At 66.2% G+C, this 56700-nt stretch carries 53 protein-coding genes (2 of these 53 only partly in view); 27 read left to right on the top strand and 26 right to left on the bottom strand.

Annotated features, from left to right (window positions below; translation table 11 throughout):
- A protein-coding gene (locus GEU84_RS14100) for an ABC transporter ATP-binding protein (protein ID WP_152827174.1) crosses the window boundary here: on the top strand, positions 1–338 show its 3' end. The gene continues 658 nt to the left of window position 1, outside the view; the window shows 338 of its 996 coding nt (coding positions 659–996); its start codon lies beyond the left edge, outside the window; its stop codon occupies positions 336–338.
- A 10-nt stretch (positions 339–348) separates the two neighbouring features.
- A complete protein-coding gene (locus tag GEU84_RS14095; protein ID WP_152827172.1) occupies positions 349–1968 on the top strand; it encodes a dihydroxyacetone kinase subunit DhaK in 1620 nt (539 codons plus the stop codon).
- A 73-nt stretch (positions 1969–2041) separates the two neighbouring features.
- On the opposite strand, the gene GEU84_RS14090 is transcribed toward GEU84_RS14095, so the two are convergent.
- The 5 genes from GEU84_RS14090 to GEU84_RS14070 form a co-directional block, all read right to left on the bottom strand.
- On the bottom strand, positions 2042–3289 hold the full coding sequence (locus tag GEU84_RS14090; protein ID WP_152827170.1) for an ABC transporter substrate-binding protein: 1248 nt from the start codon (positions 3287–3289) through the stop codon (positions 2042–2044).
- Positions 3290–3362: 73 nt separating this feature from the next.
- Positions 3363–4415 carry an aldo/keto reductase gene (locus GEU84_RS14085; protein ID WP_152827168.1) on the bottom strand — a complete coding sequence of 351 codons (1053 nt, stop codon included), beginning with the start codon at positions 4413–4415 and terminating at the stop codon, positions 3363–3365.
- The gene (locus GEU84_RS14080) at positions 4412–4753 is read right to left on the bottom strand and encodes a TIGR04076 family protein (RefSeq protein ID WP_241427694.1); all 342 of its coding nucleotides are present in this window, start codon (positions 4751–4753) and stop codon (positions 4412–4414) included. Before GEU84_RS14080 ends, GEU84_RS14085 begins: the two co-directional genes overlap by 4 nt.
- A complete protein-coding gene (locus GEU84_RS14075; protein WP_152827166.1) occupies positions 4753–5232 on the bottom strand; it encodes a DUF3830 family protein in 480 nt (159 codons plus the stop codon). Before GEU84_RS14075 ends, GEU84_RS14080 begins: the two co-directional genes overlap by 1 nt.
- Entirely contained in the window at positions 5229–5960 is a 732-nt protein-coding gene (locus GEU84_RS14070) for a GntR family transcriptional regulator (protein ID WP_152827164.1), read from the bottom strand. The genes GEU84_RS14075 and GEU84_RS14070 overlap by 4 nt, the downstream gene beginning before the upstream one ends.
- 72 nt (positions 5961–6032) lie before the next feature.
- Here GEU84_RS14070 and GEU84_RS14065 point away from each other — a divergent pair, with 72 nt between their 5' ends.
- The 5 genes from GEU84_RS14065 to GEU84_RS14045 are packed head-to-tail and all read left to right on the top strand — an operon-like array spanning position 6033 to position 10648.
- Complete coding sequence (locus tag GEU84_RS14065) at positions 6033–6803, top strand: ABC transporter ATP-binding protein (protein WP_152827162.1); 771 nt, start codon at positions 6033–6035, stop codon at positions 6801–6803.
- Entirely contained in the window at positions 6800–7525 is a 726-nt protein-coding gene (locus GEU84_RS14060; RefSeq protein WP_152827160.1) for an ABC transporter ATP-binding protein, read from the top strand. The genes GEU84_RS14065 and GEU84_RS14060 overlap by 4 nt, the downstream gene beginning before the upstream one ends.
- Entirely contained in the window at positions 7522–8430 is a 909-nt protein-coding gene (locus tag GEU84_RS14055; RefSeq protein WP_152827158.1) for a branched-chain amino acid ABC transporter permease, read from the top strand. The genes GEU84_RS14060 and GEU84_RS14055 overlap by 4 nt, the downstream gene beginning before the upstream one ends.
- Complete coding sequence (locus GEU84_RS14050; protein WP_152827156.1) at positions 8427–9359, top strand: branched-chain amino acid ABC transporter permease; 933 nt, start codon at positions 8427–8429, stop codon at positions 9357–9359. The genes GEU84_RS14055 and GEU84_RS14050 overlap by 4 nt, the downstream gene beginning before the upstream one ends.
- Positions 9356–10648 (top strand): FAD-dependent oxidoreductase, encoded by a 1293-nt coding sequence (locus tag GEU84_RS14045; RefSeq protein ID WP_174539880.1) that lies wholly within the window; start codon positions 9356–9358, stop codon positions 10646–10648. Before GEU84_RS14050 ends, GEU84_RS14045 begins: the two co-directional genes overlap by 4 nt.
- A gap of 3 nt (positions 10649–10651) precedes the next feature.
- On the opposite strand, the gene GEU84_RS14040 is transcribed toward GEU84_RS14045, so the two are convergent.
- From GEU84_RS14040 to GEU84_RS13995, 10 genes are all read right to left on the bottom strand, one after another.
- Positions 10652–11014: a DUF983 domain-containing protein gene (locus GEU84_RS14040; protein ID WP_152827154.1), complete on the bottom strand. Its 363-nt coding sequence runs from the start codon at positions 11012–11014 to the stop codon at positions 10652–10654.
- A 70-nt stretch (positions 11015–11084) separates the two neighbouring features.
- Positions 11085–11894 (bottom strand): Pnap_2097 family protein, encoded by an 810-nt coding sequence (locus GEU84_RS14035; protein WP_152827152.1) that lies wholly within the window; start codon positions 11892–11894, stop codon positions 11085–11087.
- Entirely contained in the window at positions 11891–13156 is a 1266-nt protein-coding gene (locus tag GEU84_RS14030; RefSeq protein WP_152827150.1) for an MSMEG_0569 family flavin-dependent oxidoreductase, read from the bottom strand. Before GEU84_RS14030 ends, GEU84_RS14035 begins: the two co-directional genes overlap by 4 nt.
- Positions 13157–13167: 11 nt before the next feature.
- Positions 13168–13449, bottom strand: a complete 282-nt coding sequence (locus tag GEU84_RS14025; protein ID WP_152827148.1) for an MSMEG_0570 family nitrogen starvation response protein — start codon at positions 13447–13449, stop codon at positions 13168–13170.
- Positions 13442–14422 (bottom strand): sll0787 family AIR synthase-like protein, encoded by a 981-nt coding sequence (locus GEU84_RS14020; RefSeq protein WP_152827146.1) that lies wholly within the window; start codon positions 14420–14422, stop codon positions 13442–13444. Before GEU84_RS14020 ends, GEU84_RS14025 begins: the two co-directional genes overlap by 8 nt.
- Positions 14422–14964, bottom strand: coding sequence for an MSMEG_0567/Sll0786 family nitrogen starvation N-acetyltransferase (locus GEU84_RS14015; protein ID WP_152827144.1), 543 nt, complete (start codon positions 14962–14964; stop codon positions 14422–14424). Before GEU84_RS14015 ends, GEU84_RS14020 begins: the two co-directional genes overlap by 1 nt.
- Positions 14961–16055 (bottom strand): MSMEG_0568 family radical SAM protein, encoded by a 1095-nt coding sequence (locus tag GEU84_RS14010; protein WP_152827142.1) that lies wholly within the window; start codon positions 16053–16055, stop codon positions 14961–14963. Before GEU84_RS14010 ends, GEU84_RS14015 begins: the two co-directional genes overlap by 4 nt.
- Positions 16048–17019: a Nit6803 family nitrilase gene (locus tag GEU84_RS14005; RefSeq protein ID WP_152827140.1), complete on the bottom strand. Its 972-nt coding sequence runs from the start codon at positions 17017–17019 to the stop codon at positions 16048–16050. The genes GEU84_RS14010 and GEU84_RS14005 overlap by 8 nt, the downstream gene beginning before the upstream one ends.
- A 63-nt stretch (positions 17020–17082) precedes the next feature.
- Positions 17083–17565, bottom strand: a complete 483-nt coding sequence (locus GEU84_RS14000; RefSeq protein ID WP_152827138.1) for an MSMEG_0572/Sll0783 family nitrogen starvation response protein — start codon at positions 17563–17565, stop codon at positions 17083–17085.
- A gap of 68 nt (positions 17566–17633) precedes the next feature.
- Entirely contained in the window at positions 17634–17846 is a 213-nt protein-coding gene (locus tag GEU84_RS13995) for a hypothetical protein (RefSeq protein WP_174539879.1), read from the bottom strand.
- On the opposite strand from GEU84_RS13995, the gene GEU84_RS13990 reads away from it, so the two are divergent.
- Positions 17827–19200, top strand: a complete 1374-nt coding sequence (locus tag GEU84_RS13990) for an aminotransferase-like domain-containing protein (protein WP_152827136.1) — start codon at positions 17827–17829, stop codon at positions 19198–19200. The two genes, GEU84_RS13995 and GEU84_RS13990, sit on opposite strands and share 20 nt — an antisense overlap.
- Positions 19201–19533: 333 nt before the next feature.
- Here GEU84_RS13990 and GEU84_RS13985 read toward each other — a convergent pair whose 3' ends face one another.
- Both GEU84_RS13985 and GEU84_RS13980 read right to left on the bottom strand, forming a co-directional pair.
- Positions 19534–20700, bottom strand: a complete 1167-nt coding sequence (locus GEU84_RS13985; RefSeq protein WP_152827134.1) for an extracellular catalytic domain type 1 short-chain-length polyhydroxyalkanoate depolymerase — start codon at positions 20698–20700, stop codon at positions 19534–19536.
- A 38-nt stretch (positions 20701–20738) separates the two neighbouring features.
- Entirely contained in the window at positions 20739–21179 is a 441-nt protein-coding gene (locus tag GEU84_RS13980) for a CopG family transcriptional regulator (protein WP_241427709.1), read from the bottom strand.
- 240 nt (positions 21180–21419) lie between these two features.
- Here GEU84_RS13980 and GEU84_RS13975 point away from each other — a divergent pair, with 240 nt between their 5' ends.
- From GEU84_RS13975 to GEU84_RS13955, 5 genes are all read left to right on the top strand, one after another.
- Positions 21420–22625 carry a hypothetical protein gene (locus GEU84_RS13975; protein ID WP_174539878.1) on the top strand — a complete coding sequence of 402 codons (1206 nt, stop codon included), beginning with the start codon at positions 21420–21422 and terminating at the stop codon, positions 22623–22625.
- Positions 22626–22654: 29 nt separating this feature from the next.
- A complete protein-coding gene (locus GEU84_RS13970) occupies positions 22655–23905 on the top strand; it encodes a hypothetical protein (RefSeq protein ID WP_152827130.1) in 1251 nt (416 codons plus the stop codon).
- Positions 23902–30267: an RHS repeat-associated core domain-containing protein gene (locus GEU84_RS13965; RefSeq protein ID WP_152827128.1), complete on the top strand. Its 6366-nt coding sequence runs from the start codon at positions 23902–23904 to the stop codon at positions 30265–30267. The genes GEU84_RS13970 and GEU84_RS13965 overlap by 4 nt, the downstream gene beginning before the upstream one ends.
- A gap of 193 nt (positions 30268–30460) precedes the next feature.
- Positions 30461–31453 carry an aldo/keto reductase gene (locus GEU84_RS13960; protein WP_217438575.1) on the top strand — a complete coding sequence of 331 codons (993 nt, stop codon included), beginning with the start codon at positions 30461–30463 and terminating at the stop codon, positions 31451–31453.
- Between the two features lie 27 nt (positions 31454–31480).
- A complete protein-coding gene (locus GEU84_RS13955) occupies positions 31481–32860 on the top strand; it encodes a pyridoxal phosphate-dependent decarboxylase family protein (RefSeq protein ID WP_152827126.1) in 1380 nt (459 codons plus the stop codon).
- A 10-nt stretch (positions 32861–32870) separates the two neighbouring features.
- On the opposite strand, the gene GEU84_RS13950 is transcribed toward GEU84_RS13955, so the two are convergent.
- Complete coding sequence (locus GEU84_RS13950; protein WP_152827124.1) at positions 32871–33869, bottom strand: zinc-binding alcohol dehydrogenase family protein; 999 nt, start codon at positions 33867–33869, stop codon at positions 32871–32873.
- 152 nt (positions 33870–34021) lie between these two features.
- Between GEU84_RS13950 and GEU84_RS13945 the strand changes: the two genes are divergently transcribed.
- The 6 genes from GEU84_RS13945 to GEU84_RS13920 are packed head-to-tail and all read left to right on the top strand — an operon-like array spanning position 34022 to position 39976.
- Positions 34022–34786 (top strand): SDR family NAD(P)-dependent oxidoreductase, encoded by a 765-nt coding sequence (locus tag GEU84_RS13945; protein WP_174539877.1) that lies wholly within the window; start codon positions 34022–34024, stop codon positions 34784–34786.
- Positions 34787–34799: 13 nt separating this feature from the next.
- Positions 34800–35567, top strand: a complete 768-nt coding sequence (locus GEU84_RS13940) for a crotonase/enoyl-CoA hydratase family protein (protein WP_152827122.1) — start codon at positions 34800–34802, stop codon at positions 35565–35567.
- A 6-nt stretch (positions 35568–35573) separates the two neighbouring features.
- Positions 35574–36038 (top strand): MarR family winged helix-turn-helix transcriptional regulator, encoded by a 465-nt coding sequence (locus GEU84_RS13935; RefSeq protein ID WP_152827120.1) that lies wholly within the window; start codon positions 35574–35576, stop codon positions 36036–36038.
- A gap of 25 nt (positions 36039–36063) precedes the next feature.
- Complete coding sequence (locus GEU84_RS13930; protein WP_152827118.1) at positions 36064–37860, top strand: feruloyl-CoA synthase; 1797 nt, start codon at positions 36064–36066, stop codon at positions 37858–37860.
- Positions 37853–38725 carry an amidohydrolase family protein gene (locus GEU84_RS13925; protein WP_174539876.1) on the top strand — a complete coding sequence of 291 codons (873 nt, stop codon included), beginning with the start codon at positions 37853–37855 and terminating at the stop codon, positions 38723–38725. Before GEU84_RS13930 ends, GEU84_RS13925 begins: the two co-directional genes overlap by 8 nt.
- A gap of 57 nt (positions 38726–38782) precedes the next feature.
- A complete protein-coding gene (locus tag GEU84_RS13920; RefSeq protein WP_152827114.1) occupies positions 38783–39976 on the top strand; it encodes an ATP-binding protein in 1194 nt (397 codons plus the stop codon).
- 36 nt (positions 39977–40012) lie between these two features.
- On the opposite strand, the gene GEU84_RS13915 is transcribed toward GEU84_RS13920, so the two are convergent.
- The 7 genes from GEU84_RS13915 to GEU84_RS13885 all read right to left on the bottom strand — a co-directional run bounded on the left by GEU84_RS13915 (position 40013) and on the right by GEU84_RS13885 (position 47768).
- Positions 40013–40927, bottom strand: a complete 915-nt coding sequence (locus GEU84_RS13915) for an SDR family oxidoreductase (RefSeq protein WP_152827112.1) — start codon at positions 40925–40927, stop codon at positions 40013–40015.
- Between the two features lie 40 nt (positions 40928–40967).
- Positions 40968–43133, bottom strand: a complete 2166-nt coding sequence (locus GEU84_RS13910) for a xanthine dehydrogenase family protein molybdopterin-binding subunit (protein ID WP_174539875.1) — start codon at positions 43131–43133, stop codon at positions 40968–40970.
- A gap of 29 nt (positions 43134–43162) precedes the next feature.
- Positions 43163–43615, bottom strand: a complete 453-nt coding sequence (locus GEU84_RS13905; protein WP_152827108.1) for a (2Fe-2S)-binding protein — start codon at positions 43613–43615, stop codon at positions 43163–43165.
- Positions 43616–43829: 214 nt separating this feature from the next.
- On the bottom strand, positions 43830–44468 hold the full coding sequence (locus GEU84_RS21365; RefSeq protein ID WP_217438574.1) for a class I SAM-dependent methyltransferase: 639 nt from the start codon (positions 44466–44468) through the stop codon (positions 43830–43832).
- A 1-nt stretch (position 44469) separates the two neighbouring features.
- Entirely contained in the window at positions 44470–44925 is a 456-nt protein-coding gene (locus GEU84_RS13895; protein WP_152827106.1) for a DUF2147 domain-containing protein, read from the bottom strand.
- A gap of 49 nt (positions 44926–44974) precedes the next feature.
- Positions 44975–47293, bottom strand: a complete 2319-nt coding sequence (locus GEU84_RS13890) for a xanthine dehydrogenase family protein molybdopterin-binding subunit (protein WP_152827104.1) — start codon at positions 47291–47293, stop codon at positions 44975–44977.
- A gap of 10 nt (positions 47294–47303) precedes the next feature.
- The gene (locus GEU84_RS13885) at positions 47304–47768 is read right to left on the bottom strand and encodes a (2Fe-2S)-binding protein (RefSeq protein ID WP_152827102.1); all 465 of its coding nucleotides are present in this window, start codon (positions 47766–47768) and stop codon (positions 47304–47306) included.
- A gap of 256 nt (positions 47769–48024) precedes the next feature.
- Here GEU84_RS13885 and GEU84_RS13880 point away from each other — a divergent pair, with 256 nt between their 5' ends.
- The gene (locus tag GEU84_RS13880; RefSeq protein WP_174539874.1) at positions 48025–48726 is read left to right on the top strand and encodes a TetR/AcrR family transcriptional regulator; all 702 of its coding nucleotides are present in this window, start codon (positions 48025–48027) and stop codon (positions 48724–48726) included.
- A gap of 225 nt (positions 48727–48951) precedes the next feature.
- Positions 48952–49848, top strand: coding sequence for an AraC family transcriptional regulator (locus GEU84_RS13875; RefSeq protein ID WP_152827098.1), 897 nt, complete (start codon positions 48952–48954; stop codon positions 49846–49848).
- Between the two features lie 33 nt (positions 49849–49881).
- Here the strand turns inward: GEU84_RS13875 and GEU84_RS13870 are convergent, their stop codons facing one another.
- The gene (locus tag GEU84_RS13870; protein WP_152827096.1) at positions 49882–50622 is read right to left on the bottom strand and encodes a FadR/GntR family transcriptional regulator; all 741 of its coding nucleotides are present in this window, start codon (positions 50620–50622) and stop codon (positions 49882–49884) included.
- Positions 50623–50994: 372 nt separating this feature from the next.
- Between GEU84_RS13870 and kdgD the strand changes: the two genes are divergently transcribed.
- From kdgD to GEU84_RS13840, 6 genes are all read left to right on the top strand, one after another.
- Positions 50995–51900: a 5-dehydro-4-deoxyglucarate dehydratase gene (gene kdgD, locus GEU84_RS13865; RefSeq protein WP_152827094.1), complete on the top strand. Its 906-nt coding sequence runs from the start codon at positions 50995–50997 to the stop codon at positions 51898–51900.
- Positions 51901–51907: 7 nt separating this feature from the next.
- The gene (locus tag GEU84_RS13860) at positions 51908–53050 is read left to right on the top strand and encodes a glycoside hydrolase family 88/105 protein (protein WP_152827091.1); all 1143 of its coding nucleotides are present in this window, start codon (positions 51908–51910) and stop codon (positions 53048–53050) included.
- Between the two features lie 218 nt (positions 53051–53268).
- Positions 53269–54006: a FadR/GntR family transcriptional regulator gene (locus tag GEU84_RS13855; protein WP_152827089.1), complete on the top strand. Its 738-nt coding sequence runs from the start codon at positions 53269–53271 to the stop codon at positions 54004–54006.
- A 333-nt stretch (positions 54007–54339) separates the two neighbouring features.
- Positions 54340–55362, top strand: coding sequence for an ABC transporter permease (locus GEU84_RS13850; RefSeq protein ID WP_152827087.1), 1023 nt, complete (start codon positions 54340–54342; stop codon positions 55360–55362).
- Complete coding sequence (locus tag GEU84_RS13845; RefSeq protein WP_152827085.1) at positions 55359–56234, top strand: ABC transporter permease; 876 nt, start codon at positions 55359–55361, stop codon at positions 56232–56234. The genes GEU84_RS13850 and GEU84_RS13845 overlap by 4 nt, the downstream gene beginning before the upstream one ends.
- A 3-nt stretch (positions 56235–56237) precedes the next feature.
- Positions 56238–56700, top strand: partial view of an ABC transporter ATP-binding protein gene (locus tag GEU84_RS13840; protein ID WP_152827082.1) — the 5' portion only. It continues 377 nt past the right edge of the window; 463 of the gene's 840 nt are visible here — the first part of the coding sequence; it begins with the start codon at positions 56238–56240; its stop codon lies off the right edge, out of view.

Genomic DNA, 56700 nt, shown 5'->3' with positions numbered 1-56700 from the left:
CGCGCGAGGTTTACGAAAACCCGGTTTCGGCCACCGTTGCCGCGCGGCTTGGCATCCCGCGCATCAACCTGCTGCCCGCCACCTTGTTCGGCCAAGCCCCCGACCGTGCTGCCACAATCGGCCTGCGCCCTGAACATATCGCCACTGATGCGGGCTCCCCCGCCACCGTGCGGCGGGTGGAGCATCTGGGCGACCAGACCCGCCTGCACCTGACCTGTCAGGGGCATGAGATCATCACCCTAACAGACCCGCACACCACCCTGACCCCCGGGGCCACGCTTGGCATCCGGCCCCACAACCCGCTCTGGTTTGACGCCAGCGGCGCACGGCTTGCCTGAGGAGAAGACATTGGCACAGTTCATCAATTCCCGGGAAACGCTGGTCACGGATGCCATCGCGGGCACCTTGCGCGCTTCGGGCGGGCGGCTGGCGCGGCTGGACGGTTTTCCGCATATCAAGGTGGTGGTGCGGGCTGACTGGGACCGCAGCCGCGTGGCGCTGGTGTCAGGCGGTGGGTCGGGGCACGAGCCTGCGCATGCGGGGTTTGTCGGCGCGGGCATGCTGACGGCGGCGGTCTGCGGCGATGTCTTTGCCAGCCCGTCGGTTGATGCCGTGCTGGCGGGCATTCTGGCGGTGACAGGCAAACCGGGCTGCCTGCTGATCGTGAAGAACTACACCGGCGACCGGCTGAATTTCGGTCTGGCCGCCGAACGGGCGCGGGCCTATGGCCTGAACGTGGCGATGGTGGTGGTGGATGATGACGTGGCCCTGCCCGACCTGCCGCAGGCGCGCGGCGTGGCGGGCACGCTTCTGGTGCACAAGGCCGCCGGGGCATTGGCGGAATCGGGGGCAGATCTGGCGACGGTGGCGGCCATGGCGCAGCGCGTAATCGGCGGCGTGAAATCCATCGGGATGAGTCTGGATACCTGCACCGTGCCCGGTTCCCCGAAAGAGGATCGCATCGCACCCGGCAAGGCCGAACTGGGCCTAGGCATCCATGGCGAGGCCGGGGTAGAACAGGTTGATTTCACTGGTGCGCGCGATGCGATGGCGCGGGTGGCCGAACGGCTGGCCCCGGGGCTGGCATCGGGGCGGCATGTGGCGCTCCTGAACAATCTGGGCGGCACGACCCCGCTGGAAATGGCCGTTCTGGCCGAGGAACTGGCCCATTCAGTGCTGGGCCCCCGCATTGCCGCCATGGTCGGCCCCGCGCCGATGATGACCTCGCTGGACATGCGGGGGTTTTCCGTCTCGCTCTTGGCGCTGGATGCCGAGGTGGAGGCAGCCCTCGCCTCACCCGTAGCCCTGGCGGCATGGCCGGGGATGGAGCCGTTCGGCCCGCCCCTGGTGCTGCCGCTGCCCGACGGGCTGTCTCCGGTGGACCCCATGGCATCCGACCATCCGGCCCACCGGGCGCTGTTGACGCGCTGCTGCGACCTGCTGATCGGGGCGGAAAATGCCTTGAACGCGCTGGATGCCAAATCGGGCGATGGTGATACCGGCAGCACGCTGGCGGGCGCGGCGCGGGCGCTGAAGGGTGCCTTGCACCGCATGCCTCTGGCCGACCTCACGCAGCTTTACCGCGCCATCGGGGTGGAGCTTTCGCAGACCATGGGCGGATCGTCGGGTGTGCTGCTGGCGATCTTCTTTACCGCGGCGGGCGATGCCTCGGCCTCGGGGCATGATCTGGCGGGGTCTCTGGCGGCAGGTCTTGCGCGGGTGCGGCAGGTCGGCGGGGCATCGCCGGGCGACCGCACGATGATCGACGCGCTGGAGCCTGCCTTGGCGGCACTGCCGAAGGGCGTGGCGGCAGCGGCCACGGCGGCGCGCGCGGGGGCCGATGCCACGGCGGGCATGACCAAGGCCAAGGCTGGCCGCGCCGCCTATCTGTCGGCGGCCAGCCTGTCGGGCCACAATGATCCGGGGGCCGAGGCGGTGGCCCTGCTGTTCGAAGGGTTGCAGGGGTAGAAATTGCAGGCCATGGGCCAAAAGGCCTGCAATGGCCGGGGGGCGGGGTTCGCGCCCTGCCCCCCGGCTGCGATCATTTCACCTGTGCCTGCACCGCTTCCACATCAGCGTTGGTCATTTCGCCGGTGGTCGTCACCACGCCATCAACGATTTGCCACAGCCGGAACGGGCCGGAAATATCGCCATAGGCGTCGAAATTCACCGGCCCGATGACGCCTTCATAGCGGATCGGCTTGCCCTCGGCGATCAGCGCCAGCGCCTTGGTGAATTCGTCCTTGCCCGCATGGATCACCTCGCCTTCGGGGTTCACCGCTTCGCGCAGGGCGTCGGGCAGTTTCGTCGCATCGGGCCCGCCCGCGATGGCGATGGCCAGACCCACCAGCGCACCCGCATCATAGCTGCGGTCCGCCGCCGGGGCCGCCGGGTCGATGCCCGAAAACGCCTGATAATTGGCGTTGAAATACTCGGTCGAGGCGGTGGGGTTGGTGCCCGAGGATGTGCCGTAAGCCTGCCCCAGATATTCCGCACCGACAGAGGCGATGAAATCTTCGCTGTTCATCCCGTCATTCAACAGGAATTTCTGCACGCCGCCCTGCGACACCCATGTGCGGGCGATCGTGGCGCCATCCACCGGGTCGGAAATCAGGTAAAGCGCATCCGGCTCGCCCGCATTGGCGGCGGTCACTTCGGAGGCATAGCTGGATTGTTTGGAATTGTAGGGCGTGACCGAGATCACCTCACCCCCCAGTGCGGTATAGGGCGCAGTGAATTCCTTGACCAGATTCACGCCGAAGTCGTTGTTCTGGTGGATGATGACAAGGCGTTTCATCCCCTGATCCATGGCGTATTTCGCCGCCGCAACACCTTGCAGCGCGTCCGAGGTGATGGTGCGAAAGAAGATGCCGTTGGTCTTGCCGTCGCGCCCCAGCGCCGTCAGCGTGGGAGAGGATGACGCGGGCGACACCTGCAACACCTTGGCCGGGCCGGTCACGGATGTCAGGATCGGGATCGACATCGGGCTGATGATACCGCCGATGATGGCGGGCACCTTGCCGACCTGCACCAGTTGCGTGGCGGCATCCACCGCCACATTGGCCTGTGTCTGGCTGTCGCGGGTGTCGGTGATCAACGTGCAACCGGCCACGCCACCGGCATCGTTCAGGTCGCGGAAGGCCATTTCCACCGATTTGGCCCCGGCCTGCCCGTATTCGCCCGCAGGCCCGGTCAGTTCCAGCACAAGGCCGATGGTGATCTGGCAATCCTGCGCGATTACGGGGGTGACGGCCAACGCGGCGACAGTGGCCAGAAGAATGCGTTTCATGATGTCCTCATCTGTTGGGAAGGCCTTTTCTTTTCATACCGCCGGGTCAGGCATTCCGACGGTTTTCAAACCCTTACGAGGCTTTGTTCAGGTTGTATTTGATGATGCTGCCGTGCCGCCCCTGCCGGTCACGTTCCAGGGTGTAGCTGTCACCTTCGGGAATGCGGCCCTGCGCCTGCACGGCGGCAATCTCGGCGCGGTCCTGATCGGTCAGGTGCAGGGTGGCGACGCGGATGTTCTGCGCCAGATGGCTGCGGTTGCGCGCGCCCACGATCACGGCGGCGACGGCGGGGCGGCCAAGGATGGCGGCGCTGGCGACGGTGGCAATGTCGGTGCCATGCCGGTCGGCAATGCCGCGCAGGGTGCGCAGCAGGGTCTGGAACAGATCCCACCCGCCGAAATCGTCGATGATCAGCTTGTATTTGGTGAGTGAGCGGTTCTCCAGCGGGTGCGCGGGTTCGGGCTGGCCCAGCCAGCGGTCGCCCAGAAACCCGCCCGCGACCGACCCGAAGGCGAACAGCTGCATGTCATGTTCCTGCGCCGCCCGCACCAGCAGGCGTTCGGGCCGCGCGTCGATCAGCGAATATTGCACCTGCATCGACACCAGCGGCACGCCCGCCCTGATGATCTCCAGCGTGCGGGGCGTGTCGAAATTCGTGCCGCCGATGTTGTTCACCAGCCCTTCCCGGCGCAGGTCATCCAACCAGCCCACCGCCTCGATATAGCGTGGCACGGCGTAATCCCACCAGTGGAACTGCACCAGATCCAGCCGGTCCATCCGCAGGCGCCTCAGCGATGTTTCCACGATGCGGCGGATATAGCCTGCGTCCAGCGTGGCCAGATCCTCCAGATCGGGCACCAGTTTGGTCTGCACCTTGACCCGCGCCAGCGCTTCTGCCCCGCGCAGGTTGCCGTAATGGCTGCGGAATGCGCCGATCAGATCCTCCACCCCGGTGTAGATGTCGGCGCAGTCAAAGGTCACGATGCCCGCATCGGCAAAGGCCACCATGTCGTCGATGGTCTGCGCACGGTCCACCGGGCCATGGCCACCCGCCAGTTGCCAGCCCCCCCGGATCACACGGGAAATCTGGTAGCCGGGGCGCAGGGCGATCATTGGCACAGTCATGTCAGGTCTTTCGGCAGGGGAACGGCGGTGGTGTCGGCATGGCTGAAGCGGCGCTTGCCCAGCCGGGTGATGCGCAGGCGTGATGGGCAATGCGGGTCGGGGCAGGCCACGTCGGCATCCGAGGTCATCCAGTCATGCGGATGTGTGGCGCGCTGTTTCGCGGGCAGCAGCGGCAGGATCGCCGACAGCGAATAGATCGAGAAACTCTGCCCCGGCGGCATGTGCAACTGTTCGCCCCGCAGCTCAAACCAGTCGCCCGCCCTGCCGCAGTAGATTTTGGCGCCCTCGGGGGCCACGATCTCGACCCGCAGGTCGTAAAGCTCGAAACTGTCGTCCATCAGGTGCCCCGTGCAAAGGTGATCTGGCAGGCACCTGTCTGGCGGATGCGCCCGCATGCGCTGGCCAGAGCCGCCCGGTCATCGGGCCGCACTTGCGCCACCACCGACCCCGCCAGCCAGCCGATCGGAAACAGCATCCGCGCGCCGGGGCCGTAGAACAGGCCGATGTCGAAAATCGGGTCAGGGTTGCCGCCCCACATTCGGGCGGGCACATAGGCCAGCACCACATCGCCGGGCTGCGGGTGCAGCGTTGCATTTTCGGGCGGCAGCGCCGGATGATCGGCTCCAGCCAGATGCGCGGGCGGGATGGGGCAGGATATTTCCGGCCCGGTCCACATCGCATGGATGCCGGGCACCACCCGCGGCATTGCCAGATAATCCCACAGAAAGGCCGCATTGGCCGGTGCCTTGCCGGGCAACAGGTCGGCGGTGACAGACAGGCCCGACGGGCCTTCGGTGATCAGGATCGTCTGGGTCATGCGGTGTCTTTCGCTTGCAGTTTCTGGCGCAGAAAGGCGAAGGGACGGCTGATGTCGGCCACCAGCGCGGCGCGAGCGGCTTCGGCATCGCGGCGGGTCAAAGCATCGACAATCGCATGATGAAACCGCGCGGCATCGCTTTCGCCCGCATCGGAAAAGGCAAAGATCGCGGCGCGGGTGCAGGGGCCGGATTGCAGCCACAGGCTTTCGATCATCGGGATCAGGATCGCCGATCCGCAGGCGCGGTAAATCTCGAAATGAAACGCCTGGTTCAGCGCCACTTCACGGTCCACCGCCGCGCGGTCGCCACCCAGGCGCAGCGCCTCCCATTCCGCCATCTGGTCGCGGATCAGGGTCAGTTGCGCATCGGTCATGCGCGGCGCGGCCAGCGCAATGGCCTGCCCCTCGATCAGAATGCGCGCTGCCAGCAGATCGTCGATACGATCCAGCGTGATGGGGGGCACGCGGATGGTGCGGTTGGGCAGCGCCTCCAGCGCCTGTTCGCTGGTCAGCCGCCCGATGGCATCGCGCACTGGCATGGTGGATGTCATCAGCGCATCCGCCAGTTGCCGGATGGTCAGCACCTGACCGGGTTCGAACAGCCCGCCGATCAGCGCGCGGCGCAGTTCCGAATACACCCGGTCCTGCACGGTTTCGCGGCCCACCGGGGCCAAAGCGATGGAATTTGCAGCGTCCAACCCCGATCCCTTTTCCACCTGACGAATCATCTTGCCCTGTGAATTAGACGCCCCTACCGTGATCAAATCAAGTGTGATCACAGATCAAACATCAGAGGTGCCATGGCAGATCCCGTGCTGGAAGCCCGCAACCTGACGCGCCGTTTCGGCGGCGTAACCGCAGTCGACGGCATGTCGCTGGCCTTAGCGCAGGGCGAGATTCTGGGCCTGATCGGGCCGAACGGCGCTGGCAAGACCACGATGTTTGATCTGCTGGCCGGGTCTGTGGTGCCCACCTCCGGCTCCATCCGCCTGATGGGTGCAGAGGTGGCGGGCGAGGCGGCGCACAAACGGCTGAACCGTGGCATGGGGCGCACCTTTCAGATCCCCCGCCCCTTTCCCGAACTCAGCCTTCTGGACAACATGCTGATTGCCCGGCAGGGCCAGACGGGCGAAGGCTTCTGGGCCAATTTCACCGCCCCCCGCCGGATTGCGGCAGAGGAACGCGCTGCGCGGGAAAAGGCGCGCGCGCTGCTGGAACTGCTGTTGCTGGCGCGGCTTGCCAATGAACCCGCGCGCGTGCTGTCGGGCGGGCAGCGCAAGTTGCTGGAACTGGCGCGGGTGATGATGGCCGATCCGCAGGTCATACTGCTGGATGAACCCGCCGCTGGGGTGAACGCGACCCTGCTGGAAACCATCATCGACCGCATCCGCGCGATCAATGCGCAGGGCGTGACCTTTCTGCTGATCGAGCACAACATCGACATGGTGCAGCGCCTCTGCCACCGGGTGCTGGTGATGGCCTCAGGCGCGCTGCTGGCCGAAGGCACGGCGGCCGAGGTGGCCCGCGACCCCCGTGTGATCGAGGCTTATCTGGGGGGTGCCGCCGCATGACCCGCATTCTGGACGTGCAAGAGCTGGTGGCGGGGTATGAGCCTGGCCTTTCCATCGTCAAGGGTGCCTCGATACATGCGGATGAAGGCGAAATTGTCGTGATCCTTGGCCCCAACGGTGCCGGAAAATCCAGCCTGATCAAGGCGATTGCCGGGCTGGTGCCGGTGACGGGCGGGCAGGTGCTGCTGGACGGTGTGCCCATCACCGCGACGCCCGCGCATCTGATGGTGCGCCGGGGTCTGGCCTTTGTGCCTCAGACGGAAAACATCTTTCCCCTGCTGACGGTGCAGGAAAATCTGGCGGTGGCGGGCGGCATCCTGCCCCGCGCCACGGTGCCCGCGCGCATTGACGAGATGTTCGGCATGTTCCCCGATCTGGCCCGGCAGCGGCGGCTGTTGGCTGGCAGCCTGTCGGGCGGGCAGCGGCAGATGCTGGCCGTGGCCCGCGCGCTGATCGTGCATCCGCGCGTGCTGATGCTGGATGAACCCTCCGCCGGCCTGTCACCCAAATTCGTGGAAATGGTGTTCGCACGACTGGGGGAGATCCGCCGCGCGGGGCTAACCATCGTGCTGGTCGAACAGAACGCGCGTGCGGCGCTGGCCATCGGCGACCGGGCCTATGTTCTGGCCGAGGGGCGCGAGGCGCATGAAGGGCCTGCCGCAACCCTCTGGAATGACCCGGTGATTGCCGAACTCTATCTGGGGCACAGGAAAGCATCATGAGCCTGCAATTCATCCTCGACGGGCTGATCAACGGCTCGATGATCGGCCTTGGCGCGATTGGCGTGACGCTGACCTATGCGATCCTGCGGTTTTCCAACTTTGCCCATGGCGATCTGATGGCTTGGGGGGCCTATGCCACGCTGGCGCTGGTGTCGGGCATCGCGGCGCTGGCGGGCGCGGCGGCGCCGATCGGTGCGCTGTCATTCGGCTGGCCGATGATCGTGGCGGCCTTGGGTGGCATGGCGCTGACCGGGCTTCTGGCGCTGGCGCTGGATTGGCTGCTGTTTGCCCGGCTGCGCGACCGGGGGCAGGCGATCATCATCGTGATGGCCAGTTTCGGCGCGTCGATGGCGCTGCGCAGCCTGCTGGAGTTTCTGTTCACCTCATCCCCCGTCTATTATTCCCGTGCGATCCAGATGGCGATGCCGGTGGGTCTGGGCATCCGCGTGACGCCCGACCAGATTGCGCTGCTGGTTGTGACGCTGGCGCTGGTGCTGGGGATGCACCTGTTCATGACCCGCAGCCAGACCGGGCGGGAAATGCGGGCCTACAGCCAGAACCCGGCGCTGGCCCGGGTGGTGGGCATCGACGTGGCGCGGATCGTGCGGGCGACATGGCTGATCGGCGCGGCGCTGGCCTGCGCGGCGGGCATCATGGTGGGCATTCTGGTGCAGATCAGGCCGCTGATGGGTCTTGACATGCTGTTGCCGATGTTCGCCGCGGCCATTCTGGGCGGCATAGGCTCTATCCCCGGGGCGGTGCTGGCCGGGCTGATCATCGGGCTGTCCGAGGCGGCGACGGTGCAGCTGATCGGGGCGGAATGGCGGGCGGCGGTGGCCTTCGCGATCCTGATGGCGGTGCTGTTCATCCGCCCCATGGGCCTGTTCGGGGTGGCAGAGCGATGATCGACCTTCTGAGCTATGGCGCGTTTTTCCTGTCAACCGCGCTGATTTTCGGCATCATCACGCTGGGCCTGAACCTGCAATGGGGGCTGACCGGGCTGTTCAACGTGGGTATCGCCGGGTTTTTTGCCATCGGTGCCTATGCCTCGGCGATCCTGACGACGCCCGAGGTCGCTGACCGGATCGGCGGATTTGGCCTGCCCATTGCCGTGGGCTGGCTGGGGGCCATGGCGCTGGCCGGGTTGGCGGCGGCGATCACCGGCATTGCCACGCTGCGGCTGAAGGCGGATTATCTGGCGATCACCACATTCGGTGTGGCGGTGGTGGTGCAACTGGTGATGCTGAACGCCGAAGCGCTGACCGGCGGGCCGTTCGGCGTGGCGTTCATCCCCCGCCCCTTTGCCGGGGTGCAGGATCAGCCGGTGCTGTTCAACGCGCTGAACCTGATGGTGGTGGCTGGTGTGACGCTGGCCATCTATCTGGCGCTGGAGCATCTGTCGCGCAGCCCCTGGGGCCGGGTGTTGCGCGCGCTGCGTGAGGATGAACGTGCGGCGATCAGCCTTGGCAAATCGGCCCGCAGCTACCGCGTGCAGGCCTTTGCGGCGGGGGGTGCGGTGATGGGGCTGGCGGGGGCCGTGCAGGCGCATTTCATCGGCTTCATCGCGCCCGACAACTATCTGCCGACGCTGACCTTTCAGGTCTGGGCGATGCTGATGGTGGGCGGATCGGGGTCTAACCGGGGGGCGGTGCTGGGGTCCATTGTGGTCTGGGCGATCTGGGTGGGGTCAGGTGCCGCCACGGCGGCGCTGGTGCCCGGCGACTGGCAGGCGCGGGCGGCGGCGTTGCAGATTGTCGCCATCGGGGTGATGCTGTGCCTGATCCTGCTCTGGCGGCCGCAGGGGTTCTTTGGCCCGCGCCGGGGGCGGATGTGACCGCGCCCGCAACGCTGTGGCATGCCACAGCCCCCGCTCTGCCCCCGTTCCCTGCGGCACGGGGCGAGATTGACGCCGATCTGCTGATCGTGGGCGGAGGGTTCGCAGGCCTGTCCACCGCCCTGCATGCCGCCGAAGCGGGGCTGCGCGTGGTGCTGTGCGAGGCTGAGGCGGTGGCCTGGGGGGCCAGCGGGCGCAATGCCGGTTTCGTGGTGCCCAATTTCGCCAAGGTTGATCCTGAGACCGTCATCGCAAGGCTGGGGCCTGATGCTGGCGGGCGGCTGGTGGCCATGGCCGCCGGCAGCGCCGATCTGGTGTTCGGGCTGATCCGCCGCCACGGCATCGCCTGCGATGCGGTGCAGGCGGGGTGGATACAGCCGGCCCATTCCGACACGGCGCTGGCGCGGGCACAGTCGCGCGCGCGCCAATGGGCCGGGCTGGGCCGCCCCGCCGAACTGCTGGATGCCGCCGCTGTTGCGGCGCTGACCGGCGTGGCAGGCTGGCGCGGCGGCTGGATCGACCGTTCAGGCGGCACGCTGAACCCGGTGGCTTATGCAAGGGGTCTGGCACAGGCGGCGGAAATGGCGGGCGCGCGGCTGCATGACGGAACCCCCATCACCAGCCTGGTCGCCAAGGGCGCGCATTGGCTGGCCCGCAGCCGCCATGCCACGATCAGGGCGGCGCGGGTGGTGCTGGCGACCAATGCCTATGCCGGGGGTCTGGTGCCGGGGCTTGCGCGCAGCTTCTTTCCGCTGCGGGTTTTCCAGATTGCCACCGGGCCTTTGCCGCTGGCGGTGCGCCAACGCTTGTTGCCGGGGGGGCAATGCGTGTCGGACAGCCGCCGCAACCTGTTCACCTTCCGCTTTGATGCCGAAAACCGGCTGATCACTGGCGGCATGCATGTCTTTGGCCCGGGGGCGGCCGCGCGGGTGCCACGTGTCATCCATGCCCGCATGGCGCGGATGCTGGGGGTGGATCTGCCGCCACTGGCCTATGGCTGGTCTGGCATGGCTGCGGTCATGCCCGGCTTTCTGCCGCGCCTGCTGACACCTGCGCCCGGGCTGATCGCAGGATTTGCCTGCAACGGGCGGGGCATCGCCATGACCACCGCGATGGGCCGCGAACTGGCCGCATGGGCGCAGGGCACCCCGGCCGGGGCGCTGGCGATTCCTGCCACGCCCCCCGCCCCCCTGCCCCTGCACGGCCTGATGCGCCATGCGCCCAATGCGCTGCTGCTGGTCAGCATGATCCGCGACAGGCTGGAAAGCCCTGCCGATCTGCCGCGCTAGGTTTCAGAAACCGTGCAGGCGTTCGGCCCATTGCCAGCCGATCATCGCCCCCTTGATGCGTGGCAGCAGCAAGAGGCTGCCCGAAACCGCAACAACGCTGGTCAGAAGCGCAGTTTCCGCGGGGCCAAGATCGGTGTGAACGGCCAGCGCGTGCAGCAGGAAGCCCGATACATGGCACATGATCAGAATGGTGAAATAGGCGGGGCCATCGTCAGCCTTCTGCGCGGCAAAGCTTTGCCCACAGGTGTCGCAGGCCGCCGCGACCTTAAGATAGTGGCTGAACAGCCTTCCCGTGCCGCAATCGGGGCATCGGCAGCGCAGGCCGTTTCGAATGGCCGGTTTTCTAAGGCGCTGTGTGGCTTGCATGATCAATCCCCATGATTGATTGCAAGATATACAGATATTGATTGCAATCAATAAGCATACATGTGGCAAATCACCCCAGCTTTCCCGTGATCACCCGGGCGATCACCCGGCCTTGCGACATCAGACTTGCCCTGTGCCCAAGGGCCGCATCCGGGCAGCGCCGCAGCATGGCGGTAACGAGATCACCCGGATCGACATTGCCCAGAAAGACGATCTGCCGCGCGGTCAGCGGTTGTTGCGCCATGGCCGGGCACAGCGCCCATTCCGCACGGTCAACAAGCGCGGGGTAATTGGCGCAGTAAAGCAACCCCGCCGCGTTGAAATCGGTGGTCGGGCATGGCGTCACATCCACCTGCGCCCCGCTGCCAAGACCGGCGGTCGGTTCGTGATAAAGCGCGCCCGCCTGTTTCACAAAGCCGTTGTCGGCACCAGCCTCCATCAGCGGCAGGTCAAGATGGCCACGCGGTTGCGCGCGCCGGATCTGGCTGTTGGCCCCGCTCTCGCCATGCCGCACGAAGGCCGAGATCAGCGTGACATCGGCAAGCGGCAGGCCGCCCACCTCCAGCGCATGAAACGAGATCAGCCGGGTGGCCGACAGTCGCCGCAGCCGTGACGCGATGGTCAGCACGGCACCCGGCCGGGCCAGCGCAGGCTGATGCACCCGTTCCGACACCGCGCAGAACGCGGCATAGACCGGGGCACCCGTGTCATCGGCAAACACCGCCTCTTGCTGGCCCATGGCAGTGGCGATCAGCCGCCAGTGCACGTCGCCCAGATGGCGCAGCAGCCAGCCTTCGGACAGCCCGCGCCAGCCGCATTCCGCCATGCCAAGACGGCGCTGCTCTACCGCATCAAATGGCGCAAAGGTGCCGTGTTTCATTCGGCGGCCTGCGGTCTGGCCTGCACACCCGCGTATTCGGCGATACGTTCGGCCAGATAGCGGGCATCGTCGTCGATCCCCAGAAACCGCCCCGAGCCCCAGGTGTTCAGCCAGCCCAGCCCGATGAAATACACCCCCGGCGCAGCGGTGACGCCGCGGCGGTAGACCGGCCTGCCCTGCGCATCAAGGCAATCGGCCTGCAACCAGCCGTAATCGGGGCGAAAGCCGATGGCCCAGATGATCGCGGTGATGCCAAGGGCCGCGCAGTCGATGCCTGTCACCTCGGACTCGGGGCGCCAGACCTTGCGGAACGGCGGCTCCACCGGCGCATCAATGCCCTGCGCGGCGATCCAGCCATCGATCAGATCGCGGATGCCGCAATAGCTGCGGTCGGCATCGTCAAGGTTTTTCTCCAGATCCGGCAGAAAGGCTATCTGCGTGCCGTCTGCCCCTGCCATTGACCCGTAAAGATGCACGCCGTCACGCGCGAACCGGCGCAGGTCGATCTCTTTGCCGCCATCACGGCCTGACATGTAGTGGTTGGTCTGGGTCACGGCCTTTACCGGGTCGGGGTGACGGTCTATCGTGATGGCGTAATGGCCCATGTCATGCAGCCAGTCGGTCGCATCGCGGCCCCGGTATTTGCGCGGGCTGCGCGGCGCGGGGCCCACGGCCAGATGCACATCACGCCCGTCGCGGTGCAGATCCTCCATGATCTGCACACCCGATTGCCCGGTGCCCACGATCAGCGCGCCGCCTGCTGGCAATTGCGCGGGGCGGCGGTAATGGGCGGAATGGATCTGCGTGATCGCGGGGTCGATGGCGGCCGCATAGGGCGGCACGATGGGCTGGTCATATCCGCCGGTGGCCACCACCACCTGCCCCGTGGTCCAGATGCCCGCCGATGTTTCCACGCGGTAGCCGCCACCCGGCAGCGGTGCCACGCCCGTCACCGCCACGCCTTCGCGCAGCGGGGGATCGAAGCTGCTGCTGAAGCCGTCAAGATAATCGACAATCTCGTCGCGCAGCATGAACCCATTGGGGTCGCCGCCCGCGTAAGGCCAGCCCGGCAGGCGGCATTGCCAGTTGGGGGTGACAAGGCAGAAACTGTCCCACCGGTTCACCCGCCACGAATGAAACCGGCGATGGCGTTCAAACACCACATGGTCGATGCTGTCGCGGGTCAGATACCAGCTGACGGACAGGCCCGCCTGCCCGCCACCGATGATCACGACAGGAATATGCGGAACGGGCTGTGTCATGGCTGTGGCTTTCATGTCAGGGACAGACAGAAGACGGTGGCATCCTGCGTGGTCATGCGGGCCGCTATCGCCTCGATCCGGGCAAGCTGGCCCATCGCGCGCGAACAGGGATGGCCATGGGTCGCGGCCACCCGGTCAGACGCGGCGTTCAGGCCCGCACGGGCGCGGGCCACAAATTCGGCCAGCGGATAGCTGTGGCCCGCCACCAGATGCTGATGGATGACGGTGGACGGCGAGTAGCAGCGTTCCTCGTGACCATCTGGCCAGCGGATGTGAAAGATCACCTCAGGCATTGCGGGCCTCTGCCGTGCCGGGGCCAAGCGCCAGATAGGGGCGCTGCTGCCAGTTCCAGAATGTCGCGCGGTCTGGCCCCTGCACCAGTTCGATGGCCGCGCCTGCTGTGGCCCGGCCAATGGCGGCGGCGGCAATGCCCCGGTCGGCAAAGCGCGCGCAGACCTCTTTGGCATGCGGCATCTGCACCGACAGCAGAAAGCCGTAGCTGGGAAAGGCGCGCAGCCAGCGTGCGGGATCGGTGCCGGGCGGCATCGGCAGGCGGCCAAGATCAATCTCGAACCCGCAGCCGGAACATTCGGCCAGCATCAGGCTGGTGCCCGCGATGCCGCCCTGGCTGATGTCTTTGCCCGCGCGCACCAGACCGGCCTCGGCCAGTTCGGCCAGCAGGGCAAGGTCGCCGCGCAACCGGCCTTCGGGCGTGCCTGCCCCGGCAAACCAGTTGTCAAACCGGGGCCGCCAGTCGCCACGCAGGTCAACCGCCGCAATCAGCAGATCGCCCGGTGCAGCGGCAAAGCTGGAAATCAGCGCCCGCGCCCGGCCCATGACCGCCACGGACAGGTTCAGCGCAGGCGCATGCAGGTTGGTGTGCCCGCCCACAATCGGCACGCCGTAAGCCGCCGATGCCGCCTGCAAGCCTTGCAGCACCGGCAGGGCGCTGGCGGCATCCGGGGCCCAGATCATGTCGGTGATGGCGGTGGCGGTGCCGCCCATCGCGGCAATATCCGACAGGTTCACCATCACCCCGCACCAGCCCGCAAACCACGGGTCATCGGCCACAAAGGCAGGGATGAACGCCTCGGCGGCAAACAGATCCCACCCGCCTTCGGGGCGGGGCAGGGCTGCGGCGTCATCGCCCGGCTGGCCCGTGCTGCCGCTGGTCAGGCCAAGCGCACGGGTGGCCTTGGCAATATCCAGCTTGCCCAGAATCGACGGGTGGGCCGTCAGTTCCGCTGCAATCTCGGCAACGCGCATCACGCGGCCCCGGGGGCGGTGATACGCCAGCCGCGCGCCGGGTCGTCAACCGCCGGATAATGCGCAAGATCGGCCAGCATATGTGCATGGGGCCGGCCATGCAGATCGACCTCGGCTGTCACCGACCAGTGCAGGCGGCGAAACAGCACCACGTTCTGCCGCTGCACATGGGCGTGAAACTCCACCGCGCCCCGCGCATGGGCGATGCCCACCGCCAGCCGTATCAGTTCCGAGCCCAGCTTGCCCACCCGCCGCCATTCGGGTGCCACCGCCAGACGCGAGCCCCACCAGATGCCCGGTGCGGCCTGATGGATGCGAACGGTTCCCGCCACCACCGGCTCGCCCGCCGCACCTTCGGCCACAGCAACCAGCGGCATCGCCACATCGTCAATCGCATCGCGGTCATGGGTGGTGAACAGCCCCTGTTCCTGCACGAACACCCGGTTGCGCAGCGCGGCGGCCCCTGCGGCCTGCCACGGCTCCACCGCGGCGCAGATATGATAGCTTTGCAGAAAGCCGGCCCTGCCCGGATGCTCTGTCATGCCAGCCTCAGCTTTTCATAGGTGGACAGGGCCGAACAGGCCCCGCACTTGCCGCAGCCCGCCTTGATGTCTGCCGCCTTCATGCCCCCCTCAAGCACCATCCGCGACAGCGGTGACAGGATCGAGGCCATGAAATCAGACGTGGGCGCGGGGTGGCTTTCCAGTGGCGTGCCCGAGATCGGCACAAAGGGCACGACAAAGGGGTAAACCCCCATCGCCACCAGCTTTTCCGACATCGACAGGATCGACTCGGCCGTGTCGCCCAGCCCCGCAAGGATGTAGGTTGACACCTGCCCCCGCCCGAAAACCCGCACTGCCGCCTCGAACCCGCTGAAATATTTGCTGATCGGCACCGAGGCTTTGCCGGGCATGATGCGGGCCCGCACCTCGGGCGTCACCGCCTCCAGATGCATTCCCAGCGCATCCACCCCGGCCTCGGCCATGCGCTGATACCAGATGTCATCCTCGGGCGGTTCGCACTGCGCCTGGATCGGCAGATCGACCGCCGCCTTGATGCCGCGGGCCGAATCCGCCAGCACCTGCGCGCCCCGGTCGGCGCCGCGCGGGGTGCCGGTGGTCAGCACCATATGCTTTACCCCGTCCAACTCGACCGCGGCCTTGGCCACTTCGGCCAGTTGCGCGGGCGTCTTGTGGGCGATGGTGCGGCCTGCGGCAAGGCTTTGGCCGATGGCGCAGAACTGGCAGGTTTTCTTGCGCGATTCATAGCGGATGCAGGTTTGCAGCACCGTGGTCGCCAGCACGTCGCGGGCATGCAGCACGGCGATCTTGGAATAGGGAATGCCATCGGCGGTGGTCAGGTCATAGAACCGTGGCCGTGGCGGAAAGCTGATGCGGCCCACCTCGGTGCCCTCGCGCAGCACCCGCGCCTCGCCCTTGGTCGCGTCGATCACATAGGGGCTTTGAAAGGCGGGCGCGGTATGCACCGGCACCATCACCGTCTGGCTGCCCAGCGTCATCGCCTTGTGATCCGAAGGGCCTGCCCCGCCCCGGCGGCTTTCAACACCTGCGCCCGGGTCCATCAGGCGCGCGCCCTTGGTCTGCAATTCGTTGATCAGATCGGCTTCAAGCATCGGAAGGCTCCTCGAAGGCGGGGGTTGCGGCAGCCAGTTCGTCGCGCGGGCTGGCGGGGCGGGCATCGTGCAGCAGGCGCAGCAGTTCGGGTCGGGCATAATGGCCAACGCTGTCCATCATCCGCTTGCGTTTGGTGATCAGCTTCATGTCCAGATCGGCGATCAATATGCCTTCACCATTGGTCAGCGGCGGCACGGCATGGCGGCCCTCGGGCGTGATGATGCAGGTCATGCAGCCGTCGCGCAGGCCCTTTTGCAGTTTGGGGTCGGGGTGGATGCTGGCGATCTGGTCTTCGGTCAGCCAGCCGGTCGCATTGACCACGAAACAGCCCGCCTCCAGCGCGTGATGCCGCATCGTCACCTCGATCTGTTCGCCAAAGACCGGGCCCACCAGGGAGCCAGGGAAATGTGCCGCGTGAATCTCCTCGTGCTGCGCCATCAGGGAATAGCGGGCCAGCGGGTTGTAATGTTCCCAGCAGGCCAGCGCACCAACGCGGCCCACGGCGGTATCGACCACCTTCAGGCCAGCGCCGTCACCCTGCCCCCAGATCATCCGCTCATGATAGGTGGGCGTGATCTTGCGCCGTTTCAGCGCCAGCGTGCCATCGGCATCAAATATCAGCTGCGTGTTGTAAAGCGAGCCGTGGTCACGCTCGTTCACGCCCAGCACCACCACCATGCCATGCTTGCGCGCCGCCCCGGCCACCGCGCGGGTCTCATCCGAGGGCACAACCACCGCCTCGTCATAAAGCCGCAGATGCTCGGGGCCTTGCAGAACGGGCGGCAGCACAAAGCTGAAATAGGGGTAGTAAGGCACAAAGGTTTCGGGAAACACGATAAAATCCGCGCCCTTGCCGGCGGCATCGGCGATGGCGTTCAGCACCTTTTGCATGGTGCCCGCGCGCGAGGTCAGGTCGGGCGCGATCTGCACGGCGGCGGCGCGGATGACGGGTTTCGGCGGCATGGGGCGTCCTTTGGTCAGCATCCTGAGGTCGGGTATGGCCCGCTCGTGGCGGGCCGTCCGGTGTCAGACCGTCCAGGTGTCGATGATCACGGCGTTGGCCTTTTTGTGCAGCAGGATGCAATCCAGCACGTCCTGCGGCATGATCGGTGTGATGCCCGGGATCAGCGCGGGCTCGCCCGAGCCATAAAGCGCCTGCAAGGCAAAGCGGCAGGCATAGACCTTGCCACCCTCGGCCATGAAGCGTTCAAGGTTCTTGTTGAAATTCTGGTGGCCGGGAAAGGCTTCGTCGCCGATCCTGGGAAAGCCGCGCTGCACGCCCAGCAGAACGCCCGGCCCATACAGCAGGATCGAGGTTTCAAAGCCCTTCTTGTTCAGGCGGATGGCGTTCAGGATGTTCACCAGCCCGATAGACCCTTCAAACGCCATGGTGTGAAAGGTGACAAGCGCCTTGTCGCCGGGGTCGGCCTTTACATCTTCAAAGACCTTGCTTTCATAGTCGACAAAATAGTCGCCGGGCTTGTGGGCTTCCTTGGTGACTGCGGGCATCTGTCTCTCCTGTTGACGGTCGCTGTCAGGCCAGACTGGACGCGGCATTGATGCAATCAACTATTGAATCAATTATCCATACAATAAACCTTCGGCCGAGCAGATGCTGCCGCAAATTCATACGAGAAAACCGATTTTGCGGGACGATTTCGGGCGGTTCGCGAGTTGTCACGGAAAGAACGGCCAGAATCGGCTTGCCATTTGCCTTCCCGCCGCGGATGCATACAAATACCATCAATGCGCAGAATGCCGGAGCCAAACATGAAAACCTGGGTGCCCATCTTCGGCAAAAGCGGCAAGCCGCGCTATCTGGAAATCGCCGATGCGATCGAGCGGGATGCCGACAGTGGCATCCTGTCGCCGGGCGACCGGTTGCCTCCGCAGCGTCGCCTGGCCGAGGTGCTGGATCTGGATTTCACTACGATCAGCCGCGCCTATACCGAGGCGCAGTCGCGCGGGCTGGTGGAAAGCCATGTGGGCCGTGGCACATTCGTGCGCGCCCGTCCCGCGCAGGATGGCCCCACCGCCGACCCCCGCCGCGCGCGCGAACAGGATCTGTCGATGAACCTGCCGCCCGAGCCGGATGACCCGGCGCTGCTGGCGGCCATGCGGGCCGGGCTGGATACGGTGGCGGCCAATCTGGTGCCGCTCTTGCGCTATCAATCCACCACCGGGTCGGACATGGACCGTTCGGCGGCGCTGTCATGGCTGTCGATGCGTGGCATGGTGCCCAACCTTGACCGGATCGCGGTGACGCCCGGCGCGCATGCCACGATGACGGCGGTGTTCGGCATTCTGGCCAGCCCGGGGGATGCCATTCTGTGCGAAGGGATCACTTATCCCGGCCTGCGGTCCATCGCTGCGCGCGCGGGGCTGACGCTGATCGGCCTTCCGATGGATGCCCATGGCATCCTGCCCGACGCCCTGTCAGCCGCGATACGCAGCCATGGCCCCAAGGCGCTGTATCTGAATCCCACGCTGCAAAACCCCACTACGCTGACCATCCCCGCCCCGCGCCGGATGGAGATAGCCGAGATCCTGCTGCGCCACGGCCTTCCGCTGGTCGAGGATGACGCTTATGGCTTCATCCAGCCCGGGGCCCCCGCCCCTTTTGCCACGCTGGCGCCGGAACTGACCTGGCATATCGGCGGTCTGGCCAAATGCATCGGGGCCGGGCTGCGGCTGGCCTTCACCATCGCGCCCGACAGCCGGGCCGCCTATCAGCTGGCACAGATGCTGCGGGTCACGAATGTCATGGCCCCGACCCTGTCGATGGCGCTGGTGACGCGCTGGATCGAGGATGGCACGGCAGACCGCATCTGCCGCTTCATCCGGGCTGAAAGTGCGGCCCGGCAGGCCATTGCCGCCGAGGTGTTGCACGGGTTTGGCTTTGGTGCCGACAGCCATGCGTTCAACATCTGGCTGGGCCTGCCCGATGGCGTCAGCCGGGCCGAGCTGATGGGCCGCATGAACGGCCACGGCATCGGCATCATGCCGTCCGATGCCTTTACCGTGCTTGGCCCGCCGGATGAACATGTGCGCGTCTGCCTTGGCGGGTCGATCAGCCGCGAAGGCTTGCGCACCGGCCTGTCATTTCTGGCTAACACGCTGAACGGCGAGGTCTGGCTGGGCTGAGGTTTGCGGCAGGCGCGGGCAGCCATGCGCCGGGTGACTCGCGGGTGCCGATGTCGCGACGTTCGCGCAGCGCAGCCCCCGGATCGGGGCACCGCAGCATTGCATCGCTACACCGGTTGCAAGGGCCAGAGGAAAGGTCAGCGCCCACTGGCAACGACATCGGCACAAGACGGCAAGGCATGGTGCGCGCCGCTGTGCAGGGGCCTGCCGGTCGGAACCGGCTTGGCCCGGATGCCCGGAAAGCCGGCAGCTTTTGCTGTTTCTGTGCGTCGCCGCGCGGGGCATGGAACTGCATCCCCGCATCCCTCACAGAATTTCAGCTGCCGCAAGCCTTCATTCAGCCCGGTGTTGCAAAAAGAACTCCAGCATCGCGCGGGATGCGGCAGGACCGCTTGGGTCGGTATGGCTGCCTGCGGCATGACCCCCGGCCCAGGCATGGCCCGCCCCACCCAGATCCCAGTATTCGCAATACGATACGCCATCTGCGGTGCAATGGCGGTGGCGGGTATAGGCCCGCCCACCGGGGCTGCGGCCCTGTTCGGTTTGGGCGTGCAAAGCGGGCAGCGCCGCCAGGCTGCGCGCCACAATCGACCGGGCGTTGCGCGGATGCACGGTGGCATCGGCATCGCCGTGAAACAAGATCACGGGTTTCGGCCGTGCCAGACGATCGCCCGCAGCACCGTTTCGCATCGCCATGAAGGCCGAAGGGATGTCATGCGCGGCCCCCAGCGGCAGGCCGGAATGCACACCCACGGCGGCAAAAATCTCGGGGTAGGCATCGGCCATGATCAGCGCCGCTGCACCGCCCGCCGACAGACCCGCCACATAGACCCGGCCCGGATCAACCGGATGGTCGTGCAGGATGCGGCGGGTGACGGCCGCCAGACTGGCAGGCTCGCCCTTGTCGCGGCCCTGATCCTCGGGGCGGAACCAGTTCCAGCATTTGTTGGCATTGGCGGCCCCGGGCTGTGCCGGATAGGCGATCAGACAGCCGAATTCCTCGGCCAGCGCATTCATGCCGGTGCCGGTGGCAAAATCCTCGGGGGTCTGGGTGCAGCCGTGCAGCATCACGACAAGCGGCAGGTCACGCTTTCCCCTCGCACTGGCGGGGATGTAGATGCGGTAGTCGCGCGGCCCACCGGCATCGGCCAGAACCTCGGACCGGAACGCGGCGCCATGAGGCAGGACACCCGGTGCAGGTGCGGCGGTCTTGCGCGCGGCCGGCATTCCGCCTGCCGCAATCCGCCGCATGGTTTCGCGCAGGCGGCTGCGGGGCTGGGCCGTTGGCTGGGCCTCGGGCGACGGTGGGGTGGCTACGTCCAGGCGCACGAATTCGCCCTCTATGGCCGCATCGTTCGCGGGATCAGCCGCGACGTGATCCGCCACGACAGGGGCAGATGGGCGCAGCAGTTGCTGGATCAGCGCCGTCGCCTCGGCCAGTTTTCCGGCGCGGGTCAGACGGGTGGCTTCGGCCATTCCGGGCGTCAAACGCTGTGTCATTTTCTTCTTTCTTGAAAGGGTCTGGGGTGCCCGACTGGTCAGGTGATCCGGTCGGCGAGGGCGGTCTTGACGGCATCGCTGGCTTGTAACCCGCCGAGGATGCTGATGTTCCCGATGCTGGTCAGTGCAAGTTCGGGCGTCACATCTGCGGCGATGATCGCAAGGCCCAGCACGCGTATGTCCAGCATCTGGCCCGCATCGCGCGCCGTCTCCAGATCCGCGCGGCTGAACAGCCTCAGGCCAAGCGCCACGCTTTTGCGGCTGACCGCCTGGCGCACCACATCGGCATGCCGGTCGATCTGGTTGCGTATCGCAGTGCGGATGAAGTCGCTGCGGTTGGAATAGAATCCTTCCTGCACCAGCAGTTCGATATGGCCCAGATCCACGAATCCCAGGTTGATCGTGATCTTTTCGGTTTCCGGTGTGGTTGCGGCTTTCGTAGGTCTTGCGGCGGCAGGCTGGGCCATGATCATCCTCATACCATCCATGTGGATGATATTTGATCGTCAGGCGGCAAGTATCAAGCCCTTTGGGCGCGCCATGGCGCATGACCAAACGGAAGCTGCGCGACATCGCGCGAAGGTTGAGTGGGAAAATCGCGCTTGGGTTGTCGCCAGACTGACGTAGGGGCAACCCGAATCGTGCTATACAACCTAAGGTTGATAGGGCCTGCGCTTCCGCAGCGCCGATCACCCCGGTTTCAATCTCGCGGAGGATTCATGGGACAGTTCGAAACACGCGCCGCCCTGTTCGGCCACAATCTTGAGGCGTTGCAGAAGGGCGACACGATCACAACCACGCGCAAGGTGAACTCACTGGAGGAATTGCGCAGCCTGATGCATGACGGCGCCCCCGATGATGTGCGCGCCGGGCGGGTCGCGCATTACACCGCCGACCACCCCGAAATGATGGACGAGGCGAATGCCGACATCAACGCGGTTCACCTGCGTGCCGCAGCCTATCTTCACGGCGACCGCCCACTGTGCGCCGATGATGCGCAGATGATCGCACCCACCTTTCCGGTGAATGTCACGCTGGTCTCGGCCGCTGATCAGACCATTGATTCGGAATGGAATCTGGGGAACGAGGCCTCGCCGGTGTCGGTCAACATCGGCACGCTGACGATCAACCAGGGCGGCTACATCACCGCCACGGCAACGGCCGTGACCTTTGTGGCGCAGGCGGTTGTGAACAATTCCAGCGGCGGCAGCGGCGCGAATTTCACCATCGGGATCTTTGGCAATCCGGGTGCGACGGGCACGCCCGGCACCAGCCCCGGTGCGGCGGCAAACGGGGGCAATGGCAGCGATGCGGGCACGCCAAGCCCGGGCATCTGCACCGGCGCGCGCACACCCACCGCAGGCCAGGTGGGCAGCCCCGGAACGCAGGGCGGTCAGGGCCAGCCGGGTGCCAACGGCACGCCGAACCAGACGGCCAGCTTTACCTTCAACGCGATCAGCGGAACGCCGTTGTTGCTGCAAACCCAGTCGGGCGCAGGCGGCGCTGGGGGCGCAGGCGGCAATGGTGGCGCGGGCGGCAATGGCGGCACCGGCGGCGACGGTTGCCAGTCGGGCTGCGAGGGCACCCAAAGCGCGGATGGCGGCAATGGCGGCACGGGTGGCAGCGGCGGCCCGGGCGGCCCGGGTGGCAGCGGCGTGAACGGCAACCCGATCCACGTGGTGCTGGCCAGCGGGGTCAGCACGGCGATGTTCGGCAGTGTCGGGCTGGTGGCCCCGCCCGGCAATGGCGGGGCAGGCGGCAATGCGGGGGCGGGCGGCGCGGGTGGCAGCGGCGGGTCGGGCAGCGGCAAGCACCGCTCGGCTGGCAATGCGGGCACGCCCGGCACGCCCGGCACACCCGGCACCGCCGGGGCGCAGGGCAGCTTTTCCGGCAATCCGGGCACTGTCACCGTTTCAGCGGGCTGACGGCGGTGGACCGCCCTTTCACGGCGGTCATGCCTTTGGCTGATACCAGTGCGCGGGAACGTTTCCGCGCACTGGCTCTGGCCAGCGGCCATGACCTGCACAGTCTGGACCGCGGTGAAGCCCGGTCAGCATTGCTGCGGGTGCCGGATTTCGACACGCTGAAGGTCCTGCTGGTGCGCGCAGACCCAGCCGACCGCCCCGCCCGCCGTGCCGCCTTTGCCGGTTTGCAGGCGCGCCGGCGGTTGTGGCAAGGTGTGCATGACCGGGGCGAGGCGGCGATCTTTGCCGATGCGCCGCTGCGGCCCGAAGACCGGCGGGCAATGGCCCCGCATTTTCCGGCCTATGTGAAGTCTGTGTCCATCCCCCTGCTGCAACTGGCGGCGGGTGAGGTGTTCGCCCCCGCCACCCGCGCCGATGACTGGGATACGGGCGAGCGGGAAGAGCTTTATCTGGTGGTCAACATCCTGCGGGCCGAACTGGCGCCCGGTGCGCGCATCGCGCTGGCGGGCAATGTGGCCTCGCTGCTGATTGGCGATCTGTGCGTGACCGGGACAGGGGCTGCGCATATCGCCGTGTTGCCCACGCCGCATCCGGTGGATACCGGCATTCAGGGCGCGCTTGACGGGCCTGCCGGAGCCGCTGGCTGGCAGGGCAGCGCAGGCCGGCAGGGGCAGGACTGCCGGGTGCGTCCGGGCCTGTTCGGGCCGCAGGCGCTGGACCTGCCGCCCCTGGCCCTGCGTGACGGCGGCGATGGCGGTCCGGGCGGCGATGGCGGCGCTGGCCGCCGCGGCCGCACCGGCGGCGCAAGCAAGACAACCGAGATCACCATCGGGCGGTTCCTGCCCGGCAGCGGCCCGCTGCATGTCTGCGTCAGCGCCGGACGCGGTGGCGATGGCGGTGCGGGCGGTGCCGGTGGCCCCGGCGGTGTGGCAGGTGTGGGCGGGCGCGGTGCCCCCGGCCTGACACCACCCGAATCCGGCGGACAGGATGGCCAGCCCGGCAGGCCGGGGCGCGGTGGCGCAGGCGGCAACGGCGGGCGCGGCGGCATCGGATCGCCGGTGTTTGTCTCGCTGCCAGCCGCGCAGAGCCATCTGCTGACCACATCGGCCCTGCCCAGCCCCGGAGGACGCGGCGGCGCGGGTGGCCCTGGCGCACCCCCCGGCCCCGATGGATTGGCTGGCCGTGGCCGCCCCCCTGCCCCGGTTTTCATCAATGGCACCGACGCCGCCGCGCCGGTTGCAACCCTTCATCCCCTTTCATCACAGGATGCCCTGCCATGAATCCCCGCATGATCGGCCCCGCGCTGAGCCTTGGCCTGTTGCTTGCCCCCGGCGCACTGACCGCACAAAGCCTTGATCCCGGGCCTGCCGCCTCGGGCACCAACAAGGAATCCTTCGTCATCTCCGGCTCGGGCAATGCGGTATTGACCCTGCCGGTGCAGGTGCCGCCCGGCATCCGTGGCCATGAGCCTGACCTGAGTGTGAAATACTCCAGCACCGCCGGGAACGGCTTGCTGGGCGTCGGCTTTGCCCTTACCGGGTTTTCCAAGGTGGGGCGGGTGGCGCAGACCATCGCCGTTGATGGCATCGACGGCGCGGTGAATTTCACCGACACCGACCAGTTCGCACTGGAAGGCCAGCGCCTGCTGGTGATGACCGGGGCGATTGGCACGGATGGCAGCACCTACCGCGCCGAGATCGACAGTTTCCAGAATGTCACCGCCACGGGCAGCGCGGGCACCGGCCCCGCCGCATTCACCGTGCAAAGCCCGGGTGGCGGGGTGATGACCTTTGGCGGCACGGCGGATGCACAGGTGCTTGTGACCGGCTCGCAGACGGTGCGCGAATGGTTGCTGTCGTCGGAGGTGGATCTGAACGGCAACACGATAAGCTACAGCTACAGCACCGATCCGCTGAACACCGGCAGCGCCAGTTCGCAGGCCTATCCGGTGGAAATTGCCTATGGCACCAACCCGGCGGCCAATCCGGGCGGGGTGGCCAACCGTTTCGTGCGCTTTGAATACGAGACGCGGCCCGACCCGATGACGCATTATGTGGCGGGGGCCGAAGTCACCACCGCGCTGCGTCTGTCGGCGGTCAGCACCTGGCTGGGCGATGATATGGTGGCACATTACCGGCTGGGGTATGAACAGTCGGGCGCAACGGGCCGGTCGCGGCTGGTCAGTTTCCAGCGGTTTGACGGGGCGGATGCGGCGGCAACCGGGCTGTCGCCCACCACATTCGCCTGGTCAGACGGGGCCAATGCCTTTGGCGCCAGCGCTGACTGGCTGCAAGGCGATTTCACCGCCGCGAACGGCTGGGATGCCACCGACAACCCGGTGACGCTGGCCGATGTGAACGGCGACGGGCTGATGGATATCGTGGGGTTCAAGAACGGCGTGCAGGTGTCGCTGGGCGAAAGCGGCGGCTATCAGGCCCCGACCACCTGGATCCAGGATTTCTCGCCCGAGTTCAACTGGACGGCCGACGAGCCGCGCTATCTGGCCGACATCAACGGCGACGGGCTGGCCGATATCGTGGGCTTTTCCGACAACGGGGTGGTGTTTGCGCTGGCCGACGCGGCCAATGCGCAATTCGTGGAAAACCCTGATGTGTTCCCCTTCTTTGCCCCCAATGCGGGCTGGGCCGCCGGGGCGCCGCGCTATCTGGCCGATGTGAACGGCGACCAGATGACCGACATCGTGGGTTTCAGCAACGGCGTGGAAGTGGCGCTGGCCACTGACGCAGGCAGCTTTGACGACCCGGTCAGCTGGTCGGCCGACTTCGGGCTGCAACAGGGCTGGCTGGCGGAAAACCTGCTGCTGGCCGATGTGAACGGCGATGGCAAAAGCGATGTTGTGGCCATGAACCAGCAGACGCAAAGTGTGAATGTGGCGCTGTCCACCGGCACGGCCTTTGACGGCACGGGTTGGGACCAGAACTATGCCAATTTCGCCGCGACAAGCCAATGGGGCCCCGACACGCCGCGCATGCTGGCGGATGTGAACGGCGACGGGCTGGATGATCTGGTGGGCTTTGCCGACGAGGTTCAGGTGGGCCTGTCCACCGGCACAGGCTTTGCCCCGCCCGCCACTTGGTCCACCGATTTCGGCAGCCCGAACTGGGATCAGACCACACCGCGCATGATGATGGATGTGAACGGTGACGGGCTGGCCGATGTGGTGGGGGTGAATGACGGCGGCGTGCAGATCGCACAATCCACCGGGGCGGGTTTTGTGCCCGGCGGCTGGGATCAGGCCTCGCTGAACGGGTTGGGTCTGGCGCAGGGCGGCACGGCTGATGAGACCAGCCGCCAGATCGTCGATGTGAATGCCGATGGCATGATGGACATGCTGGCCATCACCCCCAATGCGGTCAGCGTGGGTCTGGTGGCGGGCCCCTACCCCGACCAGATGGTGAATGTCACCCGCGCGTCACAAGGGCAACTGGCGATCACCTACAAACCGATTTCCGACCCCACGGTTTACGCGGAAAGCGCCGGGCAGGGTGCGCTGGCCACCTTTCAGGCCTACCGCCCGCTGGTGCAGAACGCGGGTCTGCCGGTCTACCGGTCACGCTCGCGGCTGACGGGGCGTTTCTATGTGGTGGCGGGCACGGTTGAAACCAACAACCCGGCCATAACCGATGATCCCTATGCCTATGGCATGGCGCATTTCTACAGCGATGGCGAAAGCTCCACCCTGGGGCGGGGCTGGCTGGGCTTTGCCAGCACAACGCATACCAATCTGGCGATGGGGCGGCAAACCACATTGGGCTTCCGGCAGGATTTCCCCTTCATCGGGCGCATTGCCACGCGGACGGTAAGCTGTGCGGGCAACGTCGCCGGGGCCTGTGCTGCGGGTGACGTGTTCCATGCCGATACGATGGACTGGCAGGCGGCGCCTACCGAAACCTCGGCCACCACGGGACAGACGGCGCAGATGGTGCAACTGGGCGCGATGCGGTCAGACCGCTATCAGGGCGCGGATTACCGCCATTCCATCGGCAAGACCTTTCTCTATGACGCCTATGGCAATCGCACGCAAACCGCCTCGCTGAACCTGGTGGATCAGGCGGGCAACGATCTGGACCCTGCCGACAACGTCTACATCAACGCGGCCTACCAGAATGACACCGCCACATGGCGGCTGGGCCAGACGCTGCTGCGCAAGCGCACCACCAACCCCGCGCTGACCGGGCTGGACCAGTTCGATGCCGCCGCAGATTTCGACCTGCGGGCATGGAGCTATGACGCGGCGGGCAATATCGCCACCATCGGCAACTGGGATCAGGCGAACAGCCAGTATCTGACCCAGGGCTACAGCTATGACGGTTACGGCAACGGGCTGGCGGTGACGAACCCCGGCGGGTTCGTCACCAGCTATGAGATGGACGCCGGGCTGAACACCTATATCGCCAGCCGCACCACCCCTGCCGGGGCGGCGGGTGTGCCACTGGTCACGCGCTATGGCTATGACGCGCGCTTTGGCCAGCAGACGCTGCGGCTGGACCCGAACGGCAACCAGTTCACCACCTGTTATGACAGCCTTGGCCGCAGGTTGGCCGAGCAGGGCCCGGCCCCGGCGGGCACGCCAGCCGCAGTGCTGACGCCCGCCTGCCTTGGCCCGCAGATCACGCTGCCGCCCGGTGTGGCCCCGGCCCAACTGGCCACGCTGCGCAGTTTTGCCCATGGCTGGGTTGATGGCGCGCCTGCCGTCAGCCAGACGGTTCTTGGCGGCTGGCCCGATGGTGGCGCACCCGTCACCCTGACCACCGCCGACCTGTATGACGGGATGGGCCGCCACTTTCGCATGCTGGCGCAATCCACCCCCGGTGGCGCGCTGGACCGGGTGCTTGAGGACAAAAGCTTCAACGCCAGCAACATGCCGCTGGGCGATGTGCTGCCCTATGTCGAGGGGGTGGATAGCGCGCTCGCGATCACCCGCAGCTATGACGCCATCGACCGGCTGACCGCCACGGCAACGCCATGGCAAGATGGCGCAACCCTGACCACGGCCAACGAGGCCACTGCCTATGAAGTGACGACCACCGGCGAGACGGTGACACAGGTGCAGGCGCAGGGCACGCCCTACAGTGCGACGCAGGTGGTGGTGGCCGATTACTTTGCCAACCAGCGCCAGATCACCGCCAGCAGCTATACCGATGGGCGGGTCGCGGGCCAGCCCACGCTGACAACCGCCTATGGCCGCGATCTGCTGGGGCGCACGCTGTCGGTCACGCCGCCCGGCGGGGCGGCTGATATCACCGCCAGCTATGCCTATGATTCCGTGGGCCGCGTGGTGCTGCGCGATCTGCCCTCGGTGGGCGCGCTGCGGTTCAGCTATGACGCCGATGGGCGTCTGGCCAGCCGGGCGCAGGGCAATGGCACGGTGGGTTTCAGCTATGACGCGCTGGGGCGCATGGTGTCTGTGACCTATCCGGGCGGGCTGAGCATGGCCTATGCCTATGACGGCAACCAGCCCAACGGGTTGGGCCGCATGGCCTCGGCCACAGTCACAGGGCAGGCGGTGCCGGTCATGCGCAGCTATGCCTATGACGCTTACGGTCAGGCAATCACCAGTGCGCTGGATCTGGGCACCGGCACTGCGCTGACCCAGACCACGGCCTTTGACCCGATCGGCCGCATCACGCAGAAAACCCTGCCCGACGGCACGGTTCTGGCGCAAACCTATGCACTGGAGCATCTGGCCAGCCAGAGCGTGAACGGCGCGCCCGTGGTCAGCTACGGCGCCTACACCGCGCTGGGGCTGCCGCAAAGCGTGACCCTTGGCAACGGGGCCAGCGCGGCCCTGGTCTTTGCGCCGGATTTCAACACCAGCAGCGTGACATGGACACTGGGCCAGACCACGCTTTACGGCGAGGATCTGACGCTGGATCCCTACGGCTATCCGCTGGGCAGCACGGGCAATGCGGTGGCCTGGTCCAGCTTCAGCAAGGCGGCGGATTATGCCTCGGCCCGGCTGGCCGACTGGTCCGACAGCCGGCTTGGCTTGCCCGATGGCAGCTTTGCCTATGACGACGCGGGCAATCTGCTGACCGGGGCGGGGCTGGCGCTGGTGGCTGACGGCTATCGCATCGGGGCGGGCAGCACGGTGGACGGGGCCGATCTGGCCGCCAGCTATGATGCGATGGGCAATCTGACGGGCGCAGCGGCCCCCGCGCTGGCCTTTGCCGCCAGCTATGACGGGGCCAACCGGCTGGCCACGCTGACGCGGCCCGGCAGCAGCGCCACCGCGCGCTATGCCTATGACCATCAGGGCGTGCGCGTGTGGCGCAGCGACCTTGACGGCAACACCCATGTCACCCTGTCACGTGCCTATGCCGAGACCGGCGGCACGCCGCAGCTGACGCTGGCTGGCATTCTGGGCCCGGTGTTCCAGAGCAGCGGCGGCACCCAAGCCTATCTGCACGGCGATGCGCGGCGCAGCGTGACCTTCACCACGGCAAGCGATGGCTCGGTGCAGGACTGGCTGCTCTATTCCGCCTATGGCCAGCCGGTGAACCCGCCCGCCACGGCCCCCACGCTTGGCTTTCTGGGGCGTGAATATGATGCCGATACCGGGCTTTACTACTACAATCAGCGGTATTACCACCCCGGGCTTGGCCGCTTTACCACGCCCGACACGCAATACGGGGCCAGTGTCTACCGCCATGACGCGCCGAACCGCTACAGCTTTCTGCTGAACAACCCGGCCTGGGGTTATGACCCCAGCGGCCACGGCCTGCCGGGTTGCATTCTGGGTGTCGGGGCCGGTGTGTTCGGCACCGGTGCCGGTGTGGCGCAGACCATCGATGGCGCGAACCAGAACAACCTGCTGTCGTCGATCGGGGTTGGCGGCGGCACCATCGCGGCGTCGCTGTTCGCCGGTGGTGCGGGAATCGCGGAATGCGTCAGCTACTACCGCGCGCGGGCAGCGGCCAACAACAATGCCGGCGGAAACAATGCAGATGACGGCAACGGCGGAAATGCGAACAATGACGGCAATGATGGCGGCAACAACAACAATGGCGGTCTGAACGATGACAACGCGCAGAACCTGCCGCAGAACCCCCAGAACGACGGCAATCAGGACCAGCAGCCACAGGACAACGACGGCGAACAGAACGTCAATGACGGTCAGCAGAACGAGGAAGGTGGCGATGATGGCGGCGATGACAGCAGCACCGAGGAAGACGCCTCGCACCGTGTCGACAGTGACGACGACGCCCCGGAACTGGACGGCAGCGAAGACCCCGCGTTGAGCAGCAGCGAGGTGGATCTGACCGGCAGCGAGGACAGCAGCACCGCGCGCGTTCTGCCCGAAACCACCAGCCAGCCCGGCGAAAGCGAGCTTGGGTCGCAGGGGTCGGTTGAAACGGCGGACATGAGCCTTGGATCCGAATCCGGGTCGACAGCGGCCACCGGCACCGAAACCCTTGTCGGCAGTTCAGTGGAGGGTGAAAGCACCGGGCTGACCGCCTCGGTCGGAACGGAAACCGCCAGCGTCGGCGATACGGCCCTGGGCATTACCGCAAGCGAAACGGCCACCGCCACAGTGGGCGAGACGGCAGCAACCGTGACCACCGGCGAAGTGGTGGGCGAGGTGATTGCCGACATTTTGCTGACAATACTGGTGTTCTGAGCGGAATTGCAGGATGCCGGCCCCCGGACCGGGGCCGGGACTGGCGATGATCCGCCCATGGCAAGGGCCGCCCCTGCGGGGGTGGCCCTTGTTGTGTGTGATACTCCCCCGTTGGCATCATGTTGGCCCCGCGCTGGCCTTGCCTGCGCAATGCGGCTAGCATCCGCCGCGCAACAACCCCCGAGGATGCCCCATGCCCCTGACCACCCGCCCCTTTGGCCGCACCGGCCGCGACACGTCTTCCATCGGATTCGGGGCCTGGGCCATCGGCGGCTCCTGGGGCGACGTGTCCGAGGCCGACGCAAAGGCCACGCTGCATGCGGCGCTTGATGCAGGGATGACCTTCATCGACACGGCAGATGTCTACGGTGACGGGCGGTCGGAGCAGATCATCCGCGCCGTGCTGGCCGAACGGCCCGGGCCGCGCCCCTTTGTGGCCACCAAGGCCGGGCGCCGCCTGTCGCCGCACAATGCCGATGGCTATACGGCGGCCAATCTGGAAGGCTTCATCGACCGCAGCCTGAAAAACCTGGGCGTCGATTGCCTTGATCTGGTGCAGCTGCACTGCCCGCCCACCGAGGTGTATTACCGCCCCGAAGTCTTTGGCGCGCTGGATGATCTGGTGGCCCAGGGCAAACTGGCCGCCTACGGCGTGTCGGTTGAAAAGGTCGAGGAAGGGCTGAAGGCGATGGCCTTTGCCAATGTGCAGTCGGTGCAGATCATCTACAACATCTTCCGCCAGCGGCCCGAGGATCTGTTCTTTGCCGAGGCGGCGCGGCGCAATGTGGCGGTGATCGTGCGGGTGCCGCTGGCATCCGGCATGCTGACCGGCAAGATGAGTGCCAGCACCGCCTTTGCCGCCGACGACCACCGCGCCTTCAACCGGCATGGCGAGGCGTTCGACAAGGGCGAGACATTCTCGGGCGTGCCCTACGACGTGGCGCTGGCGGCGGTGGATGAATTGCGCGCGCTGGTGCCCGAGGGCGCGACGCTGGCCCAGTTTGCCCTGCGCTGGATTCTGATGCAGCCCGCCGTTTCGGTGGTGATCCCCGGTGCGCGCAATCCGGCGCAGGCCAGTGCCAATGCCGCCGCCGACGCGCTGGCCGCCCTGCCCCCGGCCACGATGGCGGCGCTGAAGGCGCTGTATGAGGCGCGGATTGCGTCACATGTGCATCAATTGTGGTAGAACACCCGTGAACACGGGGGGCCTGCCATGAACCACGACGATCTGCGCCATTGGTCAAAGGTGGCCGCCGACTGGGCGCATGATTATCACGCCGGGCTGCGCGACCGCCCGGTGCGCGCGCCTTTGGTGCCGGGGGCGATTGCGGCGCAGCTGCCCCCCGCCGCCCCCGAGGCCGCCGAACCGATGCAGGCGATATTCGACGATTTCGCCCGCATCGTGCCACCCGGCATGACCCATTGGCAGCATCCGCGGTTCTTTGCGTATTTCCCGGCCAATGCCGCCCCCGCCTCGATGCTGGCCGAACAACTGGCCAATGCCATCGCGGCGCAGGGCATGTTGTGGCAGACCTCGCCCGCCGCCACGGAAATCGAACAGGTGATGATGCGCTGGCTGCGCGATGCGCTGGGGCTGGCGGGGCATTTCACCGGCACGATCCACGACAGCGCCACCACCGCCACGCTTTCAGCTGTGCTGACCATGCGGGAAAGGGCGCTGGGGTGGCAGGGGCTGGCCGATGGGCTGTCAGGCCAGCCGCGCCTGCGGCTTTATGCCAGTGCCGAGACGCATTCCTCGGTCGACAAGGCGGCGCGGGTGGCGGGCATCGGGCAGGCCAATCTGGTGAAGATCGCCACCGATGCCGCGCATGCGCTGGACCCTGCGGCGCTGGATGCCGCGATACGGGCCGATCTGGCGACAGGGTTCCGGCCCGCAGGGGTAGTGCTGTGCGCCGGGGGCACGTCGATCGGCGCGTTTGACCGGATCGGCGACAGTATCGCGGTCGCCAAGGCGCATGGCCTGCCGGTGCATGTCGATGCGGCATGGGCCGGATCGGCGATGATCTGCCCCGAGTTCCGGCATCTGTGGGAAGGGATAGACGGGGCCGACAGCGTAGTGTTCAACCCGCACAAATGGCTGGGCGCGCAGTTTGATTGCGCGGTGCAGTTTCTGGCCGACCCCGGCCCGCAGATCCGCACGCTGGGGCTGCGCCCGACCTATCTGGAAACCGCTGGGGCGGAGGAGATCACCAATTTCAACGAATGGACGGTGCCGCTGGGCCGCCGTTTCCGCGCGCTGAAGCTGTGGTTCCTGATGCGGGCTTACGGGCTGGAGGGGCTGCGCGCCCGCATCCGCAACCATGTGGCATGGGCCGGGGATGCGGCGGCGGCGCTGGCCGCCCTGCCCGGCGTCACCATCACCACGCCGCCCGCCCTCTCGCTGTTCACCTTTGCGCTGGCCGATGACGCGGCCACGGAAGGGTTGCTGGCGCGCATCAACGATGACGGGCGCATCTACCTGACGCAGACGCGCCACCAAGGCCGCTATGTGATCCGCGTGCAGGTGGGCCAGTTCGATTGCACCGCCGATGATGTGGCGGTGATCGCCCGCGTGGTGGCGGAACTGCGCTGAACCGCCGCCGTCAGAACCCGGTCAGCACGGTCTTGCCGATGGCGGTGCCGCTTTCCTGATGCAGATGGGCGCGGCGCAGGTTTTCGGCGGTGATCGGCCCCATGTCCAGCGTCATCGTGCTGCGGATGCGGCCCTCATCCACCAGCGCCGCGATGCGGGCCAGCAGCCGGTGCTGTTCGATCATGTCGGGTGTGGCGAACATCGACCGCGTGAACATGAATTCCCAATGCAGCGACACGCTTTTGCGTTTCAGCAGGCCGATGTCGATCCGGGTCATGTCGGGGTCGTCGATCAGCGCGATGCGGCCCTGCGGGGCGACGACATTGGCCAAAGTGGCAAAGTGCCGGTCGGTCTGGGTGGTGCTGGCGATATGGCGCGGTGTGAGGCCAAGCTCCGCCAACTGGGCGGCCATGTCGCCGCTGTGGTCGATGACGTGATGCGCGCCCATGGCCAGACACCAGTCGCGGCTGGCGGGGCGCGACGCTGTGGCCACCACGGTCAGCCCGGTCAGCGCCCGCGCGATCTGGATCAGCATCGACCCCACGCCACCCGCGCCGCCGATGACCAGCAACACCCCCGCCTCACCCTCTGCCACACCCAGCCGGTCAAACAGCATTTCCCAGGCGGTGATGGCGGTCAGCGGCAGGGCCGCAGCCTCGCCCGGCGTCAGGGTCTTGGGGGCAGGGCCGGTGATGCGTTCATCCACCAGATGCAGCGCGCTGTTGGTGCCGGGGCGGTTCAGCGCACCGGCATAGAACACCGCATCGCCGGGCGCGAACAGGGTCACGCCGCTGCCCACGGCCTGCACGATGCCCATGGCGTCATAGCCCAGAACCACCGGCCCGGTGCTGGCGCGCATCCGCACCTTGGTATCCACCGGGTTCACCGAAACCGCCTTGACCGCCACCAGCAGATCCTGCGCGCCGGGCACCGGGTCGGGCAGCGTGGTGTCGTTCAGGCAGGCGGGGTCGGTGGCAGGCAGCGGGCGGGGGGCGGTGATGGCTTTCATGGGCTTTCCTTGCATGCGAACGGGCGCAGCTTACAGGGCTGGCGGCAGGATGTGTATGCAATCCTTCATGCGGGCTTTGCACGGGCCGCCGGGCAGCGGTTGACAATTGTTATTCATCATAATAGTTATTCAGGAAAGGTTGGGGGTTTGCCGTGGAAATTGCCGGATCAGTGGCTTTGGTGACAGGTGCAGGCAGCGGTCTGGGCGCGGCGACCGCGCGGCATCTGTCCGGGTTGGGTGCGCGGGTGGCGGTGCTGGATTTCGACCTGCCCCGCGCCAGTCACGTCGCGCAAGAGATCGGCGGCCTGGCGGTGCAGGCAGATGTGGCCGATGAACCGGCGGTCGCCGCAGCCTTTGCGCAGGTGGCAGCGGCCTTTGGTGCCCCGCGTTTCGTGGTGAACTGCGCCGGGATCGGCACGGCTGCCCGCATTCTGGGGCGTGAGGGCAAGCTGTCGGTCGCGGCCTTTGCCCGCACGTTGCAGGTGAACCTGCTGGGCACCTATACCGTGATGTCCCACGCCGCCCGCGCGATGGAGGGGCTGGCCCCGCTTGGCCCCGATGGCGCGCGGGGGGTGATCGTCAACACCGCCTCGGTCGCCTGGCAGGATGGCCAGATCGGTCAGGCGGCCTATGCGGCATCGAAGGGGGGCGTCGTGTCGATGACGCTGCCCGCCGCGCGCGAACTGGCGCGTTTCGGCATCCGCGTGGCCACCATCGCGCCCGGCATGTTTGAAACCGCGATGACCGATGGCCTGCCGCCTGACGTGCTGGCCACGATCACCGCCAACATCCCCTTTCCGCCGCGTCTGGGGCAGGCGGGCGAATATGCCATGCTGGTCGAACAGATCATCCGCAACCCGCTGCTGAACGGCACGACCATCCGCCTTGACGGTGCCGTGCGCCTGCCGCCCCGCTGAACTGGAGCCTGCAATGTCCGAACCCATGCTGCTGATCGCAGTCGATGGCCCCGTGGCCACGCTGACGATGAACCGCCCCGCGAAACGCAACGCCATGTGCGACGCCCTGCTGGAGGAGATCGAGGCGTTCTTTGCCCATCCGCCCACTGGGGTGCGGGTGGCGATCCTGACCGGAACGGCGGGGCACTTTTGCTCGGGGCTCGATCTGTCGGAACATGTGGCCCGCGACGCCGAAGGCACGATGCGCCATTCGCGCAACTGGCACCGGGTGATGGATCTGATCCAGTATGGCGGGCTGCCGGTGGTTTCCGCCATGTTCGGCGCGGTGATCGGTGGCGGGCTGGAAATGGCGGCGGCCACCCATGTGCGCATCGCGGAACCCTCGACCATCTTTCAGTTGCCCGAGGGGCGGCGCGGCATTTTCGTGGGCGGCGGGGCCTCGGTGCGTCTGGGGCGCATTCTGGGGGCCGACCGGATGATCGAAATGATGCTGACCGGGCGGAAATATGGCGCGGATGAGGGCGTGGCGCTGGGGCTGGCGCATTATGCGGTGGCCGAGGGTGCCGCGCTGGCCATGGCGCAGGATCTGGCGGCAAAGATTGCCAGCAATGCGCCGCTGTCGAACTACGTCATGATTCAGGCCATCAGCCGGATCGAGGACATGGCCAAGGCTGACGGGCTGTTCACCGAAAGCCTGTGCGCGGCGCTGACGCAAACCAGCCCGGATGCGCAGGAAGGCTTGCAGGCGTTCCTGCAAAAACGCAGCCCGGCGTTCCGGTAAAGCGGCATGACCCAGCCCATGCACAGCATGCCCGCCGTCGATCAGGTGTCGGATGACACATTGCGCCGCCTTGCGGGCTATAACCTGAAACGCGCGTTCAACGTGATCCATGCCGATCTGGGCGAGGTTCTGGCCCCGCTTGATCTGCGGATGCTGACGTTTTCCGCGCTGACGTTGATTGCCGACAATAACGGCCTGACCCAGACGCAACTTGCCGAGGCTCTGGCGATAAAGCGGCCCAATCTGGTGGTGATCGTGGACGAGCTGGAGGGTCGCGGTCTGATCCTGCGCAACCCGGTGCCGAACGACCGCCGCGCCCATGCATTGAGCGCCACGCTGCCCGGGCGCAGGCTGCGTGACAGGGCGCTGGCGGCGGTTCTGGCGCATGAGGCGCGCATTCTGGCCGTGCTAGATCCGCAGGAACGGTTGGCGCTGGAACAGGCGCTGATCAGGATTCGCGGCACCGCATGACCATTGCGCCGGGGGGGGGCAGCAGATGAGCGAATTTTCCAGCTACACACCGCACAGGGTCATCCGCGAGGACAGGGCCGATGGCAGCATCCTGCTGCGGTCGGGGCATGATCTTGGCCCGGTGGCGCGCAACACCGGCGACTGGCTGCACCACTGGGCGGCGGCGGCGCCTGACCGGGTGTTCGTGGCGGAACGCTCGGGCGAGGGCTGGCGGGAAGAGGCGTTTGCAGCCACTCTGGCGCAGGTGCAGGCCATTGGTGCGGTGCTGGTCGGGCGTGGTCTGGGGCCGGATACACCTATTGTCATGCTGTCGGGCAACGGGGTGGACCATCTGCTGCTGTCGCTGGCGGCGCAATATGTGGGCGTGCCGGTGGTGCCCCTGGCCGAGCAATATGCCCTGATCCCCGAGGCTTATGGCCGGCTGATCTATGTGGTCGACAAGGTGCGCCCGGCCATGGCCTATGTGACGGATGCCGCACTTTATGCCGGGGCGCTGGCCCTGCCACAGTTGCACGGGATGGAGGTTGTGGCCTCGGTGCCCGGTGGGGCGGCGGTCACGCCCTTTGCCGATCTGCTGCGCGGCGATGGCGGGGTTGACCTTGCGGCGGCCCATGCAAGGGTGGGGCCTGATACGCTGGCCAAGATACTGTTCACCTCGGGTTCCACGTCAGACCCCAAGGGCGTGCTGACGACACATGGCATGATGTGCGCCAATCAGGCGCAGATGGCGGCGGCCATGCCGTTCCTGTCGGCCCGCCCGCCAAAGATACTGGATTGGCTGCCATGGAACCATGTCTTTGGCGGCAGCCACAACGTCAACATGATGCTCTGCCACGGCGGCAGCCTGTATATCGACGATGGCAAGCCCACCAAGGCCGGTTTTGCCGCAAGCCTGCGCAACCTGCGCGAACATCCGGGCAGCCTGTCGTTCAACGTGCCGGTGGGTTTTGCCATGCTGGTCGCGGCGATGGAGGCTGACGCCGGGCTGCGCCGCGCCTATTTCGGCGGTCTTGACCTGATCTTTTACGCCGGTGCGTCCCTGCCGCAGGACGTGTGGGAAAAGCTGGAGCGTTTTGCCATGGCCGAACAGGGCCGCCTGCCGCTGATGGCTTCCAGTTGGGGGATGACAGAAACAGCACCCGCGGCAATCATGGTGCATGAACCCATCGGCCGTTCGGGCGTGGTGGGCGTGCCGCTGCCCGGCGTGACGGTGAAACTGTTGCCTGACGCCGACATGCGCTGTGAATTGCGCGTGACGGGGCCGAATGTGATGGCGGGCTACTACGCCGATCCGGTGAAATCGGCCGAGGCGTTTGATGACGAGGGCTTTCTTGTGACCGGCGATGCGCTGAAATTCCTTGATCCGGGCGATGCCGCGCGGGGGCTGGTGTTCGATGGCCGCGTGTCGGAGGATTTCAAGCTGATGACCGGCACCTGGGTGCAGGCCGGAGCCCTGCGGCTGGAGGCGCTGGCGGCATTGGCTGGTGTGGTGCAGGATGTGGTGATCTGCGGCCATGACCGTGGGGAGGTGGGCCTGCTGGTCTTTCCACTGGCCGGACACGGGCAGGCCGATGGCGACGATCTGCGTCAGGTGCTCAGGCAGCGGCTGGCACCACTCGCCCGGCAAGCCACCGGATCGGCGCGGTGCATTGCCCGGGCGCTGGTTCTGGCCGAACCGCCAAGGCTGGATCTGCACGAGGTTACGGACAAGGGCAGCCTCAACATCCGCCGCATCCTGACCCGGCGCGCGGATATGGTAGACCGGCTTTATGACAATGATGACCCCGCCGTGATCCGGGTTCTGGGAGGCGACGATGTTTGATCTGGCCAGTATCCGCGCGATTGATTTTCACACCCATGCCGAAGAGCCCTGCGGCTGCCACAGTGATGATGGCTATGACGATCTGCAATCGGCGATGGCAAAATACTTTGGCGCGCCGTGGCAGCACCCGCCCACCATTGCCCAGACCGCCGCGCATTACCGCGCGCAGAACATCGCCGCCGTGATCTTTCCGGTGGATGCCGAACGCGAGACCGGCTTTCGCCGCTACCGCAACGAAGAAGTGGCCGAACTGGCGGCGCAGAATGCCGATGTGCTGATCCCCTTCGCGTCGATCGACCCGGCCAAGGGGCGGCTTGGCGCGCGTGAGGCGCGCACGCTGGTGCGCGACCATGGCGTGCAGGGGTTCAAGTTTCATCCCACGATGCAGGGGTTTTTCCCGAATGACCGCATGGCATATCCGCTGTATGAGGCGATTGCCGAAACCGGCAAACCGGCGCTGTTCCACACCGGGCAGACCGGCGTGGGGGCGGGCATGCGCGGCGGCAACGGCATGCGGCTGAAATATTCCAACCCCATGTATATCGACGATGTGGCGGTGGATTTTTCCGACATGCCGATCATCCTGGCGCATCCCAGCTTTCCCTGGCAGGAAGAGGCGCTGTCGGTGGCGACGCACAAGCCGAATGTCTACATCGACCTGTCGGGCTGGTCGCCGAAGTATTTCCCGCCGATCCTTGTGCGCTATGCCAACACGATCCTGAAGCACAAGATGCTGTTCGGGTCCGACTGGCCGATGATCGCGCCGGAAAAGTGGCTGGATGCGTTCGACAAGGCCGATTTCCGGGATGAGGTGCGCCCGCTGATCCTGAAAGACAATGCCGCGCGGCTGTTGCGACTGGTGTGACATTTTCAACTAATGATATCCTTGCAAATCTTCCACGCTATGGAGTATTTGCAAGGTATGTATCCGCGCCACGCCCATCAGATCGTCTTGTCGGCCCTGGATGAACAGGCTGCCGTTGTCCTGCTTGGGCCGCGGCAGGTGGGCAAGACCACGCTGGCGCTGGACATCGCGGGCACGCGGCCCTCGGTCTATCTTGATCTGGAACGTGAGGCAGACCGCCGGATACTGGCCGAGCCTGATCTTTATCTGGATGAGCAGGCAGGCAAGCTGGTGATCCTGGATGAGGTGCAGCAGATGCCCGGGCTGTTTGCCAGCCTGCGAGGGCAGATCGACATGCGGCGCCGCCGGGGGTTCCGCACGGGGCAGTTTCTGCTGCTGGGCTCCGCCTCGCATGTGCTGTTGCAGCAATCGGCGGAATCGCTGGCTGGCCGGGTGCGCTATGAAGAAATGCCACCCCTGCTGCTGGACGAGGTGGGCAAAGACCGGCTGCATGACCTCTGGCTGCGCGGCGGCTTTCCCGACAGTTTTCAGGCGGCCAGCAACCGGGCCAGCCAGACCTGGCGCGAGGATTTCCTGCGCACCTATCTGGAGCGTGACATTCCCGCCCTTGGCCCGCGCATCCCCGCGACCACCCTGCGCCGGTTCTGGACGATGCTGGCCCATGCGCAGGGTGGCCTGCTGAATGCGGCGGCGCTGGCCGAAGGCTTGGGCGTGTCGGGCCAGACCATCGGGCGTTATCTTGACCTGCTGGTCGATCTGATGCTGGTGCGCAGGCTGGCCCCTTGGCACCAGAACGCGGGCAAACGGCTGGTGAAATCGCCCAAGGTCTATGTCAGGGACAGCGGGCTGGTGCATGCCCTGCTGGGTCTTGGCACGTTGGAAAGCCTGCTGGGGCATCCGGTGGTGGGCGGCAGTTGGGAGGGGTTCTGCCTGGAGGCGCTGATCGCCGCCGCACCGCCGGGCACCGAGCCCTTTTTCTACCGCACCTCGGGCGGGGCCGAACTGGATCTGATCCTGCGGCTGCCCTCGGGCGCAGTCTGGGCGATCGAGATAAAGCGCACAACCGCGCCCAAAGTGTCGCGCGGCTTTCATCTGGCCGCCGAGGATATTGCGGCCACGCACCGCGTGCTGGTCTACGCCGGCACGCGTGACGTGCCGGTGGCGAACGGTTTGCGCGCCCTGCCATTGGGCGATGCGCTGGGTCTGCTGCGGGCCGCGCATGATGCCGGGGCTGGCAGCCTTCCGGCTTAGGCCGCTGCGCGTGCTGCCGCCGTGGCTTGCGCCGCTCTAGCCAAAACTCACCCTTGTCAGCTCTTCCGAGATGTCCCACAGCCGCGCGGCTACAGCGGCATCCAGCGCCTGTTTGGGCGGCGTCTCTTCGGTCGGATGGCCCCGTGTGCCGCCAAGCCGGTCAGGCCCGTAATAGCTGCCATTTCGTGCAGCAGGGTCGGTGGCCGCAAACAGCGACGGCAACGCCCCCTGGGCGGCAGGTTGAAACAGGAACCACAGGAACCGCCGCGCCAACCCTGCGCCGCTGGTTGCACCCGCACCGTTCGGCAGCAGGTCGGTCCGTGCAACCCCGGGATGGGCCGCAATGCTGGCGATCCCCCAGCCTGCCGCCATGCTGCGGCGGCTGAATTCCAGCGCGAACATCAGGCAAGCGAGTTTTGACTGGGCATAGACCGGCATCGGCTTGTAACCCGACCGCGCCTGAAGATCGGCAAAGTTGATCGCGCCTTGCCGGGCCGCCACGCTGGACAGGCTGACAACGCGCGGCGCATTGCCCCGCTTCAGCAGTGGCATCAGATGGGCCGTCAGCGCGAAATGGGCCAGATGATTGGTGCCGAACTGCAATTCGAACCCGTCGCTGGTTTCGCGACGCTGCGGCGGGCTCATGACACCCGCATTGTTGATCAGCAGATCAAGACGGTCCTGCGTCATCGCCAGTTGCGCAGCAAAAGCCGCGACCGAGGCCAGGTCTGCCAGATCCACCTCGCCGAACCGCACTTTCGCCCGGGGAACGGCGTGCTTGATCGCAGCCACCGCAGCGGCCCCCTTTTGCGGGTTGCGCCCGGCAATCACCACATCCGCCCCGGCGTGCGCCAGCGCGAGGGCGGTTTCATATCCCAGCCCGCCGGTGCCGGTGATCACCGCCATACGGCCATGTTGCGGGGGCATGTCTTTTGTCGTCCATCTGGTCATCAGTCTGCTTCTTTGCGTTGTGGGACATTGTTGGCGGCCATCACAGCGCATCCGACAATGGCAGATTGCGCAGCCTGCGGCCCTGTGCCGCGAAAACCGCATTGGCAAAGGCCGGGGCGACGGGCGGCAGCCCCGGCTCGCCCGCACCGCCCAGGGGCGAACCGGTGTCCACGATGGCAACCTCGACATGCGGGGCCTCGTTGATCCGGGGCAGGGCATAGTCGTGGAAATTCGACTGCTCGGCCCGCCCGTCGCGCAGGGTGATCCTTGCCGCCAGCGCCGCACCCAGCCCGTCGATCACGCCACCCTGCACCTGGGCCTCGACCTGCCCGGGGTTGATCGTCCGGCCGCAGTCAATGGCTGCGAACACCCGTGTAGCCACCGGCCTGCCATCCGTCACCCGCAGTTCGACCACCTCGGCCACAAAGGAGCCATAGCTTTCGGCCAAAGCCAAACCGCGGCTGATGCCCGGCGGCGCAGCTTGGCCCCAGCCGGACATTTCCGCCACGCGGTCCAGCACGGCCAGCATGCGCGGCTGGCCCGCGCAATGCGCGCGCCGGTATTCCAACGGGTCACGGCCCGCCGCCGCCGCGCATTCGTCGATGAAGCTTTCAAGAAAGAACGCGGTAAAGGAATGCGCGATGCCGCGCCAGGGGTTGAACGTGACCGGCAGGTCGATCACCGCATGATCCACCACCAGATTGGGGATCTCATAGCGCATGTCCCACAACCCGTTCAACGACAGCGGGTCGAAATTGGCCAGATTGCCTGTGGCCCGCGCCACCGTGTCGGGGTCCATCCTGAACGACGCCCGCCCCATCTGCGGGCCGGCCACACGGACATGCAGGCCTTGGATATTGCCCGCATCGTCCAGCGCCGCGCGCATCCGGCACATCATTGTCTGCCGGTAAAGGCCCTGCTGCATGTCATCCTCGCGCGCCCACAACAGCTTGACCGGGTGCCCGCCCACGGCCCTGCTGGCCAGAACCGCCTGCAACACGACCTCGGCGCTGGTCCTGCGCCCAAAGCCGCCACCAAGATAGGGCGTGTTTATGAACAAACGTTCAGCCGGTATCTGCAGCGCAGCCTCCAGCGTCATGCGCGCCACGTCATGCCCCTGAGTGCCTGTCCAGATTTCGGTGCGCTCATCGGTGGAGGTGGCCGTGCAATTCAGCGGTTCCATGCAGGCATGGGCCAGCATCGGAACGTGATAGTCGGCAACGACAACGCGCCCCTGGGCCGACAGCGCCGCTGCGGCATCGCCGCGCAGCGTGGTCATCGGCACATCGCGGCGGTCCAGCGCCGCGCGCATCATCGCGTCGATCGCCTGGGTCGTCAGGTCATCATGTTGGGTGGCGGTGAAGCTGATGTCCAGCGCGTCGGCGGCCTGTTTGGCCTGCCACCAGCCTGTTGCCACAACCACCGCACCGCGCGGCACGCGCACAACCGCCCGCACGCCCGGCATGCCCATGACGCTGGCCTCGTTGATCGCGGCCACGTCAGAGCCAAAGACCGGGGCCAGCCGGACTGCCGCATAAAGCTGCCCCTCGCGCCGGGTGTCGATACCGAAAAGCGCGCGTCCCGTCACCTTGGCATGGGTGTCAAGGCGGGGCACCGAACGGCCGATCAGCGACAATTCGGCCTCAGGCCGCAGCGTGGGGTTTTCCGGCACGGGCAGCGCCATCGCCTCGGCGACCAGATCACCGAAAGGGATCGCGCGGTCGCTGGCGGGGTCAACGATCCGGCCATTCTGCGCGCGCAGCGTGCTGGCATCGACCCCCAGCCGCCCTGCCGCCGCCGCTGTCAGCATCTCGCGGGCCTGGGCTGCGGCGCGGCGCAGCGGATCGTGCCAGAACCGGATGCCGTTCGAGCCAACCGACCGCATCTGACCCATGAAGGGCGGGCGATAGTCAGGTGTCGGCTGCCTTGGCATGTCAACGGAGATGGTGGCCCAGCCTGCGCCCAGTTCGTCGGCCAGAATTTGCGCCTGGCCGGTATGGGTGCCCTGCCCCATCTCGCTGGTCGGCAAAAGAAATGTGACCCGTCCGTCGGTGCCGATACGGATGAAGGCGTGGGGCTGCGGGGTGAATGGTGCCGGGGCATGCTGTGCCTCTGCCGTTGTCAGCCGAAGCGGGATGACCAGTGCGGCGGTGGTGGCGGCAATGCCCGCCAGAAACGACCGGCGCGTGGGGGTTGGGCCTTGCATGGGCATCGCTCCTTTGGGGTGGGTGTGCATTAGACCAGATCCGCCGCCCGGTGGATCGCGGCGCGGATGCGCACGTAGGTCGCGCAGCGGCACAGGTTGCCCGCCATGGCCGTGTCGATCTCGGCATCGGTGGGGCGCGGCGTTGTGGTAAGCAAGCCTGCCGCGCTCATGATCTGGCCTGACTGGCAATAGCCGCACTGCGCCACCTCCAGCTCGATCCAGGCCCGCTGCAACGGGTGCAGGCCATCCGGCGACAGGCCCTCTATGGTCGTCACAGACCGGCCTGCCACATCTGAAAGCGGGGTCACGCAGGCGCGCTGCGGCATGTTGTCGACATGCAGGGTGCAGGCCCCGCATTGCGCGGCGCCACAGCCGAATTTGGTGCCCGTCAGGCCCAGCGTATCGCGGATGACCCAAAGCAGCGGCGTTGCCGGGTCGTCATCCACGGTGATGTTCTGGCCGTTGAGGGCGAAGGTGGTCATGCGGGGTCTCCCTTGCGTGCTGCCTGCGGGGTGTCGGTGTGGATGTGGAACTTTTCCGTCGGTCGTCATGGCCTGCATGTTCTGCCGACGGGCGCGCATCCGGTTGCGCTGCTGTTGGCCGGCAGGGGCACTATGCCTGCCCGCCGCCGTTCCCGCTTGCCCGAAGGCCGATGAAACCTGCCTGATCCTGCAATTCTGTCGCCTGCGGCGTTGGTCAGCCCAGGCCGCGCCGCGTGATGCGATAGACCGAGGCGGGCGGCAGATTGGCCAGCGTGCCACCCACCCGAGTGGCCTGCAATGCCAGCCGGTCCAGAACCGGGCCGGGCACCGGGCAGCGCAAGCCATAAGTGAACTGATAAAGGGCGCCGCGCGGCTCCATGCAGGCAAACGCACCCGCAATGATGGCGAACACGGTTCTGGGCGGCATCGACAGCAGGCCAAGGCCGCTGACCACCGCGCCCGCCTGCCGGTCGGGAAACAGGTTGCGCCCGGCCAGCCGCGCCGCATCGGCCTGCAAGACCCGCGCCCGGGGAAAGCGGTTGCGCAGCAGCGCGGCGAAGTCAGCTCCGTATTCCACCAGTGTCAGATCCGCCTCGTCAATTCCACGGTCCAGCAAGGCACGGGTAAACACCCCGGTGCCCGGCCCCAGCTCCAGAACCGGGGCGTGTTCTGGGTCAATCTCGCGCGTGATCAGCCGGGCCAGGCTGGCCCCCGACGGCGCGATGGCCGCAACGCGCAGCGGGTGCGACGCCCATGACCGCAGAAAACGCAGATGATCCGGCCAGCCGCCACCTGTGGCTTGCCCCCCTGCCAGGGGCCCGCGCGGGTTTCGGCACGACAAAGGGCGCGTCACGTCAGTTGGCCCGGCGCTGGAACGCTATGGTCCGGCCCGCCAGCGGCGTGCCGCGATAGGCGCGCAGGTTCAGCGTGTCGCCTTCGATGGTGACGCGCGCCGAGGCGGTCTGCCCGGTGGCGGCCTGATAGATCCGGCCGTCTTCCCAGCGGTTGTCACTGGAATCCCACGTCAGGCCGGACACAAAGTCGATCCCTTCCAGTGACCGCGACCGCAGCGCCGGATCGGGGTTCATCGTGTCCTTCTTGAACGTCGTGCCATCCGCCTCGACCACAAGCGCGCCATGAAGCATCCGGGCCGCGTAGGATTGACCCGCGTCGTAGACTTCGATCACAAGATTGCCGTCCGTGGTCTGCCATGTGCCCAGAATGGCATCTGTCTGCGCAAGTGCTGCGGTGGGCAGCAGCGCAGCCGTCAAGGCCGCGATGGCCAGCCGGGTTCTGATCGGTTTCAGCATAGTGGGTGTCCTTTGATCTTTGATCGGGATTTGGGCGCGCGGCGGGCCGTCACGCGGCCGGGTCGCGCAGAACGCTGCGGGTGCGGCGCTCGCCGATGGTTTCGGTGCGCGCCAGCGGCAGCGAGCGCAACCGCCGCCCCGTTGCCGCGTGGATGGCATTGGCCAGTGCCGCGGCCACCGGCACGATGCCCGGCTCGCCCGCCCCGCAGGGTGGCAGCCCGGTATCGACCAGGGCCACCTTCACCGCAGGGGCATTGGCCAGGCGCTGGATCGGGAAGTCGTGAAAATTCGATTCAACCACCGCGCCACGGTCCAGCGTGATCATGCTCATCAGCGCGCTGGTGACACCGAACAGGATACCGCCTTCCATCTGCGCCACCACGGCATCGGGGTTGATCGCCATGCCGACATCGACGGCGCAGAACACCCGGTCCACCGTGATTTCCCCATCGGCGGCCACCGTGACCTCGGCCACCTGCGCAACCACGCTGCGATAGCATTCCTCGATGGCGATGCCGCGCCCGCGCCCCGGGGCCATGGGGCTGCCCCATCCGGCCATGTCGGCCACGCGGTCCAGCACGGCCAGATGACGCGGGGTGTCACGCAGCAGCGCCCGGCGATAGTCCAGCGGATCGGCACCCGCAGCCTGCGCACATTCGTCGATGAAACTTTCGGTGAAGAAGGTGTTGAACGAAAACCCGTTCGATCGCCAGAAGTGGATCGGCATGTGGCTGGGCACATGTATGCTGCGCATGCGCCGGTTGGGGATGGTGTAGTGCAGCTTGTCCAGCCCCTCGACCGACAGGATGTCGCCGTCCGGCCCGGGGGTGAAGGGCAGGTTGCGGCTGCCGATCGACTGGAACGCCGATTGCGCCGCCACCAGCGCATCATAGGCCACCGGCAAGCCATCCGGCCCCAGCGCCGCGCGCAGGCGGCAGGCGGCGTGGCTGCGGTAAAGGCCGCGCGCGATGTCTTCCTCGCGCGACCAGATCAGCTTGACCGGCCGCCCACGGTGCCGCGCGGCCAGAAAAGCAGCCTCGGCCGCCACATCCTGATCGCTGCGCCGGCCAAAGGCCCCGCCATTCATGGTGACGTTGCAGGTGACAGAGCTGGGCTCCACCCCCGCCCATCCGGCCCCGCGCGCCACGCCGCTGCGCACCGCCATGGGCGACTGGGTTGAAATCCACGCCTCGGCCGTGCCGTCATCGCGGATGATCACGGTGGCATTGACCGGCTCCATGCAGGCATGGGTGACAAATGGCACATCATAGCCTGCCTCGACCAGAGTGGCCGCGGCATCGCCAAGCGCTTCCGCGGCATCGCCATCGTCGATATGCGAATGCGGTTCGGAATTGTTCAGGGCCGCCTGCAACCGCGCCGCCATTCCGGCACTGTTCGCAGCCTCGTCTCCGGTTTGCGTCCATGCGATATCCAGCAGCGATGCTGCCTGTTCCGCCTGCCACCAGGAATGGGCCACCACCGCCACCTGACGCCCGTTGATAACCGCCACATCCAGAACGCCGGGTTCGGCACGCACCTGCGCCGTGTTGGCCACAGAGGCGACTTCGGCCCCAAAGACCGGCGCGTGGCGGATGGCGGCATGGATCATGCCGGGCAGCATCACATCCATCCCGAAAACCGGCGCGCCCCGCACCTTGTCGGGCAGATCGACTCGCGGCTGTGACCGGCCGATCAGCCGCCATTCCGCGCGCGGTTTCAGCACCGGATCATCGGGTGGCGGCAACAGGGCCGCCGCACGGGCCAGCTCGCCATAGGACAGGCTTTGGCCCGATCCCGCATGCCGCACGAACCCGTCGCCGGTTGCAAGTTCCGCCACGGGCACGCCCAGCCGCGCCGCCGCTGCCGCCAGCAGCATGTGACGCGCTGATGCCCCTGCCTGCCGCATCGGGTGCCACATGCCCATGGTTGACCCCGACGCCCCCGTGGCGATGAAGCCCATCTGCCCCAGCACCCGGCGCCCCACCCAGACCACCGGCCCTGCCGCCTCTTCGGGGCGGATTTGCAGCGCATTGAACCAGTTTGAATAGGCCGGATGCGGGTCGGTCGGAAACACCACACTGATGCGGTCGTCGAACGGAATGTCCAGCTCTTCGGCCACCACGATCGCAAGGCCGGTGTGGATACCCTGGCCCATTTCGGTTTTCGGCACGTTGACAACCACCCGGCCATCATCATGCAACACGACAAAGGCGTTCAGAACCGCGCGGTCGCCATCAAGGAAACCGTCGCGCCCATCGACATCGACCGTGGCAAGATAACCTGCGCCACCGATGGCCGCGACTAGGGCGGTGCCGCCAAGGGCGGCCCCGGTCAACAGGAATGTGCGTCGTGACAAAAGGCGGGGCATGAAGGTCTCCTCAACCCTGGGCGAGCGTGGCTGCGGCGCGATGGATTGCGCGTCGGATGCGGGGATAGGTGCCGCAGCGGCAGATGTTGGTGACAGCCGCGTCGATCTGCGCATCGGTGGGCCGTGGCACTTCGGCTAGCAGCGCAGTCACCGCGATCAGGAAACCAGGCTGGCAAAAGCCGCATTGCGGCACCTGTTCGTCAATCCAGGCCTGCTGGATGACGGAAAGGCTGCCATCGGGCGCCGCCAACCCTTCGACCGTCACGATGTTCGCCCCGACAACATCGCCGGGATAGGTCACGCAGGATGGCCTGGAGACCCCGTTGACCAACACCCGGCAGGCCCCGCACTGGGCAACACCGCAGCCGTATTTCGGGCCAGACATGCCCAGATCCTCGCGCAAAATCCACAGCAGCGGTTTTGCGGCGTCGGTTTCAACATTGACCGGCCTCCCGTTGACCACAAATTCAACCATGTCGTTTCTCCTCGGTTGTGCGTGGCTTGGCCGGTTGGTTCTGTGCTGGCCCAGGCACCTTGTGACCCATTGTCGCCAAGTGCCGGTCATCGGGGCCAAGGCGGGGCTGGCCGGAATGATGCAGTTCGGCAGGCCGGTCTTGCAGCGGGTTTGCTGTTGTCATTCGCAGTTTCTCCGGGCGACTTTGGCGCTGTCATACAGCATCAAACTGATATACTATACCGTATAGTATACACAACGGGGTGTCAACGGGGCGATGCCTGAGGCATACAAAGACGTGATCGAAGGAAATCCGATGAAGGGCTTTGACAGCTTACCCTTACCCAAGCGCATCCTGCAGGCGGGGTTTGTGACCTTTGTCGAGCGTGGCTATGACAAGGCATCGATGGATGAGGTTGCTGCGGTTGCCGGCACAACGAAACGCACCGTCTATGCCCATTTCGGAAACAAGGAGACCTTGTTTCGCGCCGCACTTGGCAATGCCGTCGAACGCTTTCTTGCCGAGTTGCCCGATCTTGACCACAACGGCGACCCGGAAAGGGAGCTGTTCCGGTTTGCGGCATTGTTCAGCGAATTGTGCACTTGGCGCCGGGCTGTGCTGTTGCAGCGCGTCGTGATCGGCGAGTCGGAACGCTCGCCCGACCTTGGCGAGATGATGCACCGTGACGTGATCCTGCGGGCCGAGGCTCTGGTGGCCGATTTTCTTGTGGCGCAATTCACGCAGCGGGCTCCGCAGGATGACGGCACCGAGGCAGACTGGGCGATTGCCATGGCGCGGCTGTTCCTGAACATGGCCACCGGCCCACAGCGGGTTGCGACACTGATGGAGGCGCGCATTCCTGCGCCCGACCACCCGCTTGTGCGCGTTTCGGGCGCTGATGATGCGTGGGTGCGCCTTGCCGTGCGGTTTTTCCTGGACGGGCTGTCGGTGTCTGCAACGCGCAGGACACCGGTCTAGCGGTTCCGGCCCTGCATGCGCCGCGCCGCATCTGCTGACACTCATTTTGCCGATGTTTGCGCCCTCGTGCAGTGTTGCAGTATCTGCCGGCCCAGTCTGGGCCATTCTGCGGGCATCCGCATGCCGGATACCGGAAAAAACTTGCCTGTTCCTCCGCGGCTCTGGCAGGTCTTGAACACGCACCCTAACTCGCAAGGGGCAGCAGCAGGGTGGAACCAGCCGATGATGGAATCGGGTTTGATTGGCGCGATCGCAGACTACATCACCGCACATGGCGGGCCTGATGCGGTTTCCCCCACCCCGGTTCCGGGCATTGTGTTGATTTGCAGCACCGAAACGCGGATGCCGTTTCGCAAGATCTACAAACCGTCGCTTTGCATTGTGGTGCAGGGGGCAAAGCGGATCGAACTGACCGACCAGATCATCGACTATGCAGCAGGCATGGCATTGGCCGTCAGCATCGAGATGCCGGGCATTGGCAGCATTACCGGGGCCACGCGCGCGGCACCGTTCATGGGCATGGTGATGGAGTTTGACAACGACATCCTGCGCAATGTTCTATCAAGGCTCGAGGAGCCTCCCTGCCCCGCCCATGATGGTCTGGGCGCGTTTGTCGAACATCTGTCGGCGCAGCAGCAGGATTGCCTCATGCGGCTGGTGCGGCTGTTCTCGACACCCGACGCGGTGCCGGTGCTGTATCCGGCCATCTTGCAAGAGTTGTATTTCTGGTTGCTGACCGGCCCGAATGGTGGCGCCATTGCCAGGATCATCCAGCCTGACAGCCACACGCGCCGCATTGCCGATGCCATCTATCTGTTGCGCAAGGAATACCACCGCCCGATCCGGGTGGAGGAAATGGCCGATGCCGCGCGGATGAGCCCGTCGTCCTTTCATCAGCATTTCAAGGCGCTTACCGCGATGACCCCGCTGCAATACCAAAAGCAGTTGCGCCTGATCGAGGCGCGCCGCCTGATGGTCACGCAGGCCAGCACCGTGACCCGGGCGGCGTTCGACGTGGGCTATGAAAGCGCCTCGCAGTTCAGCCGCGATTACACCCGGCTGTTCGGCACCGCCCCCAAGCGTGACGCGATGACGCTGAAATCGCTGGCGATCCCGGTCTGAAAGGGCTGTGGCGACGGTATGGGAGTCAGGTGCCTAACCCCGCACCCCGCGCAGATACTGGCGATAGCGTGTCTGGCTGTTGTGCAGATGGCTGCGCATCGCGGCGCGGGCGGCGGTTTCGTCGCCGTTCTGGATGGCCACAACAATCGCCTCGTGTTCCTCGATCAGGCGGCGGGCGTAATCGGGCGAGATCCTCGCATCCGCCCCCTCAGCCACCGCGCTGCGCGGGATCAGCGCCTTGCCGGTCAGGCGCAGGAATTCCGCAAAGCGCGGGTTGTTGGCCGCCTCGGCGATGACGATGTGAAAGGCGAAATCAGCCTCCGCCGTGGGCAACCCTTCAAGCGCGCGGTGGCGGAATGCCTCGAAAGCCTCGATGATGGTTTCTTCCTGTGCAGGCGAACGGCGCAGGGCGGCAAAGCCTGCCGCATCGCCTTCCACGGCGGTCCGCAGTTCCAGCATCTCGATCAGCGAGGCTACCCGCGCCAGATCGACATTCTGAAAGGCGGGCTCATCCGGCGCGGGCGGGGTCAGCACAAAAACGCCCGCGCCCTGCCGGGGCTCGACAAGCCGGTCGGCTTGCAGGGCGGCAATCGCCTCGCGCACCACGGTGCGGCTGACACCGAAATCCTGGGTCAGCCGGGCCTCTGACGGCAGGCGGTCACCCGGCCTGAACTGCCCGCCGGTGATCTGCGCGCGGATCGCATCGCGCACCTGCACCACCAGCGTCTGTGGTTGCTGCCCTTTCTGCGCGTTGCTGCCCGGTAGTGCCGTCATCTTCCCGTCCTTGTCCGGCGCGGTGTTTCGCCCGCTTATGCCAATGCCCCGCCACGAAAGCGCGGGAGCCTGTCCCATATGATATGGGCACAGATATACTATATCAAGCGCGCTGATAGCCACGCCATTCACCGAACAACCGGCTTCGCCGCCGGCCGAGATCCGAGCAAAGGCCAGCGCGGGTGCCGGCATGCCGGCCGAATTTCATCAGCAATTTCATCCTTCAACTTTCGCGCCCGGCAGACATGCATCGCGTGGCAGCGTGTATATCGCGGGGCCATGACAACATGTAAGACAAGTTATATGATAAGTATTGACGTGATGGGCCACCTGCCATTACATCCATGAAAACCAGCCATCAGAGGATTCCCGATGACCCCCGCAGCACTCAAGGCCGCACTTGGTTCCGGCCTCCTGTCCTTTCCTGTCACGCCTTTTGACGATGACGGCGCTTTCGCGCCCGACAGCTATCGCGCGCATGTGGCCTGGCTGGCAGGCTACAAGGCGCCTGTGCTGTTCGCGGCGGGCGGCACGGGCGAGTTCTTTTCCCTCGCGCCCACCGAAATTCCCGCCATCGTTGCGGCAGCAAAAGAAGTGTCGGGCGATACCGCCATTGTATCAGGCTGCGGCTATGGCACGCAGATGGCAATCGAGATTGCCCGGTCGGTCGAAAAGGTCGGCGCCGACGGCATCCTGCTGCTGCCGCATTACCTGATCGACGCGCCGCAGGACGGGCTCTTCGCGCATGTCAAGGCGGTTTGCCAGTCGGTCGGGTTCGGGGTGATGGTGTATAACCGTGACAATGCGGTGCTTCAGGCTGATACGCTGGCCCGGCTGTGCGATGAATGCCCCAACCTGATCGGCTTCAAGGATGGCACCGGCGACATAGCCCTTGTGCGCCAGATCACCGCCAGGATGGGCGACCGGCTGATCTATCTTGGCGGCATGCCAACGGCCGAGCTTTATGCCGAAGCCTATCTGGGCGCGGGTTTCACCACCTATTCCAGTGCCGTGTTCAATTTCGTGCCCGCATTGGCCAATGCGTTCTACGCCGCCCTGCGCGGCGGCGACCGGGCCACCTGTGAACGCATCCTGAACGAGTTCTTCTATCCGTTCATGGCGATCCGCAACCGGGCCAAGGGTTATGCGGTATCTGCGATAAAGGCCGGGGTGCGCCAGCAGGGCTTTGCCGCAGGCCGGGTGCGTTCGCCGCTGACCGACCTTACGGCCGAGGAGGAAGCCATGCTGGCAGACCTGATCGCGCGGCAAAGCCACTGACCGCATGATGCAAAACCTGCTTCGCCATTTCGACCGCTACTGCGCCAGCTATGCCCCTTACAAGGGCGGCGCCTGGTGCTATGAAGACGGCTGCATCTATCGCGGGCTGGATCTGCTGGCGGCGGCAACCGGCGATGTGCGCTGGCACGCGCATCTGCGCCGGCTGATCGATGCGCAGGTCGCACCGGATGGCGCGCTGGCGGGGTATGACGCTGAGGGCTTCAACATCGACAACATCCTGCCCGGGCGCGTTCTGTTCGGGCTGGCGCGGGATACCGGCGATCCGCGCTACATGGTGGCGGCGGCGCGACTGATCGGGCAACTTGACCGGCATCCGCGCACAGCAACCGGGAACTACTGGCACAAGGCGCGCTATCCGCATCAGCTGTGGCTGGACGGGCTTTACATGGCGCTGCCGTTCCAGATCGAATACGCGCTGGCGACTGGCGAACAGCGCCGCGTGAGCGATGCGCTGCAACAGCTTTCCACCGCGCTGGACCTTACGGCGACGCCCGGCGGCCTGCATGTGCATGGCCATGACGCAAGCCACGCTCAGGCCTGGGCAGACGCTGTGACCGGCCAGTCGCCGGCCGTCTGGGCGCGGGCGATGGGCTGGCTGGCCATGGCGCTGGTGGATGCGCTGGTGATCCTGCCGGATGATGCGGCGACCCATGCCCTGCGCCAGCGCACCGCTGCCATTCTGGTCGCACTGGCGCAGCGTCAGGGCGCATCCGGTCTTTGGCCGCAGGTGCTGGATGCCCCGGAACTTGCCGGGAACTATGACGAAAGCTCGGCCACCGCGATGTTCGCCTATGCATTCTTGCGCGCGGCGCGGCTTGGCCTTGTGACCGGGGCCGAGGCGGCAGGTTTGCGCGGGGCCGGTCTGCGCGCGTTGCGGGTGCTGGAACAGACGCGGATGACCGAGCACGGGCTGGCGGGCATCTGCCGGGTGGCGGGGCTGGGCACGCTGGCCGGGCGCTACCGTGACGGAACGCCCGCCTACTACCTGACCGAAGACGTGGTGGCCGGTGATGCCAAGGGCATGGGGCCGCTGATGATGGCCAGTGCCGAGGCGGCTTTCCCCGGCCAGCCAGATGGCCTGGGAGGACTGCCGCGCCGCCGCCTTTCTGGCCAGCCATCCAGCCAATGATGCGGCCCGCTTCGCCGCCGTCTGGCAGGCACGGGGTGCTGGCGATGGCATTGCGTTGCACCGGCCCCGCGGCGGGCATGCATTTCCCCCCTGACCGACAGGCTGCGGCCTTTGCGTGGCTTGAAACGCTGCTGGCAAAGCCCCTTGCGGCAGGCCGCCACAGGGGCTAGCACTTTGTGACCCGGCAAAGATGTCTGACAACCGGGCGGGAGAGCGGCATGGGCGAGGGTGAAAAGGGCAGCGGCGCAAGTTCGCTGGTGGACCGTATCAGCAGCACCCTGCGCCGCGATCTGGAGGCGGGCACGTTCCGCCCCGGCGACCGGCTGCCCAGCGAGGCGGAATTGACGCGCCTGCATTCGGTCAGCCGCGCCGTGGTGCGCGAGGCGATTGCCGCCCTGCGGTCTGACGGGCTGGTCGAGGCGCGCAAGGGCGCGGGGGTGTTTGCGCTGGATGTGTCGTCGCGGCTGAAGCCCGCGCGGCCGTTCGACGATCTGGCCACCGCGCGGATTTCGCAGGTGATCGAACTTCTGGAGCTGCGCACCGCCTGTGAGATCGAGGCCACCGCTTTGGCCGCTGCCCGCCGCTCGCCCGCGCAACTGGAAACCATCATGGACGCGCATGACCGGGTGGCTGCCTGCCTGCGCGACGGTCAGCCCACGCGCGACGCCGATTTCGATTTTCACATGGCGATTGCCGAGGCGACGCAGAACCGCCGCTTTCCCGAATTTCTGACCCTTATTCGCCAGGGCATCATCCCGCGGGGCGAATTGCAGGGCAGCGAGCCGGGCGCGCGCCCGAAAGATTACAACCTGCACCTGCTGGAAGAACACAGCCAGATCCTGGACGCGATCATCGCAGGTGATGGTGACGCGGGCCGCGAATGCATGCGCGCGCATCTGCGCGGCAGCCTTGAACGCTACAAGATTCTGCTGAGGGCGGGCAGGCCCCCGTCCTGAGGGTCTGCTGTCAGACAGGTGGGTGCGGGTGAAGGGTTTCACGCCTTTTCTGGTGCTGCGCCACATGCACTGGCGGAATATTATGCCGAAACCCGGAAAGTTGCGCATTGTCGCAGGGTTCCATGGCGAAGTTCGGGTTGATTGTGTCCGGGCCGACCGGGCTTCAGGGCGGCTGGCTCAAGTGGCACTCTGCGGGGCCAAGCGCGCCTCAGTCCGTTTTCCGCTTTGCCCGCCACTTGACATATCTGTTTCAACTTGTCAGACAGATTTGGAAAGATGTCAGATGCATGCGCAGATTCGCGGCACCGTGACAAGCCTTTGGGGGGAGGAACCATGCCTGATCGCCGACCGCGTCTGCGCGGCATCCTGGGCCAGATCACCACGATCGCGGTCACGCTGCTGGGGCTGTTGCTTCTGACATTCATCATCGGGCGGATGATGCCCGCCGACCCGGTGCGCGCCATGGTGGGCGAGGATGCCACGCGCGAAACCTATGAACAGGTGTTTCGCCAGCTTGGCCTTGACCGCCCGCTGTGGGAGCAGTTCCTGCGCTATCTGGGTGATGTGCTGTCGGGCGATTTCGGCAATTCCATCCGCACCGGCAAGCCGGTGATCGAGGATATCCTGCATGTCATGCCCGCCACGATGGAGCTTGCCACCTTTGCCATCCTGATCGGCGCGGGGCTGGGCATTCCGCTGGGCGTGACGGCGGCGGTGAACAAGGACCGCTGGCCCGACCATCTGGTGCGCGTGTTCAGCCTGTTCGGCCATTCCATGCCGATCTTCTGGACCGGGATGATCGCGCTGATCGTATTCTATGCAGCCCTTGGCTGGGTGGGCGGTTCGGGGCGGATGAGCCAGTTCTACATCGGCATGGTGCCCGACCGGACGGGATTTCTGCTGATCGACAGCGCCATCGCGGGCCAGTGGGATGTGTTCCGCAGCGCGGTCAACCATCTGATCCTGCCGGCCAGCCTGCTGGGCTATTCGTCATCGGCCTATATCACGCGGATGACCCGCAGCTTCATGCTGGATCAACTGGGCCAGGAATACATGACCACCGCGCGGGTCAAGGGCCTGTCGCGTGGCCAGACCATCTGGCGGCACGCCTTTGGCAACATCCGCGTGCAGCTGGTGACGATCGTGGCGCTGGCCTATGGCAGCCTGCTGGAGGGCGCGGTGCTGATCGAAACCGTGTTCGCCTGGCCCGGCTTTGGCCAGTATCTGACCAACAACCTGATCATCGGCGACATGAACGCGGTGATGACCTGCGTGCTGATCGTGGGCGTGATCTTCATCGGGCTGAACCTGCTGTCCGACATCCTGTATCGTCTCTTTGACCCGAGGACGAAATGACCCAGACGCTTCGCCTGCCTGCGCCGCTGCTGGCCGCACGCAATATCGTGACCTTCCTGCTGCGCCAGCCCACCTCGGCCTTTGGGGTGATCGTGCTGGCCGCGCTGATCCTGACGGCGCTGTTTGCGCCGCTGATCGCGCCGCATGACCCCTATGTGCAAAACTTGAACAACGTGCTTCAGCCGCCCGGCAACGGCCACCCCTTCGGCACGGACGAACTGGGGCGCGACATCTTTTCCCGGCTGGTCTGGGGTGCGCGCATCACGCTGACGATCATTTTCCTTGTGACCATCGTGGTGGGCCCCATCGGCATGATCGTGGGCACGGTGTCGGGCTATTTCGGCGGCAAGGTGGATATGGTGATGATGCGGGTGACTGATATCTTTCTGTCCTTCCCCTCGCTGATCCTGTCGTTGGCCTTTGTGGCGGCGCTGGGGCCAAGCCTGAACAACGCCATCATCGCCATCGGGCTGACGGCCTGGCCGCCCATCGCGCGGCTGGCCCGGGCTGAAACGATGACCTTCCGCAACGCCGATTACATTGCCGCCGCCCGGCTGCAAGGGACCTCGCCGCTGCGGATCATCGTGAAATCCATCATGCCGATGTGCCTGCCCTCGGTCGTCATCCGGCTGACGCTGAACATGGCGACGGTCATACTCACGGCGGCAGGGCTGGGCTTTCTGGGCCTTGGTGCGCAGCCGCCGCTGCCCGAATGGGGCGCCATGATCGCCACCGGGCGGCGCTACATGATCGACAGCTGGTGGCTGGTCACGTTTCCCGGCCTGTCGATCCTGTGTGTCAGCCTGGCGTTCAACCTGCTGGGCGACGGGCTGCGCGACGCGCTGGACCCCAAACAGATGAACCGGAGGTAGACCATGCAAGGCCCGATCCTTGATGTGAAGAACCTGTCGATCCGCTATCACGGGGCAAGTGCCGATGCCGTGCGCAAGGTCAGCTTCACGCTGGGGCGCGAGCGGCTGGGGATTGTGGGCGAAAGCGGTTCCGGCAAATCCACCGTGGGCCGGGCGCTGCTGCGGCTGCTGCCGGGTGCCACGATCACCGCCGATACCCTGCGGTTCGAGGATGCCGATCTGCTGGCCCTGTCGGAGCGCGAGATGCTGAAGGTGCGGGGGCGGCGGATGTCGATGATCCTGCAAGACCCCAAATTCTCGCTGAACCCGATCCGGCGGGTGGGGCAACAGGTGGCCGAAACCTGTCTGCGGCATTTCCCGGTGTCGAGGGCCGAGGCAAGGGTCAAGACGCTGGAGATGCTGGCGGCGGTGAAAATCCGCGACCCGGAACGGGTGCACGACCTTTACCCGCACGAGATTTCGGGCG

The organism is Fertoeibacter niger (assembly GCF_009380135.2).
Classification (GTDB): domain Bacteria; phylum Pseudomonadota; class Alphaproteobacteria; order Rhodobacterales; family Rhodobacteraceae; genus Fertoeibacter; species Fertoeibacter niger.
This window is presented reverse-complemented; position numbering and strand designations above follow the sequence as displayed.

What these genes read in the sequence shown, in the direction of transcription:
- GEU84_RS14090 (WP_152827170.1), bottom strand. Translation starts at nt 3,289, where the DNA reads ATGAAACGCATTCTTCTGGCCACTGTCGCCGCGTTGGCCGTCACCCCC.
- GEU84_RS14085 (WP_152827168.1), bottom strand. Translation starts at nt 4,415, where the DNA reads ATGACTGTGCCAATGATCGCCCTGCGCCCCGGCTACCAGATTTCCCGT.
- GEU84_RS14080 (WP_241427694.1), bottom strand. Translation starts at nt 4,753, where the DNA reads ATGGACGACAGTTTCGAGCTTTACGACCTGCGGGTCGAGATCGTGGCC.
- GEU84_RS14075 (WP_152827166.1), bottom strand. Translation starts at nt 5,232, where the DNA reads ATGACCCAGACGATCCTGATCACCGAAGGCCCGTCGGGCCTGTCTGTC.
- GEU84_RS14070 (WP_152827164.1), bottom strand. Translation starts at nt 5,960, where the DNA reads ATGATTCGTCAGGTGGAAAAGGGATCGGGGTTGGACGCTGCAAATTCC.
- GEU84_RS14065 (WP_152827162.1), top strand. Translation starts at nt 6,033, where the DNA reads ATGGCAGATCCCGTGCTGGAAGCCCGCAACCTGACGCGCCGTTTCGGC.
- GEU84_RS14060 (WP_152827160.1), top strand. Translation starts at nt 6,800, where the DNA reads ATGACCCGCATTCTGGACGTGCAAGAGCTGGTGGCGGGGTATGAGCCT.
- GEU84_RS14055 (WP_152827158.1), top strand. Translation starts at nt 7,522, where the DNA reads ATGAGCCTGCAATTCATCCTCGACGGGCTGATCAACGGCTCGATGATC.
- GEU84_RS14050 (WP_152827156.1), top strand. Translation starts at nt 8,427, where the DNA reads ATGATCGACCTTCTGAGCTATGGCGCGTTTTTCCTGTCAACCGCGCTG.
- GEU84_RS14040 (WP_152827154.1), bottom strand. Translation starts at nt 11,014, where the DNA reads ATGCAAGCCACACAGCGCCTTAGAAAACCGGCCATTCGAAACGGCCTG.
- GEU84_RS14035 (WP_152827152.1), bottom strand. Translation starts at nt 11,894, where the DNA reads ATGAAACACGGCACCTTTGCGCCATTTGATGCGGTAGAGCAGCGCCGT.
- GEU84_RS14030 (WP_152827150.1), bottom strand. Translation starts at nt 13,156, where the DNA reads ATGACACAGCCCGTTCCGCATATTCCTGTCGTGATCATCGGTGGCGGG.
- GEU84_RS14025 (WP_152827148.1), bottom strand. Translation starts at nt 13,449, where the DNA reads ATGCCTGAGGTGATCTTTCACATCCGCTGGCCAGATGGTCACGAGGAA.
- GEU84_RS14020 (WP_152827146.1), bottom strand. Translation starts at nt 14,422, where the DNA reads ATGCGCGTTGCCGAGATTGCAGCGGAACTGACGGCCCACCCGTCGATT.
- GEU84_RS14015 (WP_152827144.1), bottom strand. Translation starts at nt 14,964, where the DNA reads ATGACAGAGCATCCGGGCAGGGCCGGCTTTCTGCAAAGCTATCATATC.
- GEU84_RS14010 (WP_152827142.1), bottom strand. Translation starts at nt 16,055, where the DNA reads ATGCTTGAAGCCGATCTGATCAACGAATTGCAGACCAAGGGCGCGCGC.
- GEU84_RS14005 (WP_152827140.1), bottom strand. Translation starts at nt 17,019, where the DNA reads ATGCCGCCGAAACCCGTCATCCGCGCCGCCGCCGTGCAGATCGCGCCC.
- GEU84_RS14000 (WP_152827138.1), bottom strand. Translation starts at nt 17,565, where the DNA reads ATGCCCGCAGTCACCAAGGAAGCCCACAAGCCCGGCGACTATTTTGTC.
- GEU84_RS13990 (WP_152827136.1), top strand. Translation starts at nt 17,827, where the DNA reads ATGAAAACCTGGGTGCCCATCTTCGGCAAAAGCGGCAAGCCGCGCTAT.
- GEU84_RS13995 (WP_174539879.1), bottom strand. Translation starts at nt 17,846, where the DNA reads ATGGGCACCCAGGTTTTCATGTTTGGCTCCGGCATTCTGCGCATTGAT.
- GEU84_RS13985 (WP_152827134.1), bottom strand. Translation starts at nt 20,700, where the DNA reads ATGACACAGCGTTTGACGCCCGGAATGGCCGAAGCCACCCGTCTGACC.
- GEU84_RS13980 (WP_241427709.1), bottom strand. Translation starts at nt 21,179, where the DNA reads ATGAGGATGATCATGGCCCAGCCTGCCGCCGCAAGACCTACGAAAGCC.
- GEU84_RS13975 (WP_174539878.1), top strand. Translation starts at nt 21,420, where the DNA reads ATGGGACAGTTCGAAACACGCGCCGCCCTGTTCGGCCACAATCTTGAG.
- GEU84_RS13970 (WP_152827130.1), top strand. Translation starts at nt 22,655, where the DNA reads ATGCCTTTGGCTGATACCAGTGCGCGGGAACGTTTCCGCGCACTGGCT.
- GEU84_RS13965 (WP_152827128.1), top strand. Translation starts at nt 23,902, where the DNA reads ATGAATCCCCGCATGATCGGCCCCGCGCTGAGCCTTGGCCTGTTGCTT.
- GEU84_RS13960 (WP_217438575.1), top strand. Translation starts at nt 30,461, where the DNA reads ATGCCCCTGACCACCCGCCCCTTTGGCCGCACCGGCCGCGACACGTCT.
- GEU84_RS13955 (WP_152827126.1), top strand. Translation starts at nt 31,481, where the DNA reads ATGAACCACGACGATCTGCGCCATTGGTCAAAGGTGGCCGCCGACTGG.
- GEU84_RS13950 (WP_152827124.1), bottom strand. Translation starts at nt 33,869, where the DNA reads ATGAAAGCCATCACCGCCCCCCGCCCGCTGCCTGCCACCGACCCCGCC.
- GEU84_RS13940 (WP_152827122.1), top strand. Translation starts at nt 34,800, where the DNA reads ATGTCCGAACCCATGCTGCTGATCGCAGTCGATGGCCCCGTGGCCACG.
- GEU84_RS13935 (WP_152827120.1), top strand. Translation starts at nt 35,574, where the DNA reads ATGACCCAGCCCATGCACAGCATGCCCGCCGTCGATCAGGTGTCGGAT.
- GEU84_RS13930 (WP_152827118.1), top strand. Translation starts at nt 36,064, where the DNA reads ATGAGCGAATTTTCCAGCTACACACCGCACAGGGTCATCCGCGAGGAC.
- GEU84_RS13925 (WP_174539876.1), top strand. Translation starts at nt 37,853, where the DNA reads ATGTTTGATCTGGCCAGTATCCGCGCGATTGATTTTCACACCCATGCC.
- GEU84_RS13920 (WP_152827114.1), top strand. Translation starts at nt 38,783, where the DNA reads ATGTATCCGCGCCACGCCCATCAGATCGTCTTGTCGGCCCTGGATGAA.
- GEU84_RS13915 (WP_152827112.1), bottom strand. Translation starts at nt 40,927, where the DNA reads ATGACCAGATGGACGACAAAAGACATGCCCCCGCAACATGGCCGTATG.
- GEU84_RS13910 (WP_174539875.1), bottom strand. Translation starts at nt 43,133, where the DNA reads ATGCAAGGCCCAACCCCCACGCGCCGGTCGTTTCTGGCGGGCATTGCC.
- GEU84_RS13905 (WP_152827108.1), bottom strand. Translation starts at nt 43,615, where the DNA reads ATGACCACCTTCGCCCTCAACGGCCAGAACATCACCGTGGATGACGAC.
- GEU84_RS13895 (WP_152827106.1), bottom strand. Translation starts at nt 44,925, where the DNA reads ATGCTGAAACCGATCAGAACCCGGCTGGCCATCGCGGCCTTGACGGCT.
- GEU84_RS13890 (WP_152827104.1), bottom strand. Translation starts at nt 47,293, where the DNA reads ATGCCCCGCCTTTTGTCACGACGCACATTCCTGTTGACCGGGGCCGCC.
- GEU84_RS13885 (WP_152827102.1), bottom strand. Translation starts at nt 47,768, where the DNA reads ATGGTTGAATTTGTGGTCAACGGGAGGCCGGTCAATGTTGAAACCGAC.
- GEU84_RS13880 (WP_174539874.1), top strand. Translation starts at nt 48,025, where the DNA reads ATGCCTGAGGCATACAAAGACGTGATCGAAGGAAATCCGATGAAGGGC.
- GEU84_RS13875 (WP_152827098.1), top strand. Translation starts at nt 48,952, where the DNA reads ATGGAATCGGGTTTGATTGGCGCGATCGCAGACTACATCACCGCACAT.
- GEU84_RS13870 (WP_152827096.1), bottom strand. Translation starts at nt 50,622, where the DNA reads ATGACGGCACTACCGGGCAGCAACGCGCAGAAAGGGCAGCAACCACAG.
- kdgD (WP_152827094.1), top strand. Translation starts at nt 50,995, where the DNA reads ATGACCCCCGCAGCACTCAAGGCCGCACTTGGTTCCGGCCTCCTGTCC.
- GEU84_RS13860 (WP_152827091.1), top strand. Translation starts at nt 51,908, where the DNA reads ATGCAAAACCTGCTTCGCCATTTCGACCGCTACTGCGCCAGCTATGCC.
- GEU84_RS13855 (WP_152827089.1), top strand. Translation starts at nt 53,269, where the DNA reads ATGGGCGAGGGTGAAAAGGGCAGCGGCGCAAGTTCGCTGGTGGACCGT.
- GEU84_RS13850 (WP_152827087.1), top strand. Translation starts at nt 54,340, where the DNA reads ATGCCTGATCGCCGACCGCGTCTGCGCGGCATCCTGGGCCAGATCACC.
- GEU84_RS13845 (WP_152827085.1), top strand. Translation starts at nt 55,359, where the DNA reads ATGACCCAGACGCTTCGCCTGCCTGCGCCGCTGCTGGCCGCACGCAAT.